Origin of the sequence: Gordoniibacillus kamchatkensis (assembly GCF_000829455.1) — a bacterium.
In the GTDB taxonomy this organism is placed as follows: domain Bacteria; phylum Bacillota; class Bacilli; order Paenibacillales; family NBRC-103111; genus Gordoniibacillus; species Gordoniibacillus kamchatkensis.
The window spans coordinates 1-57671 of the sequence record NZ_JXAK01000037.1 but is presented as its reverse complement, the minus strand read 5'-3'; the positions used below and the strand labels follow the sequence as shown (position 1 = coordinate 57671).

Sequence of the window (57671 nt, the reverse complement as noted above, 5' to 3'; positions counted from 1 at the left end):
TGCTGCAGCTGTACGGCGACGCCCGCCATCCGCTCGGGAAGCTTGCCCGAGCCTTGCCGGAGCGCTTTGAAGCACTACGTGCAGCTATGCAAGCGAGGCAAGACCGTTTGTCGCGCCGGCGCATTTTGCTTGATTTCGACGTTGCCCTGCAACAAGCCGGCCTGTTGCAACCGCTATATCGCTGGGAACAGTCGGCGCAATTCCCGCCGGAGCTGCACGATGTGGAGCTTAACGCATACGGTTGGGTCCATTATGCAAAGGTCTGGATCAAGAAGCAGCCGTAAATTTATACGAGCATCAACACGGACGCTTAAAAAAACACATTTCAGGGCCTCTATCATAAACTGCAAGCTGTGCGAGCTTATTCGTTAGCGGATCTCCGTTCCGTTAACAGCGGTATTTCCCGATATTGCCCAGAAATAGCGGAAGAGGATTCCGCTATTTGCCCGCAAATCGGCTTCGGACAGGCAATTTGCTGCTAATAACGGAACAGTGTTCCTCTAACATGCGCTATTTTCCTCGGAGTTCCAGGCTTAACGGAACAGAGTTCCGCTAAGCCTGGAACCGTGACCATTTTTGAACCGCTCGGGCAATGCACATGCCTTTAATCGTTCGTGGCGGCTGCCGTACACCATGGTTGATGACCAGCCCACTACCCCGCCGAACCGCCACCGAAGCGCCGGCTCCACCCGCCCCACCCGAACCACCACCGAAGCGCCAGCCCTACCCGCCCCACCCGAACGCCACCGAAGCCACCTCAGCCTCTGCCCGAGCCGCCGCCTGCCCCGCCCCGGTCCCCGCCTATCCCGCCGCCTGTCCCGCCGTCGCGTGGCGGCTCCCCGCTGAACAGCGTCTCGGTGAGCGCCTTCATTTTCTCCATAAACTTCCCGTAGCCGAAGCCCGTCAAGAACGCGACGCTGATTTTCGCCTCCGGCGAAGCGCCGAGCTGCAGCAGCAGGATACCGCTGTCGAACAAAATGACCGTCATGACTGCACAGCCGACGCAAAGCACAGGCCGCATCAAGTACCAATAAACGAACTGCTGCGTCAACTCGTTGTAATGCTGGTGGAAGGCGCGCAGCCCGTACAGGCTCCCGCCGATGGCCCCGGAGAAGCCGTAATAGAGGTAATCGCGGAACAGCTCCAGGTCGACGCCGAGCAGTCTGCCTTGAAAATGGCCGCTGCGAACGGCAGCGATAATCCAGAAGCTGCCGACGAACCAGAAGAGCAAATAGACGAAAATCGCCGTCCGCCACCCGTTGCCCAGTCGCTCCATACGCAAAACACCGCCTCATTAGGATGGTATCATCCTATGAGGCGGTGTCTTCTCCTATGTACAGCCGTGCAGCTTCACGCCGCACCGGTTACTGTAAATATTGCATAATGGCTTGCGAGCAGTCGAGCGGGTTGCTCTGAAAACGGTGCTGGATCGTCCGCCGCCGGCTCGCCAGCTCCGGATACCGTGTCAGCAGCGCTTCCATCCAGCGGTCGATCATGTCCAGCGACGTAATTTGCTGGCCGTAGCCATGCTCGGTGAAGTACTGGATATTTTCTTCCTCTTGCCCCGGAATCGGGTTGTAAAACAGCATCGGCAGCCCTTTGGCCATTCCTTCCGTACACGTAATGCCGCCGGGCTTCGTAATGAGCAGATCGGCTACGTCCATCAGCTTGTCGATCTCTTTCGTGAACCCGAGCACGTGCACGTTCGGATGCCGGAACGCCGGCCCTTCGAGCAGCCGTTGCCGCGCTTTTTCGTTGCTGCCGCAGCAGATGATGAGCTGGATATGCTCTCTCCAGGTGGAGAGGCGCTCGAGAACCTCGTCATTTTTCAGCAGTCCCCAGCCGCCGCCCATAATGAGCACCGTCGGCATCGCCCGCAGCCCGTACTGGGTGCGGATTTCCTCCTTGCTGTATTGGCGCAAAAAGCGGGGTGGACGGGGATGCCTGTCACCTCGATCCGTTCCTGGCTGACGCCCTTCTGCACGAGCCGCTGCTTCACTTCATGCGTCGAAACAAGGTATTTGTCCACCTGAGAATCGATCCACGTGCCGTGCGCGTCGTAGTCGGTAATGACGGTGAACAGCGGCACATGGAGGCCGGCGCGCTTCAGCCGCGACACGACCATATTGGGAAAAGGATGCGTACACACGATCAGATCCGGCCGGAATCGTTCGATAATCTGTTTCGTTTGCGAATAAAACAGCCGGTGCAATGCGAGCTGGGTGAAGCGGCTAAGCGACTTTTTACGGTACGATTTGTACAGCATGCCCCACAGTCTTGGCTGCGACGTGACGGTTTTCCGGTACGCGGTCAATATCCACGACGAAACCGTCGGATGCTGGAATGTCGCGAGCTCCATCACTCTCGTCACAATGTTCGACGAATTTTGTTTCAGCAGCACGGACAAGGCGTGCGCCGCTTGAGTATGTCCGGCACCGAAACCTTCGGACAGGAGCAAAATCCGTTTTTTGCGCAAGACCTCTCACCTTTCTCTCATCCGGGGAATCTGATACGCGAGTGTCCGACACAGCAAGCATTTCACATAATTACCAATATTGTTTCCTGTATTGCGGCAGCTTAATCAGTCGCAGCTTCGGCTTGTTTTCGTTTCGCCGCGTAGCATTTGCGGCACACCGGAATGTAGCTTTCGTTGCCGCCGATTTGAATTTGCTCGCCCTCGAAAACGGGCACTCCGTCTTTGCAGCGCATATTCATGATCGCTTTTTTGTCACAGTACCAGCATACGGTTTTGATCTCTTCTATTGTATCAGCAAGAGCCAATAAATGGTAGCTGCCCTCGAACAGCTGTCCCCGGAAGTCGGCCCGCAGCCCGTAGGCCATGACCGGAATATCGAGCATATCGACGATGTCGACGAGCTGTTTCGTTTGTTTCTCGCGCAGGAATTGGGCTTCGTCGACCAATATGGCGTTAGGCCGCTCTTCCTCGGCGATGGCGAACATGTCCGTATCGTCAGTCACGACAGCAGCTTCCCTCTTCATCCCGATGCGCGACGCCACCGTGCCGATGCCGTAACGAACGTCGACGACCGGGGTAAACAGCAGCACCTTTTTGCCCTGTTCCTCGTAATTGTGCGCGACGCGCAGAACTTCGATCGACTTTCCGCTGTTCATCGTCCCGTAGCGAAAATATAGTTTAGCCACAGCGCTCGTCCCTTCTGTCCATGAAATTAATGCCGCACGGTCGGTAGAACCATTGTTATGATAGCACGATTGGACTGTTCCCGTAACTTAAACTTTTATGAACATCCTTAACAGAAAATAAAGATTTCCCGTCCGTGCGCTCCATTTTGCAGCCACGGGCAGGAAAAAAGTGGGCGGCGGGCGAACTGTTCAAGTACAGTTGCGAAGGGAGTTGCGGAACGGACCGTTGTGCCGCTGGAGGTGGCCGCTCTGGTCGGGCTGATTGAGCGGATTTTGGCGACCGGAACGGAGCTGCGCTTTGCGCCGAGCCTGCACCCGCTGCGCAACGCGATTTTGAAGGAGAGGCCCCATTTTCGCGCGTTCGGGATTCATCGCTTCGAGTTTGCGGCTAAGGCAGAGGGAGAGGGATAGGACAACGTATGAGAGACGGCGGCCGGTTTCTGATTGGCATGTACGGCGGCTTCGACGAGAGCAAGTTCGCCCGGGACTGGCGCGGCGGCTTTTACGGGATCGAAGCTTGTCTATTTGGCAGCGAGGACGACGTCGGGCGGCTCGCGGCAGCTGCGCGCAGCGGCGGGTTCCGGATCGGCGTACATTTTCCCCTGCGCGCCGGGCGCTCCAAAGTGCGGGACGCTTTGTTTCTGGCCCGGGACGGCGCGGTGCGCGGGGAGGCTTACGCTTACATGCGGCAGGAGCTCGAAAATATAGCCTCGCTCGGCCCGGAGTACGTGCTGTTTCACTACCCAAAGCCGGTCATCATGGACGACCGCGTCGATTGGAGCCTGTGGCGGTTCGCCGATCCGAGCGAGCACGTGCCGGAAAGCGGCTATCCGCTTGAGCTTCTGCAGGAGCTCACCGAAGAGCTGTTTGCATGGCTGTCGGCGAAAGGCGAGGCGCACCGGTTTACCCCCATTTTGGAGTTTGACGCTTTAAACCGGTACGTGTACGGGCATGATTTCCTCGAGCGGCTGCTGCAAAAATATAGCCGGATCAGGCTGTGCCTTGACACCGGCCGGCTCCATTTGCAGCAATGCCTTGATCCGCATTTCGATGCCGAACGCGTGCTGGAGACGTACGGGCGCTTCGCGGACTCCGTTCATTTGTGGAACGTGCAAGTGCAGGGCGGCGAAGTGCGGATGAACCATTATCCGGCGCTGCCCAGGTTCGATCCTGCGGACGGCTGGGCGCCGGTCGAACGGTATTTGCGCATCGTCAAGGAACGAAGCCCGGGGGTGAAAATCGTATTCGAACATCGCTCGGACCTCGTAACGGACGAACAACTGGAAAGCTGCTACGCCTGGGTTCGCGAACTCATGAAATAAACGCGGCTCGGGCGGGAAGGAGATTGTCATGGAATATTATAAGGAACTAAGAAAATACGTCGGGCATAGGCCGATCATTTTGCCGGGCGCTGTCGTCATCATTGTGAATGCGGACGGCGAAGTGCTGCTGCAGGAGCGGAAAGACGGCACTTGGGGTCTGCCGGGCGGGCTGATGGATTTGGGCGAATCGTTCGAGGAGACGGCCCGCAGAGAAGTAGCGGAGGAAACCGGGCTGCGTCTGGGGGAGCTTGCGCTGGTCGATGTATTTTCCGGGTCGAAGTACTACTTGAAATTACGCAACGGGGACGAGTTGTACTCGGCAACCGCCTTATATGCAACTACGCAATATGAAGGGACTCTCAAGGCCGACGACTCGGAGTCGAACGACGTCAGGTTTTTCCCATTGGATCGGTTGCCGGAGCCGCTCGGCCGGGGCTGTAAGGAGTTTCTCGAGGCGTACCGGAAGAAAATGCCGTCAAGCCAGCTGCCGTGAATTTGGTTGCAAGAAACGGGCATACAAGCATACACATCAATTGAGGTGAGATGCGTATGTTCAATACGAATCAATGGATCGACAGTTTGAAGGTAGCCGAAGATACGAAAGTATTGCTAAAGGAATTGGTGAAAAGAAAAGACAAGAAGGAGCAGCTGAAGACGAGGCTGATCTGTTTGGGCGTGATCAATTGCTTTATTACGACGATGGTCGTTTTTTGGCTGCTGAAAATTAGCGCAATGTCGCATGCCAACATTTTCGGCGTCATGGATTACTTCGGCTCGAGCAGGGCGGCCGGGATTTTCCTCGTGCTGTCGGCGTCCTCCTTTATATATACAGGGTCTTTATCCAAGGAGTATAAAAAGAAGAAAGACAAGTACGAGAAGCTGAGAGAAGAAGTAGCGCGCAAGATCTCCGCTTCGTGGAAAATTACCGAAGACTCCAAGATGAAGGATGAAATATCGGAAGTGCTGAAGTCGCATAACGACATCAATATTCGCTTTACGGCATTATAAGTTTGGAAGCTCATGCTAATCTGCCGATGCGGGGATGAAGCCGATGAAACTGATCGGGCGGGGCAAAACCGCCGAAATATTCGAATATGGACAAGATACGATTGTTAAGCTGTATCGGGACGGGTATCCCGAGGACGCCATTCGTCATGAGCTGCGCATGAGCCAGCTCGTCTGTTCGCTCGGCATCGATACGCCGCAAGCGCATGAAATCGTAGCCATCGGCAATCGGCACGGCGTCGTCTTTCAACGCATTCATGGAGCGCCGCTGCTGAACGCCATGATACGTACGCCTTGGGCGATTCGCAAGCATGCCGGAACGCTCGCCGCATTGCATTATGACGTACATGCCCATCGAGCGGCGGGAGCATTCAGGCAGCAAAAGCAAGTGCTGGCGGACGCCATCAGGGCGGCTCAGCCGCTCACCGCTGCGGAGAAGGACGCGCTCCTTCACTATCTGCAGCAGCTTCCTGAAGGAGATGCGCTGTGCCACGGCGATTTTCACCCCGACAACGTGCTGATCGGGGAGAAGCGCTGGATCATCGACTGGATGACGGGGATGTCCGGTTCCCCTGCGGGGGATGTGGCGAGATCCGTCGTTTTGGTGCGCTTCGGGACGATGCCCTCCGGCACTCCAAAGATGGTCAGGGGCATCATCGAGCTGCTTCGCAGCCGGCTCTTAAACGGCTACATCAAGCAGTACTTGCAGCTGTCGGGAATGCGGTATGACGAAATGGAACGGTGGATCTTGCCGGTAGCCGCCGCGCGCTTGGCGGAACGGCCGGACGCCGAAGAAGAGGAGCGATTGGTCCGCGTGGTGCGGCAGCGCATGAGCGCGATTTCGTAGCGGTACCGTTAGCGGAAGTCGTATAAGACTGACTTCGCGTGCGAGGAGGAAGCGGTGAGAGCTACCGGGGAGATTTTGAAAGTGTGGCGGCTGTTTGACCATCACCCGATGGAAACGTTAACGAAAGCTTGGTGTTTCTCCTGTTCCCCCGAACCCAGGCAAAGAAGCGTTGCGCAGATGAAGGAGCACCGCCTGCAATACGGGACTTCCGGCAATTGCTTTGATTTGGCGCTGTGGCTAATTGAGGAATATAAACGCGAAGGCATAACCGCTTACGCCATAGGCCACGATCTATGCACCCCGAAAGCCCATGTCGCGGTTGTGGCGATTAACGAGCGGGGGGAGCGCTTTTTCTGCGACTTGGGCGATCAATGGATCGAACCGATATGGATCGATCCGCGCGGCGGAGCGAAGGGAGTTGACAGGCGGACAGGGGATCTAATCATGATGCATGATTCGAAACTGCGAAATGAACCCAAACAGGCGGTGAACTGTCAGATGTTGATGTTGCAGTACCGGAACACAATCCCCGCGGACTTTGCCGCGATTGCGGCTTTTCCGCAAAGCCGGGAAGAGTTCTTTTTCATGTTTCCGAAAGGCGAATATCCTCCCAGGCCGGAGCAGCTGGAAAAGGTCGCCACCGAGCGATGGTCGCCTACCGTCATCACGATCGGCGGCGAGCTGGCAGCCTACGCCAATTTCTACGATGTGCGTGCCGGGCACGACTGCTGGCTTGGCAACGTAATTGTAAATCCGAAGTTCAGAAGAAGCGGCATAGGCTCGTTTTTGCTGGAGACAATGAAGCGGAGAGCGGCAGACGAGCATAACGCCATGGAGCTGAAGCTTGTTTGCCACAATACGAACACGAGGGCTCTATTGTTTTACTACAAGCATGGTTTTAGACCGTTCGACATGAAGGTGGCGGAAGACTGCCATCATAACGCGATCGCCGGAATCCAAATGTCCCTGCCGCTGACAACCGGCAGCTAAGGAGAGGAGCCTATGATAGTTCGCGAGACGGAGCATCATTTGTAATGGTGGCGCAGCACGATCATGCTTTGCTTTCAGGGAGCCTGGCGCAACATTTGCGCCGCCATTTATTCGCCCACGACAGTTACCGGGACGACGTGGTGTTCGCCGTTTGCGAGCATGACAGAGGCTGGATTCGGATGGACGACACTCCGATCTGGAACGATCGCGCCGTCGGACCGGCGTTGTTTCCCGATTACCCGCTGCTGCCGAAGCTGATTTTATACCGGCAAGGCATTGACGAGGTGCAGCAAATGAACCGGTATGCCGCCTTGCTGTGCAGCCTGCACTATTCGTCTTTCGACATTTTTCGAACCAGCACGCAGCCGGAATGCGTGGAATTTTACCGCCATGAGCTGGCGAGACAAGCGGCCATCCGGGACGAATATCGCCATATCGACGAGGATACGGTGATGAAGCACTTGCGGCTGCTGCAGCTGTGCGACGACATGTCTCTTTATGTATGCTTTAACCGGCCCGGTGCGGCGAAAGCGGACGAATTTCCGTGGTACGTTTCCGGCTTTCCGAGATCGGAGCTTTTTAACCCGGATGAGGGGAAGCCGCTCGTAGCGCGTTGGCTGGACGAGAAGCGCATCGCGGTCGAGCCTTCGCCGTTCGAGCACGAATTTGCAGCGGCGTTAAGAGTGAAGCATGTAGCCAAAACGTTAATCCGCCAGCACGGCATCGCGGCAGCGTACAAAAATACCGAATGGACGGAGCAGGAGGTAGTATTTGCGTAGCGGCGGAACGCGATGGGGGCTTGGCCCTATATGAAGCTGGGAATGCCGACATTGATCGAATTCGGAAGTCTGGAGCAAAATGTGGGCCTATGCCGCGAGCTGGGTCTTCATTTTATAGAACTGAACATGAATCTCCCGATCTTCACCCCCGAACGCCTCGATGCAAAGCGATTGAGGGCGTGGGCGCAGGACAGCGGCATCGGGTTTACGATCCATTTGCCGGAGGAACTGGACTTGTCTTCGTTTCACCCTTCGATACGGAAGGGGCATATCGAACGCTGCAAAGAGTCGATGGCCTGGGCAGCCGCGGTGGGCGTGACTGTGCTCAATATGCACCTGAACCCGGGTATTTATTTTACTCTTCCCAAGCGCAAAGTGTGGATCAACGAGCGGTATGAATCCGAGTTTGTGAGTGCGCTCGATGAAAGTTATTCCGAACTGTATGCGCTGGCCGAGTCGCTTCAGCTGCAGCTGTGCATTGAGAATACATACAATTTTCACCTGCCGTTCGTTCGCTCTGCGCTTGAGCGGCTGCAATCGTATACGGCGTTTCGCCTGACCTGGGATGTTGGCCACGATGCCAAAGCCGGTTTTGCGGAGGAGCCGGTTCTGCTCGCTTATCGAGATCGCATTCGCCACATGCATCTGCACGACTGCAGCGCCGCGTCGGATCATCAACCGCTATATACTGGCAATGTGCCGATCGGGGACCGGCTCCGCTTGGCGCGCGACCTTGACTTAGGCGTTATTATTGAAGTGAAAACTGCCGAGGCGCTGCGGCAATCGGTGCATGCGCTGCGGGACCGCGGGGAGTGGATGGATTGCAAGAGAACGTAGCATGGCACAGACAACTCGGCGTCTACGGTATTTGCGTTAAGGATAGTAAGCTGCTGGTCATACATAAGAACGGCGGCCCCTACAACTCCCGATACGATCTGCCCGGCGGCAGCATTGAACCGAACGAGCCGCTGCCCGCTGCCCTGCATCGGGAGATTTTGGAGGAAACCGGCGTTTCCGTGCGTATTATCGGTCACATCGGGACGCGCGACTTTGTCGTACCATGGACGCGCGAGCGGTATTCCCATACACATAGCCATCATATCGCCATTTTTTACGAGGTGGAGTATATATCGGGGGACGTCCGGTTTTCGCCGAATGTGGACGACTCGAGCGGGGCCGAGTGGCTGGATGCGGACCGTTTCGCATGGGACAACTCGTCCCCCTTGGTCATGCAGGCCGTGGAATGGCTTGCGCAGCGGACGATACCGGTCGATACCCGCTATTTTACCGCATGGGAAACGAAGCTGTAACGAAAGTGACGATGTTCAAATAACTGGAAATATGATACAGTATCGGTAAAGGTAAGCCCGGACATCGTGCGCGATGATCAGGGCTTTTTATCCAACCGGAGGGGAAGGGGCCAATGACGACTATCGAGCTTCGCCGGTTGAATGCCCGGGAGGGCCAAGACATTCGGGACATGGTGCTGGAGATTGGGCCCAGGGAGAACGGCTTTGGAAACGGCTTTTACACGAGTGGCGAGGCCGAGTTTCAAGCGGCGCTTGACCGCAACCTTGCCATGTCGCAAGGCGACGATTTGGCGCCGCACCTTGTGCCGCAGACGGTCTACTGGCTGTATGTTGGCGGCCTTCCTGTCGGCTACGGAAAACTGAGACATCGGCTGAACGATAAGCTGCGGCTGGAGGGAGGCCATATCGGATACGTGATCCGCCCGACAGAGCGGCAGAAGGGCTACGGCAAACTGCTGCTGCAAGAGCTGGTGAAGGAAGCGAAGCATCTTGGGCTTTCCGACGTCCTGCTGACGTGCAACGAGGACAACACGGCGTCGCGGCGTATTATCGAGGGCTGTGGCGGGCGCCTGGAGGACGTCATGGACGGGAAATGCCGGTATTGGATACAAATATAACGGGAAGCGGCCGCCAGCGGCGGGAGAGCGGGGAGCGAAATTGATCACGGTGCAAACACAAATCGACATCGCTGCGCCGATCGAGCTTTGCTTCGACCTGGCGCGGGATATCGATATACATTCCGCGACGGTATGGAAGCACACGCGGGAGAAGGCGGTCGCCGGCGTGACGAGTGGCTTGATACTTGCAGGCGAGACCGTAACATTCGAGGCGACGCATTTTCTGGTCAGACAAAGATTGACTTCCGAGATTGTGCAGATGGAGAGACCGTATGTGTTTGTAGACCGGATGCTGCGCGGCGCATTCAAATCGATGCAGCACACCCACGAGTTCCAGGCCGTGGGCGGCGTAACGCGGATGACCGACACGCTGCAATTCGCAGCGCCGTTCGGTCTGCTCGGCTTGGCTGCCGAGCGGCTCGTTTTGGCGAAGTATATGAGACGCTTCGTTGAAGACCGCAACCGCGCGTTGAAGCGGATCGCCGAACGGGGCGGCGCCGCTCGTGAAGCCGATTTAAAACGGTAGGCGGGGAGCGGCTGCAACGCCCCATCCGGCGCATAGACGCAAAGGGGACGGCAAAACCGATAGCAATGCGACAAGCGCAAAATGCCGCCGCAAAAGCCCTGTCCAACACAAAATGACGCGAAGGAGCGTGCTTATGCAGGCAGCTATGATCTTCGTCTCCATCGCTGTGCTGAAAGCGTTGCTGCTCCTATATCATAAACGCGCATAAGATCAAATTCACGATGAAGGGGACAACAATCGCCATGTGGACGAGAGCGGAACTGAAATCGAGAGCCAAAGCGGTGCTCAAGGTATCGTACTGGAAAGCATTCCTTGCCAGCCTGGCCGTTTTGTTTGCCGGCGGGAGCGCCAAAGGAGCTCCGTTTAACTTCAATTTTCGTACGGGCGGAGGCGGCGCGCCGAGCGGCATAAGCGGCGGCGGGGGCATCGATTGGAACGGCCTGCTCCCTGTGTTCATCATCATCTTTGCGGTCATATTGGTGCTGGCGCTGTTGTTCGCGCTGGCGTTCCGCATCTTTCTCGGATTTCCGCTCGAGGTAAGCGGACGCCGCTATTTCAAGCAGGCAGCCACAGACGGAGCGGATTTGAACCATCTCGGGTACGCGTTCAACAAGACGACGTACTGGCTTGTCATCAAAGCGATGCTGCTTCGCGGCGTTTACAACTTTTTATGGTACTTGCTGCTGATTGTGCCGGGCATCGTCAAAGCTTACTCCTACAGCATGGTGCCGTACATTCTCGCCGACAATCCGCACATCGGCAAAGAGCGCGCCATCGAACTGAGCCGGCGAATGACGTTCGGACACAAATGGAATATGTTCGTGCTCGACCTGTCGTTTCTCGGCTGGTATTTGCTCGGCCTGCTGGCGTTGGGCGTGGGCGTGCTGTTCGTCCTGCCGTACGTCAACGCCACCCAGGCGGAGCTCTATCTCGTCCTTCGCCGGCAGGCGCTGGAGCAAGGCTTGTGCACGCACGAAGAGCTGCGGCTCACATAACCGTTTCAACAAGAAGAGGAGAGGCTGCCCATGACAGACAGATTGGAACGCCAGATCGGCTTCATTATCGAGCTGGACAAGCTGAAGAACATTTTGCGCAAAACGCGGGTGCTGGGGACGGACCGCTACGAAAATGACGCCGAGCACACGTGGCATCTCGCGCTCATGGCCATCGTGCTGGCGGAGCATGCCGATGCGCGTGGACTCGATCTCGGCCGCGTGCTGAAAATGCTGCTCGTCCACGACGTTGTGGAGATTGACGCCGGCGACACGTTCGCGTACGACGAGAAGGGGCACGAGGACAAGGAGGAGCGCGAGCAAAAGGCGGCGAACCGCTTGTTCGGCCTGCTCCCGGGCGACCAGAGGGACGAGCTGATGGCGCTGTGGCACGAGTTCGAGGCGCACGAAACGGCAGAGGCGAAGTTTGCGCTGGCGCTCGACCGGCTGCATCCGATGCTGCTCAATTTTCACAACAAAGGCCAGTCGTGGCGCGAGAACGGCATTACCTCCGAGCGCGTTCTTGCCCGCAACCGCGTAATCGAGGACGGCTCGCAGGCGCTCTGGGACTACGCGCAGCGCATGGTGCGCGAAGCGGTGGAACGGGGATATTTGACAAAATAAGCCAATAAATCGCAGGGCTCTATAACGAAGCTTCTATTTCTTCGGGAAACACGCCTGCCTTAAAGGAATCCTAAGCCGTTTCCTCTTGCATAAGCGGCGTCATTCGAAGGCAAGAGTAGCCTCGGTATAGTAGTTGCAGCGCAGAAACGGTTCCAGCTCTTGCGGGCATACGGGCAGGCTGAATAAAAACCCTTGCATGTCGGAGCAGCCCAGCTCATGCAGCTGCACGGTCTGGCTCTCGTTCTCGACGCCTTCGGCAATGACGTTCAAGTTCAGGCTGCGCGCCATGGCGATAATGGCTCGAATGATAGCGAGCTGGCCTGTGCGGATGAACGTTTGATCGATTTTGATCGTATGTATCGGGAATTTCTCCAAATAGCTAAGCGATGAATAGCCTGTGCCGAAATCGTCGATGGAAATGGAGATGCCGATATCGCTCATCTCTTTTAACATGCGGATCGCCTGGTTGACGTTGGTCATCGCCGTGCTTTCCGTAATTTCGATATGAAGAAAACGCGGATCGAGCCCGGTCTCGTCCAAAATTTGCCGGATCGTGTCGATCAAATGATCCTGCTCGAGCTGACGGACGGACAAATTGACGGATACGAACAGCGACGAAAACCCTTGATCTTGCCACAGCTTGTTTTGGGCGCATGCGGTGCGCAGCACCCACTCGCCGATCGGCACGATGAGCCCCGTTTGCTCGGCGACCGGAATGAACTCGAGCGGGGAAATGGAGCCGGAGCGGTGATGCCAGCGAATGAGCGCCTCGGTGCCGATCACGCTCCCCGTCGCCACGTTCACGATCGGATGGTAATGAAGCTCGAACTCTCCGTATTGCAGCGCTTTGCGCAGCCATTGCTCAAGCGATACCCGCCGCTGCAGCTTGCAGGAAATGTCGTCGCCCCACGTTTCAAACTTGTTTTTTCCGTTCTCTTTGGCGAGATACATCGCCTGATCCGCCCGGTTCAAAAGCGTCTCGCCGTCGCCGCCGTGCTCGGGATAAAAGCTGATCCCGAGGCTGGTTGTCATCGTATACTCTTGCTTATGTATGGTGAAAGGCTTCGCTATTGCCTTTATAATGGCGATGATTACTTCAGCGAGCACAAGCTCGGTGGTTTCTTCCAAAATCACGACGAACTCGTCGCCGCCTATTCGTCCGACGTGATCTTTAGCCCGGACACAGCGGCGGAGCCGTTTGGCGAACATTTGCAGCACGCGGTCTCCGAGCGCATGGTCGAGCGAATCGTTAACGAACTTGAATCCGTCGAGATCGAGATACATGACGGCAACGCGCTGCTTTTTTCGCTCCGCATGCGAGATGGCCGTGCGCAGCAAGTCCTTGATCAGCCTGCGGTTGGGGAGACCTGTGAGCGCATCGTGAAACGCGAGTCTATAGAGACGGTCCTCTGTTTTTTTTCGCTCCGTAATATCGGTGATGACTCCGTCGACGCGGACGATATCGCCAAGCGGCCCCGGCACCGGCACGGTATAATCGTCAACCCAGCGAATGGTACCGTCTCGGCGGCAAATGCGGTACTTGTACCTGATTTTTTTGCCTCGCAACAGGAGGCGTTGGCGTTTTTCCACATGCGGCCGGTCGTCCGGATGGATAACCTTCCTCCATAAATCCGGATCGCGGACAAACGCTTCTTGCGGATAGCCGTAAATGGCTTCGCAAGCAGGCGAAATTTGCGTTTCGTTCGTTTTCGCATCCCGCGACCACAAACACACTTCCAGGGACTCGAAAATGTTGGCCAGATGCGCCTGCGTCTTCAGGAGCGTCCGTTCCAACTGGTTGCGCCGGGTGATGTCCTTCGCGATGCCGATCAAACCGGCGATCCGTCCGTCGATCCTCACCGGCATGGCGGTAATGCTGAGCTCAATGCATTCCTTGGACTTGTTATAGATCGTTACTTCGCTATCCACTTTGATTCCTTCCGTAACAACCTGCCGGAAAGCGCTGTGAACATCGTATTTTTGATAAGGGGTCAGGAGATCGGGGTAGTGCATGCCAAGCAGTTCATCGTGGGCATATCCGGTAAGCTTGAGCGCTGCTTCGTTAAAACCGATGAAGCATCCTTGAATGTTGAGCACATAGCACGGGTCCGGATTATACGCAAAGAGAGATGGCAAGTAGTCGTCCAGATGTTCAATCACATTCTCACCCCTACGTTAGGCACTCATGGCGATAATTGAATAGCTTCCATAGAACAGTAGTTTTACGTCCGATGCAATCGTCGGATAGGCCGTTTTTCCCACACAACCATTTTATCGACAAAAATCGGTAAATTACAACAGACTTTTGTCACAAAATTTGTTGTTAAAACGTCAAAATTCGACAAATATCAACATTTCCCCCTTTTTCCCGACGGAGGAACATACGCATCCTCAGACTAGACGAATGTTTCGCAGTGCCGCTGCATACACATTATCGAATGCGGCGTTCACCATCGGGAAATTGGTCCAGGCTGCCGAAAAAGGCGGAGCGGAGAGTAGGCCTTGTGAGCTACAAGTTTTGCGCAGCAAGCTTCGCTTCGTTAGCATGCGGCTTTGAACTTGTGTTGCCCACATGCTTTCAAATTCGAGGGAATACGAGTGTGGGCGAGGCCGGAGACCCGCCTTCCCGTTCCGCAGCTCAGCTATACTTTCTCGAGCCAGGGCAGCCTGAAATTCTCGCGGTTCGGCGCCTTTTTTTCGTTGAAGTAAGCGTTTGCGAATGTTAAGATAATAGACAATATTATGACAATTCGTTCGTTCCATCATCGTGTATAAGTTGCGCCTAAACATTGGCTGATGCGTACGGTTAATGCGCGCGTCCCGAAGGACGGCGTAATCTGTGTGTCGTTGGTAGAGCCGTAGAAAGGTTTTGGCCTTCTCGCTCTAGGCGTAAAGCTGGAGAAGTAACGGCGAGCAAGATGCAGGACATCTCGCTCCCAGCTTAACGTCATAGTCATAGATTTTAACGCTTTAACTTAGCAATACGCTCCACGGCGACAGATTTTACAGATAAGGAGATTGTTGGCGGACATGGACATGAGGAAGAACGGCATTCCCCCGAAACAGGGTCTGTACGACCCGCAATTTGAGCACGACGCCTGCGGCATCGGCTTTGTCGCCAACATGAAAGGCGCGAAGTCGCACGACATCGTGCGCCAGGCACTGCGCGTGCTGTGCAATCTCGATCACCGCGGCGGACAGGGCAGCGAGACGAATACGGGCGACGGCGCGGGCATCCTGCTGCAAATTCCCGACGCGTTTTTCCGCGAGGCGTGCCGAGAGCAGCACATCCAGCTGCCGCCCGCCGGCGAATACGGCGTCGGCATGGTGTTCTTGCCGCAAGAGCCGCAAGCGCGCGAAGCGTGCGAGCGCATCGTCGAGCAGCACGTGACGGGGTGCGGCCAGACGCTGCTCGGCTGGCGCAAAGTGCCGACGGATAACGCGCTGCTCGGCGACGTCGCGAAGTCGGTCGAACCGTACGTCTCGCAAGTATTCATCGGCAAAAACGCTTCACTCGATCTTGGCAAGGACGAGCTGGCGTTCGAGCGCAAGCTGTACGCCATCCGCAAGCTGGCGGAGAACGAAGTGCGCAAGGCGCATCCCCAGGCGCCGTTCTACTTCTCCAGCCTATCGAGCCGCACCATCGTCTACAAAGGCATGTTGACCCCGGAACAGGTAGACGCTTACTTCCTCGAGCTGCAAAATCCGGCAGTCGCTTCCGCACTGGCACTCGTACACTCCCGCTTCTCCACGAACACGTTCCCGAGCTGGGAACGCGCGCATCCTTACCGATACCTCATTCACAACGGCGAAATTAACACGCTGCGCGGCAACGTCAACTGGATGCATGCCCGCCAGGCGTTGTGCGAATCCGAGCTGTTCGAGGATGACTTGAAAAAGCTGCTGCCGATCATCGACAGCGAAGGCTCGGACTCGCAAATGTTCGACAACTGCCTCGAGTTTCTGATGCTCTCCGGCCGCTCGCTGCCGCACGCGGCGATGATGATGATTCCGGAGCCGTGGCAAAAGCACGAAACGATGGACGATGAAAAGAAAGCGTTCTACGAGTACCACAGCTGCCTGATGGAGCCATGGGACGGCCCGGCGGCGATGGCGTTCACCGACGGCCGGACGATCGCCGCCGTGCTCGACCGCAACGGGCTGCGCCCGTCCCGCTACTACGTGACGAAGGACGATTTGATCGTCCTCGCGTCGGAAGTCGGCGTGCTCGACATTCCGCCTGAGCGCATCCTTCGCAAAGACCGGCTGCGCCCGGGGCGTATGCTCGTCGTCGACACGGAGCAAGGCCGCATCATCTCCGATGAGGAGATCAAGCGCCAAATCGCCACAGCGCACCCTTACCGCGCCTGGCTTGACGAGCACCTCGTCTCGCTTGAGGAGTTGCCGGAAGCGCCGCACGTGCCGGAGCCGGATCACGCTACAGTGCTGCAGCGGCAGCAGGCGTTCGGCTACACGTTCGAGGCGCTGCGCAAGTTTTTGGAGCCGATGGCGCGGATCGGCGTCGACCCGGTCGGCTCGATGGGCTGGGACGCTCCGCTGGCGGTTTTGTCCGACCGGCCGCAACTGCTGTACAGCTACTTCAAGCAGCTGTTTGCGCAAGTGACGAATCCGCCGATCGACGCCAACTTCGAAGAGATTATTACGGCGCAGGGGACGACGGTCGGCCCGGAGCGCAATTTGATCAAGCCGGAGTCGGAGAGCTGCCGCCATATTCGCCTGAAATCGTTCGTGCTGGACAACGACGAGCTGGCGAAGCTGCGCCATATCGAGCGCGAAGGGTTCCGCACGGCGACGCTGCCGATTTTGTTCCGCGCGGCGGACGGGGCGGCGGCACTGAGGCGGGCGCTTGACGGGCTGTTTGCCGCCGCCGACCGGGCTATTGAGGATGGGGCGACGCTGCTGCTCCTGTCCGACCGCGGCGTCGATGCGGAGTACGCGGCTATTCCCGCGCTGCTAGCCGTCTCGGGCTTGCACCACCACCTTATCCGCGCCGGCACGCGCACGAAGGTAGGGCTGCTTCTCGAGTCGGGCGAGCCGCGCGAGGTGCATCATTTTGCCTTGCTGCTCGGCTACGGGGCCAGCGCTATCAACCCGTACCTGGCGTTCGAGTCGCTGGACGATATGATCCGGCAAGGGCTGTTGACCGGCATCGATCACGAGAAAGCGTGCTACAACTATATCAAAGCGGTGACCAAGGGCGTTGTGAAGGTGCTGGCCAAAATGGGCATCTCGACGATCCAGAGCTACCGCGGAGCGCAAATTTTCGAGGCGGTCGGGCTGAATTCGGACGTGATCGACAAGTATTTTACGTGGACGGCTTCGCGGGTGGAAGGCATCGGCCTGGACGTAATCGCCGAGGAGACGCTGGCTCGCCACCGGCGCGCCTACTCCCCGCAGGCGGGACGCGATCCCGTGCTCGACGCCGGCGGCGAGCTGCAATGGCGCAGCGAGGGAGAGGAGCACCTGTACACGCCGGAGACGATTCACGCTTTGCAGTCGGCGGTGCGGACGAACAACTACAACGAATACAAACGGTTCGTAAAGCTGATCCGGCGCGAGAACGACAAGCATTTGAACCTTCGCTCGCTGCTGGCCTTCAAGGAAGGCCGGACCCCTGTACCGCTGGACGAGGTGGAACCGGTGGAAGCGATCGTAAAACGGTTCAAGACCGGCGCCATGTCGTTCGGCTCGATCTCGCAAGAGGCGCACGAAGCGCTGGCGATCGCGATGAACCGCATCGGCGGCAAAAGCAACACCGGCGAAGGCGGAGAGCATCCGAACCGGTTCGTGCCGGACGCGAACGGCGATTTGCGCCGCAGCGCGATCAAGCAAGTGGCGTCGGGGCGGTTCGGCGTCACGTCGAACTATCTCGTCAACGCCGACGAGATTCAGATCAAGATGGCGCAGGGCGCCAAGCCGGGTGAAGGCGGGCAACTGCCGGGGCCGAAGGTGTACCCGTGGGTCGCCGAAGTACGCGGCGTGACGCCGGGCGTAGGGCTCATTTCGCCGCCGCCGCACCACGACATTTATTCGATTGAAGATTTGGCCGAACTGATTCACGATTTGAAAAACGCCAATCCGCGGGCGCGGATCAGCGTCAAGCTGGTCAGCGAAGTCGGCGTCGGCACGATCGCCGCCGGCGTCGCCAAAGGCAAAGCGACGTCGTCCTGATCAGCGGCTACGAGGGCGGCACGGGCGCCTCGCCGCAGACGAGCATCCGCCACGCCGGCTTGCCGTGGGAGCTCGGGCTGGCCGAGACGCATCAGACGCTCGTGCTCAACAATTTGCGCTCGCGGATCGCCGTCGAAACGGACGGCAAGCTGATGACCGGCCGCGATGTGGCGATCGCCGCCATGCTCGGCGCGGAGGAGTTCGGCTTCGCGACGACGCCGCTCATTGCGCTCGGCTGCGTCATGATGCGCGTCTGCCATCTCGACACGTGCCCGGTCGGCGTCGCCACGCAAAATCCGGAGCTGCGCGCCAAATTCACCGGAGATCCGCAGCACGTTGTCCATTTTATGCGGTTCGTCGCCCAGGACTTGCGCGAGCTGATGGCCGAGCTCGGCTTCCGCAAGGTCGAGGAGATGATCGGGCGCACCGATGTGCTCGAGCCGAAACAGGCGATCGCGCATTGGAAGGCGCGCGGCATCGACTTGTCGCCGCTGCTGCACCGCCCGGACGTTACGGACGACGTGGGCCGCTTCTGTCAAATCGTGCAAGATCACCGGCTCGACCGTTCGCTCGACGTGAAGGAGCTGCTGGCGATTGCCGAGCCGGCGCTGGAGCGCGGCGAGCATGTGCACGCCATTTTGCCGATCCGCAACGTGAACCGCGTCGCCGGCACCATTTTGGGCAGCGAGGTGACGCGCCGGTACGGGGCGGAGGGGCTGCCGCACGACACGATCCGGATTCATTTTAACGGCTCGGCCGGGCAGAGCTTCGGCGCGTTCGTGCCGAAAGGGATAACGCTGTCGCTGGAAGGGGACGCCAACGACTACTTCGGTAAAGGATTGTCCGGCGGCAAGCTGGTGGTGTTCCCGCCGGTCCAAGCGACGTTCGTGCCGGAGGATAACATCATTATCGGCAACGTCGCCTTTTACGGGGCTACGGACGGCGAGGCGTACGTTCGCGGCGTGGCCGGCGAGCGGTTTTGCGTCCGCAACTCCGGCGTGCGGGCGGTCGTCGAAGGAGTCGGCGATCACGGCTGCGAGTATATGACCGGCGGACGCGTCGTCGTGCTCGGCCGGACCGGACGCAACTTCGCGGCCGGCATGTCGGGCGGCATCGCCTACGTGCTTGACGAGGACGGTTCCTTCCCGGCTCGCGTCAACCGCGAGATGGTGCTGCTCGAACAGCTGGAGGAAGCGTACGAGATGAACGAGCTGAAGACGATGATCCAGCATCACGCGACGTATACGGACAGCGAAGTGGCGCACCGGGTGCTGGGGCACTGGGACGAATACGTATGGAAATTCGTCAAAGTCATTCCGAAGGATTACAAGCGGATGTTCGAAGCGATCGAGCGGGCCAAACGCTCCGGCCTCGGCCAGCAGCAAGCGTTCATGGTCGCCTTCGAGGAAAATATGCGCGACGTCGCGCGCGTCGGCGGCAACTGACGAACGGAGGAGGCACGAAGCGAAGATGGGAAAACCGACCGGCTTTATGGAATATGAACGCGAGCTTGCGCAAGAAGCGGCCCCGCTCATGCGCGTGAACCATTGGAACGAATTCACCCAGCCGCTTCCCGAGGGAAAATTGCGCGAGCAGGGCGCGCGCTGCATGGACTGCGGCATCCCGTTTTGCCATACGGGCAAGCTGATCAGCGGCATGGCGGCCGGCTGTCCGATTCATAACCTGATTCCCGAGTGGAACGATCTCGTGTACCGCGGTCAATGGCGCGAGGCGCTCGACCGGCTGCATAAGACGAACAATTTTCCCGAGTTTACGGGGCGCGTCTGCCCGGCTCCTTGCGAAGGCTCTTGTACAGTCGGGCTGAACGGCTCCCCCGTAACGATCAAAAGCATCGAGAAGGCCATCATCGACCGCGGCTTTGCCGAAGGCTGGGTGAAGCCCGAGCCGCCGGCGGTGCGCACCGGCAAGAAGGTGGCCGTCATCGGCTCCGGCCCGTCCGGGCTCGCCTGCGCGGCGCAGCTCAACAAGGCGGGGCACACCGTCACGGTGTACGAGCGCGCGGACCGCGTCGGCGGGTTGCTCATGTACGGCATTCCGAATATGAAGCTCGACAAGAAGTATGTACAACGGAGGGTCGATCTATTGGCTGCCGAAGGTGTCACGTTCGTGACGGGACGGAGATCGGCAAACACATTCCGGCGCAGCAGCTGCTTGAGCAATTCGACGCCATCGTCCTGTGCGGCGGCGCGACGAAGGGCCGCGATCTGCCGATCGAAGGGCGCGAGCTGAAGGGCATCCATTTGGCGATGGAATTTCTGAAGGCGAATACGAAGAGCTTGCTCGATTCGGGACACGAAGACGGGGCGTTCATCAGCGCGGAAGGCAAAGACGTTATCGTCATCGGCGGCGGCGACACCGGCACCGACTGCGTCGGCACTTCCTTGCGGCATAAGGCGAAGTCGGTGACGCAGTTCGAGATTATGGCGAAGCCGCCGCTCGCGCGCCAACCGAACAATCCATGGCCGGAATGGCCGCGCGTGTACAAGATGGACTACGGCCAGGAAGAAGCCGCTGCGCTGCAAGGCGAAGATCCGCGCGAGTATCTCATTTCGACGAAAAAATTCGTCGGCGACGAGAACGGGCACGTGATGGAGCTGCACACGGTGAAGATCGAGTGGAAGCAGGGCGACAGCGGCCGCTTCGTGCCGGTCGAGGTGCCGGGCAGCGAGAAAATATACCCGGCGCAGCTCGTGCTGCTGGCGATGGGCTTCATGGGGCCGGAGCCAACGGTGCTGGAGCAGCTCGGCGTCGAGCGCGACGAGCGGTCGAACGCCAAGGCGGAGTACGGCAAGTTCGCGACGAACGTGCCGGGCGTCTTTTCCGCCGGCGATATGCGGCGCGGTCAGAGCCTTGTCGTATGGGCGATCAATGAGGGCCGCGAGGCGGCGCGCGAAGTCGACCGGTTCCTGATGGGCTCGACCAATTTGCCGTAACGGAGGGACTGCCTCTGCGCCACAAAACGTTGGCGCTCGACACGGTTGTCGAAGCGCCAACGTTTTTATTCGTTTCCATTTGCTGGCGAATCCGATACAATGAAAATACTATCCTAGCTGCGAGGTACGGAGTATGGATTGGAATCTGGAGCTGTCCGAAGAAGAAATGAAAGCGCTGCTCGCACCGTCGCAGAACGAGCCTGACGCCGGCGGCTCCGGTATGCCGGCGGAGCTGCCGGGACTGGCGCAGCCGTTCGCGTTGCAGCAAGAAGCCGAACTGCTGCAAGCTATGGCAAACGTTGTGAAGACGTTGACCGTCCGCGTCGCTTCCCTCGAAGGCGAGGTCGGGCGTTTGCGCGCCGAGCTCGCTGTTGCTTGCGGAAACGAGCTGCCTGCAGCCGAGAGGAGGATTGTCGTCGAAGACGCCCGGTTGCCTGAGCTGCCCGCGGAGCGGGAGGTGTCGGCCGCAGCCGATCCGCAGCTGGGCCGTAGAGGCGTTGCGGCTGGATTAGCCGCAGCGCCAAGAGGTGTTGGCGATTTGGCTGGTGCGGAGACGGCAGGGGCGGAAACGGGGGTGCCGGCGGGGGCAGCAACGGTGCAGTCGGTCGGTGCGGAAGCGGCAGCGTCGTGAGGGTATGGCGACGGTGTTGCCGGTAGGTGTGGCAACGGGAGTGCCTGTGGGGGCAGCAACGGTGCAGCCCGCCGACGCGAAAGCGGCAGCGTCGGCAAATGCGCAAGCTGTATCGGCAACCGGCGCTACGGCTCTTATCCCCCGCTCAGCCCGGCACCGGAAACCGGAAAAGAAGGGGTTGTTCGCGAAGCTTTTTCATCCATGACAACGGGGCGGTGCCGACATGAAATACGAATGGCTGAAGCTTGCCCAGGAGCTGCAGGCGATCGCGCAGACCGGGCTGACTTACTCCAAAGACGTGTACGATCGGGAACGGTTTGAACAGATTCGCGAGATCAGCGTGCGCATTATGTCCGATTTTACCGGTACGGACATGGCGGTCGTACGCGAGCTGTTCGCACATGAGACAGGTTATGCGACGCCGAAGGTGGACGTTCGCGCTGTCGTGTTTCAGGGCGGGCGCCTCCTCATGGTGCGCGAGAAGATGGACGGCGCTTGGTCGCTCCCAGGCGGATGGGCCGACATCGGCTGCACGCCGAGCGAGGTGGCGGTGAAAGAAACGCGTGAGGAAGCGGGATTCGAGGTGCGCCCGGTGCGTCTCTTGGCCGTACTGGACAAGAAGCGCCATCCTCATTCGCCGTCTCCCTCCTACATTTACAAAATATTTATCCAGTGCGAGATTGTTGGCGGTGCGGCGACGGCTGGCTTGGAAACAAGCGACGTGCGCTTCTTCGCGGACAATGAGCTGCCGAAGCTCTCCGTCGATCGCAATACGGAGTCCCAAATTCGCCTCATGTTCGAGTACGGACGTGATCCGGACAAGCCGGCAATATGTGACTGATACAACGAAAGCGGCCGTCTCGCAGCAGGACGGTCGCTTTTGCTTGATGAACGGCATGCGCCGCTACGGGCGAATACGGCCGGGGTGCACATGCGTTGCCAGGATGAGGAAGGGGACGAGAACATTCGAGGGCTGCACGCGCCATTCGCTTGGCCTTTGTAGAGCCTTAGTAGAGCTTCAGTAGAGCTTCACTAGAGCTTCACTAGAGCTTCAGTAGAGCTTCAGTAGAGCTTCAGTAGAGCTTCAGTAGAGCTTCAGTAGAGCTTCTCTAAGTAGAGCCTTAGTAGAGCCACAGTAGGAGCTCAGTAGAAGTTCAGTAGAAGTTCAGTAGAAGTTGAGTAGAAGTTCAGTAGAAGTTCAGTAGAAGTTGAGTAGAAGTTGAGTAGAAGTTCAGTAGAAGTTCAGTAGAAGTTCAGTAGAAGCTTGGTAGAAAACTCAGTAGAAGCTCAGTAGAAACTCAGTAGAAGCTCAGTAGAAGCTCAGTAGCACCACAGTAGCACCACAGTAGCACCACAGTAGAAGCTCAGTATAGTAGAACCACATTGGAGGCTGAGTAGAGTTTGGTAGAACCTCAGACCGACCCCTGTACGCCCCCAAGTAGAAAGGGTTGCGGAATAACGGAACGGTGTTCCGTTATTCCGCTATTTCCCGGAAATTTCCCAGTAATAGCGGAACTACGGTACCTTATTCGAGTGAAACTGGTGCTAGAATGGTGTTCTGCGAACACCGAGCGGGTAAATAGCGGAACGGCGTTCCGCTAACGGGTGAAGAATAGCCCCCGAACCCGCAAATAACGGAACGACGTTCCGTTAACGAAAGAAGAAGCCCCCGAATCGGCACATAGCGGAACGCCGTTCCGCTAACGAAGGAAGAAAGCCCGCCGATCAGCGCATAACAGAAAAGCGCTTTGCTGATACATATCAAAGGTACAGCGGCGTTCTGGCAGCTGCACATATTTCCGCCTCAGCCCCGCGCCATCCTAACACCGCTCACAGCCGCATCCACACGTCGCTCCGACCTCGCGCTACCGTCTTACCGCATTTATTCCTCCTGCGTCTTGCGGGATGCCTGGATATGCTCGTGGACGCCCATTTTCGAATAAGAGCCCTAATTGTCGCAAAAGCGCATAACGGAACGGCGGCGTTCTGGCAGCTGCACGCATTTCCCGCCCCAGACCCGCCTCAGCCCCGCGCCATCCTAATACCGCTCACCGCCGCATCCACACGTCGATCCGACCTCAGGTCGCCGTCCTACAGCATCCACACCTCGTTCCGACCTCGCGCCGCCGTCCTACAGCATCCCTTCCTCCTGCGCTTTGCGGGTTGCCTGGATACGGTCGCGGACGTCCATTTTCGAATAAATGTTGGAAATGTAGTTTTTGACCGTACCTTCGGACAAAAATAGCTTCTCCGCGATTTCCTTGTTGTTGAGCCCTTGCGCGATACAGGTCAGCACTTGCATTTCGCGCTCGCTGAGGCCGTAAGCGTCGTGCCGGACGGGGTCGGCCGTCTCGGTGCCGCCGCTTCCGCTGCCTCCGCCATTTCCGGATCGGGCCTGATCGACGAGCAGCTTGGCAATATCTTGCGGGATGAGCGTGCCGCCGCGATGCACCCACTTGATGCCCGCGATCAAATCTTTCGGATGGATCGCTTTCAGCAAATACCCTTCCGCCCCTGCGCCGAGCGCCTCCACGACATAGCCGACTTCCTGGAACGTCGTCAAAATAATGACGCGGATGTGCGGCCACTCGGTCTTGATCCGTTTCGTTGCCTCCACGCCGTCCATGACAGGCATATGAATGTCCATCAGTACGACGTTGGGTTGCTTTTCCCGGCATAGATCAACGGCGGCTTTTCCGTTCTCGGCCAGCGCAGTCACTTCGATGTCCGGATCCATGTCGAGCACGATGTGCAGACTCTCGCGGATGAGATCCTGATCATCCACAAGCATAAGCTTAATGTCCTTCATACCGCCCCTCCTTCTTCATACCACCATCATCTCCACCGGCAAGTAAAAGTTGCAACGCCTCTACGCGCACATCGCGCAGCGGAAAACGGCCCCGCCGCAAAGGACGACCCCGGCCGTTCCTCTCATTGGTACTCGCTGCCGCTTCCGCCGCCCGTTTCGGAGACACTCGGCAATGCTGCCGTTTCGCCTGCCGCCGAAGCGACGGCGACCGGTATGCGGCATACTACAATCGTGCCGCGGCCCGGCTCCGAGCTGACGAACAGCTGGCCGTGCAGCGCCTGCAGCCGCTCCTTCATCGCCGTCAGCCCGAAGCCGGTCTCCAGCTTGTCTGCGCCAATGCCGTCGTCCTCGACGCGGAGCTCGACGAAGTTCGGCTCGAACGACAGCGTTACGTTCACGACGGACGCTTCTCCGTGCCGCTTCGCATTCGTGAGCGACTCCTGGAGGCAGCGCAGCAGTGTCCACCGCATTTGCTGCGGCATCTCGTATTCGGCGCCGAACGGTTCGACCCGAATGGTCGTGCCGGTCTGCACGGCAAATTCGCCCGCTAATCGCATCATTTGCTCGGACAGAAGGCCGTCGTCGTCTTGCGGCGCCATCTGGTGAATCGAGCGGCGCACTTCTTCAAGACCGTTGCGGGTTATCGTCCGCAGCTTCTCAAGCTGCTGCTTCGCCTTTTCCGGTGACGCATCGATGAGATACGAGACCGCATCCATGCCCATGATCACCGAAGTAAACGTATGCCCGACCGTATCGTGCAGCTCCCGCGCCACACGGTTGCGCTCGGCGTGCAGCGTCAGCTCCTCGATGCGGCTGGCGTACTGCTCGAGCGCTTTATTTTGCTGGCGGATGAGGGTGTATTGCCGCTGGTTTTCTTCCAGCAGCCGCCCCGTCTTTTCTTGGGTCCGGTGCAGCCGCCCGAGCGCGAAGCCGATGCCGTAGCCCATCAGATAGCTTAAAAAATCTTCGGTAGCGTATAACACGTTCGCATGGACGTGGAAGACGAAATAATTCGCTGCCGGGAAGCCGAACACGAATACCGGCAATGTCCACCACATCGTCCGCCGGTGAGCGAGAAATCCGACAAGCATGAGCGGCGCGAACAAGATGCTCGTTGCTTTGCCGGAGCTAGCGCTGATCATGAGCTGCAGCGAACCGAGCGTCAGCAGGATGACGACGGGCAGCCACAACATGTTGACATAACCGGGCCGCCAAAACCCGACCGCGGCAACAGTGCCGACAAGCATAAGCGCAATCCCCGCCCACACCGGCAACGTGCCGAAAACCGACGGGTCCAGCAAAGCGTAAATGACGCCGATCAGAAACCATGCCGTCTGCACGGACAGCAGCATCCAGTCGACCCAATGCCAATTGCGCCGTTCGATCATGTCCAGTGCCCCTCTTTGGTTCAAAAATGAGACGTATCCCGTCTCCGCAGGTTGCTGCTCCTATTGTAACCGAATCGATTCGCACCGCCTAGTGAAAACGGTCATACGCCGCATATGACTGGCGCATGACCGGTTGCCCCGACACGTGTCCTTCGTTCGGCAAGCTTATGACGGCAACGTGACCCCGCTCACTGGTTTCATACTATGAAATTAGGATAAGATGAGAGCATGAACAAGTTTGCAAGAGACAAGGAGAGAGTCGAAGTGAACAACGAACCGGTCGTGCAGCTGCGCGGCGTGACGAAACGCATCGGCTTCAAAACGATCATCGACCGCATCTCGTTCGATGTCCCGAGAGGCGAAGTGTTCGGCCTCCTCGGCCCGAACGGCGCTGGCAAAACGACGACAATCCGGATGATGGTAGGCCTTATGTCGATAACCGAAGGGGAAATTATCATCGAAGGCCGCTCGATCCGCACTCACTTCGAGCAGGCGATCAGGCGCGTCGGGGCGATTGTCGAGAACCCGGAAATGTACAAATTTTTGAGCGGCTACCGCAACCTCGTGCATTTTGCCCGGATGACGCCCGGCGTATCCGAAGCCCGCATCCGCGAGGTGATTTCCCTCGTCGGGCTGGAAAACCGTATCGACGAGAAGGTGCGGACGTACTCGCTCGGCATGCGCCAGCGGCTCGGCGTGGCGCAAGCGCTGCTACACAAGCCGTCCTTGCTCATCCTCGACGAGCCGACGAACGGCCTTGACCCGGCCGGCATCCGCGAGCTGCGCGACCATTTGCGGCGGCTTGCGCGGGAGGAAGGCATCTCGGTCATCGTCTCCAGCCACTTGCTTTCGGAAATGGAGCTGATGTGCGACCGCATTGCCGTCATGCAGACCGGAAAGCTCATCGACGTGCGCCATATCGGCGAATTCGTGAAGGAAGAAGGGGCGGCAAAAGTTTTGTTCGAGATCGAGCCCGGCCAGCTGGCAGAAGCGGAGCGGACGATACGGGCCGCTGCGATCGAGGCGCAGGCTTCGCCCGACCCGTCGGTCTCCGGCGGCTTGCTCGTAACGGTGGAGCGGGAGCGGATCGCCGACGTGAATGCCGCGCTCGTGAGCGCCGGCATCCGCGTTTCGGGCATCCGGCCTGTCACCAAATCGCTCGAGGACAAGTTTCTGGAAATAACGGGGAGGGATTCGATTGCTTAATCTCGTCCGCAACGAAAATATGAAAATTTACTGCCGGATCCGGACATGGGTGCTCGTAGCCATGCTGATCCTGTTCTGTTTCCTCGTTTCGTTCATTTCGCGCTACGATAAGATGTCCTCCGGCAACCCGCACCGCGAGTGGCGGCCGGAGTTGCAGCAGCAGGCGCAGTCGCTGCAGCAGCAGCTTTCCGGCGACGAGAAGCTGCCGGCGCCGATCCACAAGCAGCTGCAGGAAAGGTTGGCGATCACGAAGTATCAGCTCGAGCACGATATTCCGCCGACCGAAGCCACGATGTGGGGCGGTGTGCAGCGCGTATCGGCGCTCGTCATGATGGTCACGCTGTTCACCGTCATCGCCGCAGCCGATGTCGTCGCTGCCGAATTTACATGGGGGACGATCAAGCTGCTGCTCATTCGGCCGGCGACGCGGGCCAAAATTTTGCTCTCGAAGTATATCTCCACCATGCTGTTCGCCCTGTTTCTGCTGGTCGTGCTTTTCGCCTCGTCCGTACTGATTAACGGCGTGATCTACAGCTTTAGCGGCTGGTCGGCGCCGAGTCTGACGACGGATGCCGGCGGCGCGGTGAAGGAAGGGGTTCTCGTTTTCAATGTGCTGGCCGCCTACGGCTTGAAGGTAGTCGAGCTTATCATGGTTGTCACGCTGGCCTTCATGATCTCGTCCGTGTTCCGCAGCTCCGTGCTGGCGGTAGGCCTCAGCCTGTTCCTGATGCTGCTTAGTCAGCCGATTACGATGCTGCTAATAAGCTTGAATCCGGACGTCGGCAAATACTTCCTGTTTGCCAATACGGATTTGACCCCGTACCTGGCCGGCCGTCCGCTTGCCGAAGGAATGACGCTCGGCTTCTCGATTACCGTGCTGGCGGTATACTTTATCATTTTCAATGCGCTGTCCTGGCTCGTCTTCACCCGCCGCGACGTGGCCGCATAAGCAAAACGAGAAGGACCGCCGATATGGCCGGTCCTTCTCGTTTGTGCTGTCGAACGGTTTCGTACCGATTGCTCGAGAGTTTGGCGTCGTGATTTAATTCCTTTTATGGTAATTTATTGGTAAGGGGGGATTCCGGTGTTAAGAAGGATCGATGAACTTCCTACGGATAAAACAATTGCAGGGGTACACAGCGTGCCTCTACTAGATGACGGTTCGATTGTCATGGTATGGGATAGGAATGAGCAGGTTTTAACTACGGTTGGCGGACGAATCGAAGCTGGCGAACATATTGACCAAGCTTTAAATCGGGAAGCGGTTGAAGAAGCCGGAATCCTATTAAAGCCAGAGAGAATCCCGTTTGCATGTTGGTATTGGACAGAAACAGATACATATACTGTATTCGTGCTTGCAAGGGTAGATAGCTTTGTGCCAATACCGGAAGGCTTTGAAACAACTGGCAGAGTCGTTATGAACTTTGAAACGGCATTGCAAATGGTCAATAAAATTGAGGGGCGGGCGGAACGCACGCAAATATTAAGCTATGCGCGAGAACTGGCATCGGAGTTGCTTAGTCGCTGAATCCTCCTGAACTCCTTATTGCAAGTATTCGCTGTGAAGAAAAATCATAAGAAAGGTGATGCGTATGACCGGACAAAATGCTGTGAACATGGAAACGCTTTGGACTATTAGGACGGAGCAATTCAAGGAAAGAAGTTTTATTGGTTTGCAGAATCCATTACCTCAATCTTATGAAGATGAACAGCGGCTTTTTGCAACACTTGCAGCCAGAAGAAACGAAATAATGGGACAAACCTTAGATGGCAATACCTATATGGTGATTCACGATAATGGATCAAAAATGACAGTAGGATTGATGGTAACGCAGCTCGGAGAAATTCCTGACGGGATGGTTTCTTTAAATCTTCCTGACGAAGAGTATGTGGTTTTCAGATTCGAAGAGAAACACATTTGTTCCTTTTGGCAGTTTTTTTGCGACCGGGAAAATCAGAAGAAATACGAGCTGGATGTAGTGAAAGCCAGATTTGAAACATTCAATGATTCGTTGCAACCAAATGGTATAACGGAGATTTATTTTCCAAAAGCAAGTCATGCTTATGTGAAGGCATAAAAGAAGAAGCCGGTACGCCAGCTTCTTCTTTCGCCCGAATCATTTTACTCCACGTCCACATGCCAAGCTGCTTCCACACGATCCTTTCGCCTACGCGCAGAACAAGGCTCAGGTCGTGGGCGCCGGGAGCGAGGGGCCTGGAAGCGTTCAGCCGGTACAACTGGGTGACTGTATCGTCCGTAACCGGTTTGCCGGCAGGGAAAATTTCGATCGAAGAGGCATGGCCGTTGCCGCCGAGGTCGTTATTTTCTTCAATAGTCAGCCGCGGTTGCAGCGCATCCTTCAAGTTTTTCTGTTTCCATGAAACCTGACTGTCGTAAAGAAAGGCATGAAGCTGAGCTGAACCTCCGGTTATTTTGGCGGGCAACTTCCCGAGTTCGACCGTATAGCTTCCTTCGTAAAGGGCATGCCCCGACCAAGGGATCGGAGACAGGCCGAATAACTGCCTGACGTCAGGCTGCCTCAAATACCACTCGCCTTCTTGCTGCGCCGGCGCGCTGCCGAGAGCTACCGTCTTCTCCAAAACATCTTTCCAGTAAATTTCGGCGCTCGATTTCCCGTTATGCAACACAAAGGAATAATCCCCCCTGCCGTAACGGACGGCGCTCCGCTCGTTATCCGCACTGGTCTCTTTGTATCCCAACTTCTCGGCAACGGCCTTTAGGTTCAAGACGTCAACGCCTTCCTTAGCATAGCCTGTGCGAATATCTTGATCCAGCGTTAAAATGCCCCGGCTATCGGCCTGGATCGCAAGCTGCTGCGGATACTGGGCTTGGATTTGCAGTTCGGTGCCTGCATCAAGATCCAAGAGGCGGTCTTGGTCCCATATATGGAACGGAATCCAGCCTTTATGTCCTTCTGCGGTTACAGCCAGCCATATAGTGCCGTCCGGCAATGTCCATACGGCGTTTACGTCCGCTTCCTGATTGCGGAGCAATAAAGCCGATGAAGTATAAGGTACACCCGGATAGCGCATCAGCATGCGGTCGCCGTGAATCGATATGTTCCAGTGGACTTTTACCGCATCCGCGGGCTCTCCGTAAAGCAGATTGATCCATCCCGTTCCTTTCGATGTTTTCACATGGTACCAGCTGCTAAAATGCCAAATCTCGTAAGGGCCTCTTCCGTACCATAACGGCTGGGTAATTTTCTCAAAAACGGCAACCTTCTCGCCGGAAATTACGGCCAGCTCTTTGTTTGCCGGCTCGCTAAATAAAGGAATTTCGGCGGCGACATCGAGCGTCTCGTCCGCAGGCGCGATGGCCACGCCGTTTTGCCATGTCCAAAGGGGGCCTTGCTCCGTCTCCACCAAAAAGTAACGGTCATAGATGGTAGTATATTGTTTAATGACGCGGGTCTCGCCCGGAGTTGCGTAGTCGGGCTTAGCGCGTTCCGGATGGACAGCTGCCTCGAGCTCCTTGTTTCCCGACAATCCGTTGTAGTAAACCGTTTTGTTTACGGCTTGAATCGTTCCGATCTGATTGACCGGGATATGCGCCCACAAATCTCCCATCCAAGACGTGCGAATCTGAATCCACGCTTTGCTGGACGGATCGTTCGTATAGAACCACTGCTTCTCTGCGCCTGCGACCTCAACTTCTTGCGGGGCAAGAGTCGCTACCGGACCGCCCCGCTCGCTCTTTTTGCCGTAAAGCGGCGTATCCGCCAGCAGCACGATGCGTTCGGGCGGGGCTATGTCGATTTCCCACGGCTTCGGGCGAATCCAGCGGGGACCGAACATCGTTTCGATTTTCCAGTTTGCGGCTCCGATGGACCAAGCGCCATAGGTCTCGATGACTTTGACGGTTTGCGGGGCAAACCAGCCTTCAGGCTCGTCGTCGGGAGTATCTTGGGCAGGATAGTATGCCGTATCCGACAGAAGCTCTATAGTGCCGGGAATGCGCAAACCATCGGGGGAGTACGGACCCTGTGCCATGAAATCGGCCGAAGTACCGGCAGGTTTGCCTAGCAGACCAGCCATGGTCAGCGCTATTAATGCCGCCATCCAGATTGCTCGCAATTTCATCCTCCAACCACTTCCCATCGCAATATGTGGTAAATATTTCAAATGTTAGACGTAAGGAGCTGTCAAAAGTTTCACTTTACGAAGCCCTGTTTTGAAGTTCGGTCCAAAACGGACCGGGCGAATTTACATTCAGTTTAATTTGGCGATGTAAATTCATGGCAGGAAACCGTATGAAAGAGAGACGGAAATGGAGAGGAGCTGTCGTCATGGCATATGAATCGATTCCGGTGCTGATCGTGGGGGGAGGGCTTGTGGGGCTATCCGCCGCTTTATTTCTGGGCAAGCACGAAATCCCATACGTGCTGGCAGAGCGGCGCGGCGGAACGTCCATTCATCCGGGAGCCCGCGGGTTTAACGTGCGAACGATGGAGCTGTTCCGGGAGCTCGGTCTCGAAGAGGCGATTCGGGAAGCCGGCGCGGCTTTAACCGATAGCACGGATATTTACACGGCCGAGACGCTTTCCGTTGCCGATTTGGACTTGGCGGCAAACCATGTGCCGGAAGGAGCGCGTCTAATGACGGGTCATTTCGCCAAGCTTGCGGACGTAAGCCCGACGAGCGGAAACCTCTGTACGCAAGATGCGGTTGAGCCCATTTTGCTTGAGGCGGCCCGCCGGCAAGGGGGAGATTTGCGCTTCCATACGGAGCTGAAATTTTTCGTGCAGGACGATTCGGGCGTAACGGCCATCCTGGAAAATCGCGCGACCGGAGAGCAGCAAACGATTCGGGCCGAGTACATGATTGCCGCCGACGGGGCAAAAAGCCAGATTCGCCGGGCCCTCGGCATTCCGATGACAGGCCGCGGTTCGCGCGGGCACTACATCCATATTTATTTTCAGGCGGATCTCAGCGAAATTGTGCGGGGCAAGGAGTTCAGCATTTGCAACATTACGCATCCTGAAGCGCGCGGGATGCTCGTCGCCGTCAATAACAGCGACCGGTGGTGTTTTCGCGTGTCCTGCGATCCGGCCGCCGGGCAAACGCCTGAGGACTACCCGCCGGAGCGCTGCCGGGTGCTTGTGGCCAAAGCACTCGGAATTCCCGGTCTGGATATCCGGATTTTGAGCGTGCTGCCTTGGGAAGTTGCGGAATGGGTAGCGGAGCGGTTTCGGGACGGGCGAATTTTCGTCGCCGGCGATGCGGCGCATGTGATGCCGCTCTCGGGCGGCTTTGGAGCGAATACGGGCGTCCAGGACGTTCACAATTTAGCCTGGAAGCTGGCGGCGGTGCTGGATGGCCCGGCAGGCTCTGCGCTTTTGGACACGTATCAAGAAGAGCGGCATCCGGTAGCCGAATATACGGTGAAGCAAGCGGGTCTTATCGCGGATACGGGGATGCTATCAAGCGGAGCCGAGACGCCGGCGGGCCATCTTGTTGCAACGCTCGGCTATCGCTATGCTTCCAAGGCGGTTATCGAACAGGACAACGGACGCGTAACACCGGACGGAGAACTGGCGCTCGACGGGCGGCCGGGCACGCGCGCTCCGCATGCGTGGGTGGAAGTTTACCGCGAAAGGCGCTCGACGCTCGATTTGTTCGGAAGGAACTTCGTGCTGCTTGCCGGGCCGGAGGGCGTGGCATGGGACGGCGCTGCGGAATGCGCCTCCGAGCGGCTGGGAATCGTCATCAACGTATATTTGGTCGGGCCGGACCACGATCTCGTCGATCGGGACGACCGGTGTCTGGACGCTTACCGGCTAACGTCGGACGGCGCCGTACTGGTGCGGCCGGACGGCTTCGTCGCTTGGCGGGCGGAGCGGTACAGCCGGGACGCGGAGCGGAATCTGGCCTCGGCGCTGGAGCAAATTCTGTGCTGTACGGCAGCGGTGCAACGATAGAAAAACCGGCACTCAACCCGTTGAAAGGTTGAGTGCCGGTTCTTTTTCCAAGAGCGGTTTCGCGGACCTTTTATTCCACGTTGCCGTAGAACCAGGCTTCGCCGCTCGTCATAATCCGGTCGTGAACCGCTTGCATATCGTCTTCGGACCACACCGACGTAGACGGGTTCTGACGCACTAACGATACCGTCAAGTTGGAGAAGTCTCCGGTTGCAGCCGAGCCGGCACTGGACAATTCGGACAGGGGAATCACCATCTCGATGTTGCCCGTATTCGGGTCCCACTGCGGAGCAATAACGCCGGTGATAAAATGGTCGAACGTCCAGGCGCCGCCCGACACTTTAAAGACGGCATAGTTATTGCTGTCGCTCCAACGGCCGATCATATACTGCGCCGCATGGTCCAGAGCGCCGCCGTACATGGCCGTCGGCAAAGACGCTGCGGTGCCGTGCTTGTAATCCTCCGCATACACATTCACTCCGAATTTGGGGGCCGTATTGTACGCGGACAGGTGGCCGCTCATATTTTTAATGCGGATATACAGATTGCTGGCATCGTTGCTGATGTATACGCGCTGAATGTCCGTATCGCCGGAACCGGAAACGCTCCCGTTGTTGTCCAAATAGTAAGGAACGTTGCTGTACTGCGGCAAATCGTTCGCGACGGTCGACGTTACGTTGATCGTCTTAAACGCTCCCACGTTATACTGCGGAGGCGTGATGCGGATGTCCGCCTTGCCTTCGTACGCCAGGGCGGTCAGCACGAACCAGGCCGCGGTCACCGGCTCGATCATCGTGCTCGGCAGCGGCTTGAGCGTGATGCGCGACACCGCTTCGCCGGGCGCCATGTAGCCGACGCCTGAACGCGATACCATCCATTGCAAATAGCTTAGCGCCGTCGTCAGATCGCCTTTGTAAATATTGTAGAGAGCGACGTAAGCGCTCATTTGCGGCCAGGATGGCTCGTCGCTTTGCGCTTCGTTGCCGGCGGGGCTGTACGGCGACGTATAGTAGAATGTGTCTCCGTCGTACCGGGCTACGCCGTAGCCGTCGTGTTGGAGATGCGACAAAATCGTGCTGATATGGCTGCTGGCGCGCGAAGACAGGGCGTCGATCATGCCGTATACGATAGCGGCGTCGGACGAGGAGTCGACCAAGGTGTTCGTACCGCCGCCCGTCGTGACGGCCCGGTTGAAATAACCGTTCGCGGAATTCCACATGCCGGGCGGGCTCCACGTATCGTTTTTGTTGATGTTGGTCCGAATTTTGCCGGACACGCCGTTGTAATTGTCCGCAAGAGACGGCTGTCCGGCGCGCGGGACATGTACTGAGCGGCGTCGAGCCCGGCCGCGTACAGCGACTGGGTGAACGTGTTGTACTCCGTCTGTTCCTCCCAGATGCTGGCGTCCGGCTGGCCGAAGCCATAAGGGTCGGAGCCGATGTAGTTGTATACGAAGTCGGCGGACTTTTTGTAATAAGGCCAAATCGTATTGAGGAACGTCGAGCTCCCGGTCAGCTTGTAATGCAAGTACGCGCCGATCAGGAAAATGCCGACGGAGTCGTTCTCCGGCTCGACGAAAGATACATAGGAGCTATCCCACAGGTTGAACGTCGTTTTGAAGCTGCCGTCGGCCGATTGCCGGTCTTTCAGCCAGTACCAATATTTCTCCGCGTCGGCATGAAAGCCTGCCTGATCGAGGATCATTGCGGTGACGGCGCTGTCGCGGATCCATACTTTGTAGCCGTAAGCGATCGGGTTCGTAGCGGCCGGCATCGCTCCGGTTACGGGGTTGATCGAATTTTTAATCGCGATCAGTGCCCGTTTGTACGTTTCGTTGATGCCGCCGTCGGCGAAATTGACGGTTTGCCCGCCGCCAAGCCAGTTGGCGTAGGCATTCTGGGTTTGCGTGAACCAGTACGAGGCCGTCTGCGCGCGGGCGGTGTCGATGGCGCTTTGCGCATTGGCCAGCGTATCCCGCACAGTGGCGACGAAGGACAAGCTGATAGAGCTGTTCGCCGGAATCGTAAACCGCTTCTGGAACGCTACGCTGATGTCGGCTGCCGTGACGCTGGCGTTGTTTTTGACGGTGCCGTTGCTATCGAACGTGTACCAGGCCGCGACGTCGTTTCGCGCCGTATCCGATACCGTATCGTTGGCGACTTGATAGCCGTCCATCGGCTGCAGCGCGGTTAAAGCGACATAATATTGTCCCGAGCCGGACATGTTGACGATAAGCAAATTTCTGGCGCTGTCGTAGGAGCCGGTATTCGTATTGTTCGTACCGCCGAGGGTTTTGTTGTTGACATGGATTTGCTCCAGCAGGTTGTAGTCGACGGCGCTCGCGCTGCTGTTCGTGAACGTATAGGTCGCTACCGTAAAATTTTGATTCGGCACCATCGCGAAATCTTTGGTCACGGTAACCGGCATATTGGAGCCGCTGTAGTCGAGATACTGCGTCCGCAAAATGCCCCCGTCGTCGTAATACGCCTGGGCATTGAAGTTATGAATTTGATCGTACTTGACCGAATGCGTTTCGTCGCGGAAAAATCCCGAGTAATCTTTGATCTGGTTCGTATTGAAGTCATTGCTGATTCGCATTTCGCCGATGCGCGGGCCGTACGTGCCGGTATCGTTCTGCGACAGCTTGCTTGCCATCCAAATATTCATGGAATCCGTCCAGTTGGACATGTACAGGCTTGTCGCCGATTGCGTCGTTGGCTGCGTTGGCGTCGCAGCGGAGATCGGATCCGCGGGCCAAGCGAGCAGAGCGGAGCACAGTGCCAGAGCGGTCGCCGCCGCAAACAGCGCGCGTTTTCCTGGGTTTGCCAAACGTGATTTCATCGCAAACGTTCACCGCCTTCATCGAATGGTTAATTGATGGCGATCGAGAAATTCGTGCCTTCCCAGCGATCCGTGCTCGTCTCCATGATGCCGTTGTTGTTGTCGTCCCACAGGAACGTAAAATTGACCGTCGTTCCGGCTGCGAACGGACCGATCGAATTTTCGTAGTTGTGATTCGCGTCGCTGGAGCCGTTGTTCAGAAGCATCGTGTCGGTCACATTTTGCCAATTATTGACCCCCCAATGGGCCCAACCCTGCTCGCCGGCGCGGAACGTGATCCGGTATCCGGCCGGAGCCGAGGCGATTTTGCGGTCGAATTGCCAAATGAACGTCTTGTCGACGCTCAGGCTGTCCAGATTGATAGCGCCGGTATTCGTACTGTTGTCCCAAATGACCACGGAATGGTAACCCGGCTTCATGTGCGCCGTCAGCTCGCCGTAGCCCCACGTATCCCAGCTGCCTGTGCTCGGGAACTGCACCGTGCCTGCGTAGGCGCCGTCCACGTAGACGTCGCGGGTGGCGTTCGAGCCGCCGTTGCCGTAGCGGAAGCGGAGCGAATAATCGTCGTTCGTCGTCGCATTGACGATAAACGAAACGCCTTTATTCGAGCTGGCGAATCCGTCCACGAATCCGGTGCCGGTATAGCCGGTATGGTTCGTGTTCGTCGTTACACCGGACTTGATCGCGGTTTCCGCTTCGTACACGTTGCCCGCAGGCGTAGCGAACGACCGCTTCAGGTACACCATATCCCAGTACTGCAGCGAGGGAAGCGTGAACGACACGTATTTGCCGACGCTGTCGGTGCCGGTCGTAAAGCTCAGGCTTTGCGTCTTGCCGCTATTGATATCGGGCGATGCCAGGTAGACGCCGGAAATGGACTCCTCGTTGCCCACATACACTTTCGTCGCGAGGTTGGATAGTGTAGACGGGGTGTTCGCGGAGTTTCTCCAGTTCGTATCGTTGCCGAGCAAATTGATAAGATGGACGATATCGTAGCTGCCATTACGCTTGATTTGCTGCCAGATCGTATTCGCCGCTCCGTTGCCGCTGAGCGTCTGGCCGGCGATGGATACGAACTGCGTGCCGGCGTCGTTGTCGACGACGTCGGGATCGTACAGCAGATTTTCGTAGGCGGTAATAAAGTTGTAGTAATCCTTCATCCCTTCGCGCAAGCTCGAACGCATCTGCTTGCTCTCGTTGGGGAAGTACGGATGGCCGAGCATCTGGTCGCCTTCGCCCATCTCGATGTGGAAAGCTCCGCTTGCCGCAATCGCCGCGTCGGCAAGCCGGACGGACGGCTCGTTGAAGGTGCCGAGAGTCAGGCTGTCCAAGTTGATGAAGCCTGAGTCCGAACTGCCTACCGCGATTTTGATGTGATGCGTGCCTGCCGTAAGCTGTACAGTGTCGTAAGAATCGAACGCCCAAGTATCCCAATTCGCCTGGCTCAAAAATTCGATTTGCTTGTCGAACGTGCCGTCGACATAAATGCTGCGCGTAGCCGTCGATCCTGTAGCGTTGCCATACTGGAACACCAGCGCATATTTGCCCGTCTCCGGAACGGTGATGGCAAAGTCGACGTAATCGCCCTGATCCCCGAATCCGTCGACGAAGCCCGTTCCGGTATAGCCCGGATGATTCGTGTTGGTCGTAACGCCGGACAGCGTGGCGGATTCTGCCTCGTAGCGGGTGCCCAGGTTTTCCTGGTAATTCATATAGGCAGCGAGCACCATCGCCTTGCCGCCGTCATTGCTGCGCGCTTTTTGGATGAAGTTTTTCAAATCCATGTAGTTCGGGGAGTTTTCCCAAATTTCGCTGTAATCGAACGTCGTTTGAGCGTTTGTGGTCACATCGTTCGCCGCCCAACCGTTCACGCCGCCGTTGACGACGTTGAAGGTGACGGCTTTGCCGGGCAATCCGTTGCTATTCAAGTTGCTGCGCAAATTGTTGATGAAGCCCGAGAAGCTGTGCTCCAGATCGACGTTGCCGCCGTTATAATCGTGCATATTGTCGCGCTCGCCCATCTGGTCGAGGTGAATGCCGTCGAAGCCGGCGGTATTGATGATATCGCGGTATTGGCCGTAGATGTAGTTTTGCCAGTTCGGATCGGCGGGGCTAAAGAGCCACAGGTTTGTGTTCGGATTGTTGTCGACGAAGTCGAACACAGCCTGGCTCTGGTGGTTCGTATCGTAGTACATGCCCCACTGCGGGCTTACGCCCGAGATCGTCTGATAATCCTGCAGCGCCGCATAAGTCATCGTGTAAGGCATAGCCGCTGCATTGTAGTTGTGAACGGAGGAGATCAGATTTTGAATGGTCGGCCAGGAAATCGTGATTTTGCCGCTCCAGTCGGTCCAAGTGCTGTCGATCGTTCCGCCGGTGCGCTTGATCATGTTTTCGTGCCGCCACATCCAGTCATACAGCTGAAAAGCGTTCGTATGGTAATCCTGCACCGTCTGTTTGACGCGGGCGTCGGTGGCGCTTGCCGGCTCGCCCGGCGTATATTGCGTCAAAAATCCGTAGCGCGGATACTTCGTCCATGTGCTCGATACGTCGATGGCCGTCGCTCCGGTCGAAGACCCGGCCGTCACGCTGACGAAATAGCCTTGAAAATCTTGCGCCGGCGTCGTCCATGGGAACGACACGACCGTCGAGCTTCCCGCCGCAAGCGATACGTTCTGCGAAGTTTGATAGGCGGTCGAATCGAGGTGCGTTATGGTCATATTGACGCTGCCGTTAAAAGCGCTTCCCGAATCGTTCGTCATTTCCACGGAAATCGTGGCCGTCGCCCCGGGGTTGTACCTGGCCATGTCCGTGTAAACCCGTTTGATGATACCGCTTGCGGCAGCTTTGGCCGGGACGGGCAGGGCGGGGCAGACGAGCAGCAAAAGGGCGAGTGCGAGCAGTCCCGATCGCATGAGCCTTTTGTCCATCATTTCTTCCTCCTCTTCAACGATTTCATGCTCCGACCGTTGCTAGATGGCCCGGGTAGAGAAGACGCATCACCTCCTTTCGGCGCTCGCAGGTTCAAGCTTCCATTTCCACGACGAGCAGCTCCCATACATATACAGGCGGAAGCTCGACCGTCAGCGTCTTGCCTTTCGGACCGGCGGCGATCCGGTACGGCACTGCTCTGGGGCGCCCCATCTCCTTGTCGGGGGAGGCGGCGAACACCGAGCGCACCGTACCGTCCAGCGTGATGACCGCCTGGATGCCCTGCTGCGGGTGCGGCGTCCGCTTTCCCTCGTTCCAGAAGTCGTCGTTGTTCGATAGATTGATGAAAGAAATCGTCTTGTAGCGCCGGCTTTCCCTGATCACCGTCCACATTTTCCCCGCTTCGCCGTATGAGCTGCAGGGAAAGCCTTCGAACGTGTATTCTACATTGTCCCAGCCGGTGTGCGTCATCGAGACGTCCTCCAGCGCCGCATCGTACAGCACGTTCGCGTACCTGACGAGGAAATCGTAATAATTTCTTATCGTACGCACGAACTCCGCATCGTCTAGCCGCGAATAGTCGACGTAATAGCCCTGCGTCAATATGCCCTGAAACTCGCCGTGCAGCAGATGATAAGCTCCGTTCGCGGCAATGGCGGCCGTCAGCAGCAGCGCCGCAGCGTTCGCCCTCGCCCATTCGTCTTTCGGCAAGTCCCGGTACGACTTCAAATACGCCGCCAGAATGACCGGCTTGCCGTTCCCAAGCAGCTTGGCCCGCGCGATGATATCCCGCAGGTGATGATAGCGCTCGTAGGGAGGCCACACCTCGATATACATCGCGTCCTGCTTGGCATCGCCTACCGTGCCCACAGGCCAATTGCCGACGTTGTTGAAAATGAGCCCGACATCGCCGCTAACGCGCTCCAGCCGCTCCCGCGCATGGTCGATGAGGACGGGGAACTGCTCCTTCAGCACCTCCAGCCGTTCGTCCCCGTGCAGCCGGGAAAACGCCGTCTTCGGCGCCCCGTACGTATCCATATGAATGCCGTCAAAGCCGACGAGCGTCAGCGCCCTTTCGTACTGCTGCAAAATATGATCGTGCCACGGCGAATCCGGTGCGATATTCATGATGAAGAACAAATCGATCAGATGGTGAACATTGCCATCGCTGTCGTAAAGCGCCCAATCCGGATGCTGCTCGTAAAAATCCCGGCTTGCCCCGTACACGGCGCCGTAGGCGATCGATTTCATGCCGAAGCGGCGGCACAGCGCGATTTTCTCCTTCACGACGTCCAGGCTCAGCTCCCGGCCCATCAAATCGCGAAATTCGCTTTGCGGCGGCACCAAATCGTCGTGGCGGTACATCCAGTCGTAAAACTGGACGAGGTTGATGTGCAGCTTGCGCAAATAGTCGACGTCCGCGGCGACCCCCGACTCGTCCGTATCGAAATCGCTCAAAAAACCGTACCGGGTCGCTTTGCGCCAGTCAGACACGACGTCGAAGGCGGTCGAATACGTCTCGAGCGCCTCCTCGCCGTCATAAAGCGTCACATCCACCCCATATCCGTCGCAATCGGCCTCTATGGCCGCAAACTCCCACTCCACAACCGCCGTTCCTTCGGCTGGCAGCTCCACTTCGCGAAACAAGGTTCCCACATGCCGGTCCAGCAGCATGACGCGCGCCTCCATTCGCAGCTTGCGCGCCCCGGTCCCCACATGGCGCAGTTCCGCGCACAGGCCGATCCGCTCGCCGCTGGCAAACTGCGCCTTGGCCGGATACAGATCGGCAAACCATTCTTGAGCCATGCTCGTCACCCCTTCACCGCTCCGGCCGTTATGCCTTTAATGAAATATTGCTGAAACGCAAGAAACGCCAGCACCGCCGGCGCCAGCCCGATAGCGGCTGCGGCCGCCATCAAGTTCCATTGTGCGCCGTATTTTTGAAAAAACATCGCCACCGCAAGCGGAAACGTGTGCATTTCGCTTTTTTGCAAAAAGAAAACCGCCTGCGCGTAGTTGTTCCAGATCGATAGCCCCGACAAAATGACTACAGCCGCCGTCACCGGCCGCAAAAAGTGAAACGTGACGCGCCAAAAGGCGGAAAAGTACGTACATCCGTCCATGACGGCGGATTCCTCGACTTCCCGCGGCAGCAATTTGATAAAGCTCGTGTATAGGAACACCGAGAGCGGCATCGCGTTAGCCGCCATCAGCAAGATCATCGCCCAATGCGTGTTGATGCCGTGGATCGATTTCATCAGGCTGTACAATGGGACCGTAATGATAATCGCCGGAATCATCATGGACACGAGCAGCGTGTTCAACACGGCGGCGTTGAACTTGCCGGCGAAGCGGGCAATCGAGTATCCCGCCGAGGAGGCCAAAGCCACGATCAGCAGCAAGGAACAGCCGGTAATGATCGCGGAATTGGCCATCGCCATGCCGATATGCGATACGTTCCACGCGTCCGCAAAATTGCGGAATCGAAAATCGGGCAGCCATGCGATGCCGTTCGCGATCGCCCGGGAAGGCGAGCTTAAAGCCAAATATAGCAATACGTAAAACGGAAACACCGAGATCAGGGAGATCAGCGCCGCCACCGCGTATTTCAACCATGCTGCAAGCCGAGCCATCGCGCCGCTCCTCCTTACATCTCAAATTCCCGGGTTTTCATAAACCGCAAATAAACGGCGACCGGAATGATGATGATGACAAACAGAATGACCGCAACCGCCGTCGAATAGCCCGTCTGGCTGCCGTACAACTGCCTCATGATGTACAGGCTCAGCGACTCCGTGCTGTAGCCGGGGCCTCCGTCCGTCAATGCGACGATGATGTCGAAGACGGACAAGGAGCCGATGATGTTCGTGACGACATTGATTTTGACGGACGGATACAGCATCGGAATCGTCACGTAGCGCAGCGTCTTCATGTAGCCCGCGCCGTCGATCCTGCTCGCTTCGTACAGTTCAGACGGGATCGACTGGAGACCCGCCAAATATACGATCATCGTCATGCCGACATACTGCCATACGTTCACGGCAATGAGCACGATCAGCGCGGAATTGCTGCCGCCGAGCCAATCCATATCCCCGAGCCCGCCGTGCAGCGGCTTCAGCATGCGAAACAGGAAGCCGCGCTCGGGCTGCAAAATAAAGTACCAAATGTACCCCATAATCAAAGGGCTGATGACCGCCGGCATGTATACAAGCGTGCGCACAGCCGCTTTTCCTCTGAACGGCCGGTCCATCAACAGCGCGTACAAGAAACCGAACAGATTGAGCAAAGGCGCGCTGCCGAGAGCGAACAGCACCGTATTGCGCACGTCTTGCTTGGCCCGGTCGTCCTGGAAAAAATCGAAAAAATTTTGCAGCCCGACAAAATGCGGCGCCGTCATCCCGTTGGAATCGGTCAGGCTGACCCCGATCCCGCGGGCGAGCGGATACAGGAAAAATACCGCAAACAGTACGATCGCCGGCACCGCCATATAGTTGTGCAAACGATTGTTGATCGATCTTAGAAGCGTCATAACATTCCCCTCTAGTCATGCATCGCGATTACTTCTTGTTGGTTGCGCTCCACGCTTTATCCCAGGCCGTCTTGTACGCCTTGGCGAAATCGAGGCTCGTTTTGTACTTGCCGGCAAGCAAATCCTGCACCATTCTGCCGGCATCGTCGCCGGAGAAGCCGGCCGGCGTGTCGGTAAACGGTATGTTCGCGGCGGTGTTCAGCGCGTTCGCGGCTCCGTCCTTAATCGGGCCCCAGTCCGCGCTCACGTCCTTGAACGCCGACGGCGATTTCAAAAATTCGCTGTACGCTTTCAAGTTTTCAGGCTTGAACAAGTAGTCGAGAAACTTTTTCGCTTCGGCCTGATGCTTCGACTCGGACGTAATCGCGTATACGGAGTCTTCCGCCGACAGCACAACCGGCTTCGTGCCGTCCATAATGGCCGGATACGGGCTGAATCCGATGTCGTCCTTCAGGCTCGGGTTCAGCTTGAGCAAATCGCCCAGCACCCACATGCCTTGGCTGATAACGGCGGCTTTGCCTGCCGCGAAGTCCTGCTTCTGATTGTCGTAGGTTGCCGTGAGCGCATCTTTATTGATCAGGCCGTCTTTTTTCAGCTGCAGCATTCTGGACGCGAACGTATCGATGCTCCCGCCGGGCGCGTCGAAAGCGAGCTTGTCGGCATCGTTATTGATGAAGGCGAGGCGGGACGGATTCACTCCCAGCTTCTGCTTGATGACGCCATGCGCCCAAAATTCGATCAGATGGCCGAGCGTCCACGATTCTTTGCCGGCGATGAACATCGGCGTGACGTCCGGCTTCTTCTCCTTGATCGTCTGCAAATTGGCGGTAAAGTCGCTCCATGTCGACGCTTCTTTCAGCCCCAGCTCGTTAAACATTTTCTTGTTGTAGAAAATGCCGGCCATCGTCACGTTCGTCGCCACTTTATATTGCTTGCCGCTTTTGACGTCGGTGCACAGGTCTTTAATGGAGGGCAGGATGCGCGACCAGAACGGTTCGTTCGACAAATCGGCATATTTGCCCTGGTCGATATAATCTTGCGAGACGACGGTCGTAATGTCCGGCACGTCGCCCGAGGCGAACTTGACCTTCATCACGTTGCTGGCGTCTTTTTGATATTCCTGCTCGACTTCGATGTTCGGATTTTCCGCATTGAACTTTTTGATCAAATCGTTCATAAAGTCGACGGTTTCCACTTTGCCCGTAAAAAACTTGATATGCACCTTGTCCCCGGATGCCGCGGGCTTGCCGTCGTCCTTTTGCGCCGGAGCCGGAGCTGCTTGTCCGCTCGCTTGTCCGTTTGCCGGGCCGTCCTGCTTCGCGCAGCCCGCGAGTGCGGCCGACGTAAGCGCAAGGGAGCACAATGCGACTGATACCAATTTTTTGACCATCCGTATATCCCCTTTTCGTGAAGTGGTTGGGTTTCCATCTTTATCTTAAGGGGAGGCCGCCGCTTTACGAAACACCGCATTTTTTATGTCGGGGTTCGATTTTTTAGAACGTATTTTCAGTGCCCGGTTTCCGATATACACTGGAATGGGAGGGGGGACAGCCGGATATGCACCGAAAATACTTGCGCTGGAACATGAAGGCGAAGCTGCTTGTCCTGTCCGCCTTGTTTACCGTTTCCTCCGTCGTGCTTGTATCGCTGCTTTCCTATATGAGATATACGCAGGATTTCGAGCGGCAATCGGCGGAGAAAGTTCAGCAGATCATCGAGCAGGCCAGCTTGAACATCGATACGTATTTGCAGGATTTGTTCCGCCTGTCGCTCGCGCCGTACCGGAACAATTCCTTGATGCAGGCGCTGGAGGACGGCGAGACCGGTTCGGAGATCGATCAGCTCGACAAGAGGCGGCTGGTCGAAGGCTTCCTGGACGAAATGATGATTTATCCGCGGCAGGACATTATTCAAGTGTTCATCTTGACCGACGAAATTTACACGAGCGGCCGCAACCCGCGCAGCGTCGATCCGAAGGCGGATTTTCGCAGCCTCGATTGGTACCGGAAGGCGCTGCAGTCGCAAGATCCGTTCTTCGTTCCGACCCACCGGCAGGACCTCGTCGCCAGAAGCGACGTGCCGCAAGTGTTTTCCATCGTCCGGCAGCTGCGGAGCACGAGAAATACGGAGAAGGTGCTCGGCGTCATCAAGGTCGATGCCAACTATAAAGGGGTCGAAGCCATTTGCGCCAAAGTGAATATGGGCAAAGACGGCGGCCTGTTCATTATCGACAAAAACAAAAACCTGATCTATTCCAGCGTTGCCGCCTTGCGCCCGGCGGACATTTTCGAGCAAATCGCCAGGCAGCCTTCTCCCGGCGCGCCGTTCTGCATGGAGGGCGGCAATTATTTGATCAACTCGGTGTATTTGCCTGCGGCCGACTGGACGATCGTCGCCGTCAATTCCGTGAAGGAGCTCAATCGCAGCGCCGCCCAGACGAGAAACTTCGCGCTGTATTCGGCCATCGTCTGCTCGCTCGTCGCCATCGGCATGCTTTCCTTGCTTACCGGGACGTTTCTGAGGCCTCTGCTGAACATTGTCAAGCTGATGCACAAGGTGGAGAAAGGCCACCTGGACGTCCGCTTCGACGAGCGCCGCAAAGACGAAATCGGCTATCTCGGCACGTCCTTCAACGCTCTGGTGTCCCAAATCAGCGACATGCTGGAGGAGAACACCCAGCTGGTCAAAGAGGTGTACGAGACGAAGCTGCTGCAGAAGGAAGCGCAAATCAACGCGCTGCATAACCAGATCCGGCCGCATTTCATTTTTAACACGCTCAATATGATTTCTCTCCTTATGCAGACGGGCGATCAGCACAAGGCGGTCGATCACATCAACAAGCTCAGCTCTCTCTTGCGGAACATGTTTTCCTGGGACAAGAGCATTCCGCTGCAGCGCGAAGCGGAGCTGCTCGACGCTTATTTGAGCATCCAGAGCTCGCGCTTTCAAGGCAGGCTGGCCTATGCGATCGACATTCCCGCCCATCTGAACGCAGCGATGATTCCGGCGCTGCTGATACAGCCCGTCGTCGAAAATGCGGTCATTCACGGCTGCGAGAACAAACGGGAGAAGACGGATATCCGCATCACTTGCGGCACTTCGGAGGAGCGCCTGACCATCGTGGTCGAAGACAGCGGGAAGGGGATGGACGAGGAGACGCTGTCCAGGCTGCGGCAGAAGCTGTCGGAGCCGGGGGCGCAGCAGGGGCGGCAGAGCCCCGGAGGCGGGGCCGGGATCGGACTGGTCAACGTCAATCAGCGCATCAAGTGGAATTACGGCCCCGAATATGGGCTTGAGGTCGACAGCTCTCCCGATACCGGAACGAGAGTCGCCATTCACTTGCCTGCCAGCATCGTATAGCGGACCGTTAAACGGAATTAAGGGGATAATGGGCATGTACCGGTTAATGATCGTGGATGACGAACCGCTTACGCGGGAATACCTCAAGCGCTATTTTCAGTCGTGCGGCGGGGATTGGGAGGTCGCAGCGGAAGCGATGGACGGCAGCGAAGCGTGGGAGCTTCTGCAGAGCCGCCCGGTCGATGTGGTCATTACGGACATCAAGATGCCGGTAATGAACGGCCTCGACCTGTGCAAGCTCGTATCGGAGCGGTATCCGCACATGAAGCTCGTGATTTTGTCCGGCTACGACGAATTTTCGTTTGCCCGGGAAGCGATCCAGTACGGGGTGCACGACTATTTGCTCAAGCCAATCGTCAAGGAGAATCTGGACGAGACGGTGCGGCGGATCGCCGCGGATCTGGACAAAGCCCGCCACGAAGATTTGGCTTTGCGGACGCTGCGCAGCCTTTCCAACGATACGACGTCGCAGGTGATCAAACATTTCCTGAAAGCGGCCGTTGCCGAGAACGAATTGGAAATCAAGACGCTATACCCGCTCATGTACCGTCTGAACCTTTCCCTCATTGAAGCCGAAGGCGCTGTGATGATGCTCGATCTGGATATGCACCATTTGTTGCACAGCTCGGTTCCCGTAAGCGATGTGGCGCTGTTCCGGTTCATTCTGCATCAAGTGGCAGGCGAAATCGTGCAGCAGGAAGGGCTGGGTACCGCATTTCTGGATGAGCATCAGCAGGTATGCTGTCTGATCGCCGGAGACAACGAGGAAGAGATCAGGCAGAGGAGCTCGGTGCTGCACGAGAAAACGGGAAATTTTATGCGGCAAAACACGAACTGGACCGTGACGAGCGCGCTCGGTTCCGCCGAAGACGACGTCCTGAAAATGCACCAGTCTTACTATCAAGCGCGGCGCGCGATGTACTGCCGTCTGCTGGCCGGGGGCGACCGTCTCTACGTGTACGCCGAGCAGCAGCCGCTGCTAAGGCGCGTCGGCGAGCTGGAGCAGAGCGTCGCTTCGATTCAATCCGTACTGCTCGACGGGACCGAGCTAGCGCCCTCTTTGACTGTCGGCGGGCTCGTTGATCTGATGGAGAAACGCGACGGCGAAAGCATATTCCGGTACGGCGTGCTCGTCATTCAACACTTGGCCGAAATCAGACAGCTGCAGCTGCGCGATTCCCAGCAAGGAGAAGCGGCGCAGCTTGCTTTGGCAAAACTCAAGAACGCCGTATTGTCGCATCCGGAAGATTTTTCCAAAGAGAAGGCAGTTTCTTTGCTGGTGGAGATCGTGAACCTGTTCCGCGCCGCCAATCGGGTGCCGGACGACGAAGTCCGCAACGAAAAAAGCATCGTCGAACAGGCGAAGGACTATATATGCTCGCATTACTCGGAGCCGCTGAGCCTTGCTCACATCGCCGAGAAAGTAGGCGTATCGACGGCTTATTTGAGCAATTTGTTCCATAAGCAAATGAACGAATCTTACATCAAGTTTTTGACCCGCGTGCGCATGGAGCAAGCCGCCAGGCTGCTCAAGCTGAATCCGCCGGAGAAGGTGTACGATGTCGCGAGGAAGGTCGGCTACATTAGCGTCAAGCATTTTTCGCACGTGTTCAAGCAGTACTACGGCACGCCTCCGGGCGAGTATGCCAACCCGAAATCATGAGTGCGCCCGGGCGTGCTCGCGGATGGCGGGCGGTACTTCGCGCAGCGAGCCGAGCGTGAGAAACGCGCCCTGCGGCCGCACGTTCACTTCGCCGACGTTGAAATGCCAGTCGTTGTGCGCCGGTATGTGGATGCAGTTCAGCCCGGCTGCGAGCGCCGGGACGACGTCGGTAGTGACGGAGTTGCCGATCATCCACGTGCTGGACGTGTCGAAGCCGTGCCTCTCCACGAGCGAGCGCATGAAATCGGCGTTTTTGTGATGCGTAATGAAGATGCGGTCGTCAAAATAACGCTGCAGCCCCGTTTCCCGCACCTTTTTGCGTTGAATCGCCTCGTCCCCGCCGGTGTACAGGAACAGCCGGTGGCCGGCGCCTTGCAGCGTGCGCAGCGTATCGTCCATATCGGGGAACGGTTCGGCCCGGAACTCGTAAGCCGAATTGCCGAGCTTGTACAGGAACTGTTCCTCCTCCCGGCTGGCCGGACGCCCGAACTGCCCGGTGAAAAAGCGGTACGTCTCGATGAAAGACTGCGGGAACCGCTCCGGAACGAAGCCGTGCACATGGACGCCCGCCAGGTCCAGCTCAAGCTGCTTCTCCTTGATCGCTTTGTCCGTCAAGCCGCGCCCGGCGAACCAGGTCAGCATCACGTCGGCAAACTGATCGATGACCAGATTGAAATATTTATTGCAATGGACCAGCGTATCGTCCAGATCGAACAGTATCGTTTGCGGAATCATTACTCGTCTCTCCCGTTTGTGTCAAATGTCTGTATATACGACAGTATAACAAAGAAAGCCTCGGCGCCCAACCCGCGCCGAGGCTTCATTGCGTCGCGATCCGCTACAGCGCCGCCGACTTCCCGCCGCCGATGCGGTCGGACGGAGGCGGGGTGAAGTTTTTCGCTGCGCCGCTTGCCGCGTGCTCGTGCTCTTGCGTGTGGCTGACGGCGCTTGCCGGTCCGCCTTTGTCCATTTTGCTGGAGCCTTGGAACACGCCGCCCTCCTCAATGACGAACGAAGCCGAATTCGTGTTGCCGTGCAAATGGCCGGTCGATAGAATGGTCAGCTTCCCCTTGGTCGTCACATTGCCCGTCACATGGCCAGCAATGACGACGTCGCGCGCCGCAATGTTGGAACGCACTTCGCCCTTCTCGCCGATAATGACGTCGCCGGTGCATTCGATGTCCCCGGTCAGGTGCCCTTCAATGCGGATGCTGGCTTCGGACTTGATGCGGCCTTCGAACACGGAGCCTTCGCCAATGAGCGTGTCGGTCGTACTCGGGTTGATTTCGTGCTTTTTGGCTTTGAACATGCTGTTGATCGTCCCTTCTCATCGTTTGTTAGAATAGCTTTTATTTGTAGCGGTCTTCACGACGAATGACCTATGTAAAAGGAAGCTTTTCATGCCGAATTCGGATTAAAACCCGAGAAGCTTATTCTTTCATACTCTGTAAATACGGCTTCGGATCGATGCTTTTCCCGTTTTGGATAAGTTCGTAATGCAAGTGGGCGCCGGTGCTGCGCCCGGTGTTGCCGACGAGGCCGATTCTTTGCCCCTTCGTTACGTTGTCGCCTTCGGAGACGAGGCTTTTGCTAAGGTGCATGTACCACGTTTTCAGCCCTTGCCCGTGGCTAATGACGATATTGTTGCCGTGGCTGGCGTCCTTGCCGACGGAGACAACGGTGCCGTCTGCCGTCGCGAACACGTCGTCGCCTGCTGCGGCGCCGAAGTCGATGCCGGAGTGGAAGCTCGGCATGCCATTGATCGGATCGATGCGATAGCCGAACGGAGAAGTGACCGTTCTTGTCATAGTCGGATACAGCGTCGGCGTAATGCGGAGCAGATGCTGCTGTTCGAGCACCTTCTGCTTCGTCTCGCTCATGCTCGACTGCAGCTCCGTCAGCTGCTGGCTGAGCTGGGCAAGCGTGTCCGAGGTGGAGGCCGACAGCTCGTCGATCTGGCTGTTCGAGACAGGGACGAAAGCACCGCCCTGACTGCCTTCGCCGCTTGCCGCCGCTTGGCCGGAACCGGAGCCTGAAGCGGAGGCGGCTCCCCCTTTGCCGCTGATCGACTTGAGGTCGTTCTCCAGCTTCGTCATCTCGTCAACGCGCGTTTTCATATCTTTCGTCTGCTGCGACAGCTTAATGATTTCGTTCTGCAGCTGATTGATCGTCTGCTCCTTGTCCGACAGCGTCATGGCATAATGCTGCGAACTGCCGGTGAGTTCGGTACGGAGCTGCTGGGTAATGACGATAGAGCGCAGATGCAGCGCATAAACGGCTAAAGAAGCGATGACAAAAATCGCCAATGCGGCCAAAGCGCCAAATACCACAATATTCGACAGTCGAACCCTGGCGACCGACTGGGCCGCGTCCGGGACGATGAGCAGGGTGTACGTTCTTCTTTTCCATTTGAACTTCATGCGGACGGAGAACCCTTTCTTCGTATAGTCTTGATGGCGGAGGAAATGGAAACCGTTGCCTGAGTACATTCGCCATCCAGCCGCAAAAACCTCCCTTTTACATGCAAATTTTAGAAAAATCGCTGCGGCGCAGCAGGAATTTGTTGAATAAAATCGAAGAATATGCAGTAGCAACGGCTTAGTAGGAGGGATATATGATAAAGCTGGCAGGAATAGATATCGGCAACGACAGCATCAAGCTCGTTATGGACGGCTCGGCGGAGCCGCTCATTGTGCCTAACGTCGTGGCGCCGGGCTACGATCGACATATTTTACAGGAAGAGGATTCTCCGGTGAAAGCGCTCGACGTCATGGTCAGCAGCCCTTCGCTCGCGCAGCGCAACCAGCGCTATTTCGTAGGACTGATGGCCGTCGAGCACGAGGATAACATGGAGCTGGAGGAGACGGACAACAAGGCGCTGTCCGACCAGTCGCTCATCGTGGCGCTGACGGCGCTCGCTTATGCCTGCGTGACGAGCTCGTCATATACGCAGTCCGGCTTCGGCGGCGCAGACGAAGTGGAATATGTGATCGGAACGGGCTTGCCGGTGCGGCTATACGCCAAATTCCACGAAGCGTTCGAGCAGCGGCTTGTCGGCGAGCACGAGGTGACGTTCCTGTCGACGCCGCAGCTGCAGGGCCGCCGGGTCAAGGTGGCGATCCGCCGCGCGGTCGTCTCGATCGAAGGGGCGGCGGCGCTGTACAATTTGGCGACGCTCGACAGCTTGCAGGTGCGTGACGAAGAGCTGTACTACGGCTGCATCGGCGTATGCGAGATCGGCGCTTTGACGACGGATTTTCCGGTGGTCAAGCGGATGAACATCGACAACCATTTCAGCTACGGCGAACAATTCGGGCTGTCGAATTACCTCGATCTGATCATACGCGACGTCGAAGACGCCTACGGCTACCGGTTCCCGAGCCGGGCGAAGCTCGTACAGCGCGTCAAGGAGCGCAACTTCGTGATCCAGATGCTGGGCGAAGGGCAGGTCGACATTCGCAGCGTCGTCGAGCCTTATTTTCAGCGGGCGGCAACGCGCGTTGCCGAGCTCATCCGCAAGCGCTGGCGCAAGTACCCCGACATTCAATGCTTTTACGTGCTCGGCGGCGGCGCGGCGGCGCTCAAGCCGTATTTGCAGGAGGCGGCAGGGTCGATGCGCCTGCGTTTTGTGAATGACAGCGAGCTGCAAAACATGTACGGTTACTTGAAAGTGGCGCGCAGCAGAACGAGCCAGCCGGCCCTCGGCTGAAACCGGAACAGTGCCATGCGAAAATGGCGCATTCCCCGAAATTGGGGAATGCGCCATTATTTTTTGGGGGACCAATGCGGAGCGAAGGGGGGGAAATGAACCGGGGAGGCCCAGGGTCCCATGTTGCCTTAGTACATCAGTCTTCCGCCGTCTTCATTTCGGCGAAGGTGGTGAACACAAACAGCAGCATGAGGACCGCGAATAAGATGGCGCAAGTTACGCTGCCCCAATACAAGCGGGGGCGAAGCAAGAAACCCGCCGTGACGACGAGGAACAACACGGCAAGCAGCGCGTTGCTCGCTTTGAACCAGGTCGGGTACGGATATTTGACGCTCAGCCGCTTCCAGGCCGATCCGCTGCCCTTGCTTGCCGAGGATTCGCCGTTTGCTGCCGGTGCGGTCTGCGCCGCGGGAAGCAAACGGCGTTTGCGGTACACCCTGGTGCCGGCCGCAAGCAGGATGAGGAAGAGGGGCTGATACACCAGTATGATGGGCAGCGACGAGTAGTTGCCAAAGCTGAACACCTCTGTCGTCGACCGGAACGAAACTATCGAGCTGATGATCAGAAACATCGCCACCGGCTTGTTCAAAATCGCATGATCCGGCTGTTTCATAAAGGCAGCGAGCCCCGTGAGCATGGCGATGTAAATCGTGACGATTTTGAACGTCGAGATCGGAAACCAGACCATGAGCATGATCAGGTCGACGCGGTCCAGGAAGTCGGTGATATGGATTTGCTGAACGAGGCTATAGCTGGGATAAATAAAATTTCCCGGCAAAGAAGGGCCGAACACGGCCGCTTCGGTCAGCAGCACGGAGCTAAGGAAAAAGGCGGCCAAGGCGGCGCCGCGCCTCAGTCCGGCCGTCAGCTGCCTGGAGCTGTGCAGCATGTGCAAAAACGCGCCCATCACGAACAAGTCGGCGTACCAGCCGCAGGCGGCCAGACTGCTGGCCAGAAAGCTCCAGTACGGAGCCGTCATGATCGGGCGCAGCGTTTCGCTGTTGAATTCGTTCGTGAGCGCCAGCGGAAGCGCAATATTGAAGAGGACAAACAGCGGAAACGTGACGTCGTTCGCTCTGGCCGTCACCTCGAAGCTGGTCCGCCCGAAATAGACGATCGTGAACATCAGCAGCACCGCCATAATTTCGAGCGGGGTGCGGGGCAGCAAAATCGTCTGGAAAAAACGGTTGAACAGCGCGATGTCGCGAATGAGAATGAGCCACAGGTGAAACAGAATGATGGCGTTGCATACGCCGCCTCCCATTTCCCGTACAGCTCGAACAAAATATCGAACATGTTTTTGCCCGGAAACGTCTTCATCAGATAGCCGAACACCGCGATAATGACGAACACGTACAGCGTCGGCAGCACGTACGAAAACCAGGCGTCCACCTTGGCGATCCGCACGAGCACGTTCTGGACCGAGACGAGGCCGCCCCCCGTGAGCAACGCTCCGGTCAGCCAGCCGATTTGTCGCTCGTTAATGACTTGCACATTGCGCAAGAGGATCACCTCCTTCGTCGTCCGTTATTGCAGGCCCAGCATCGATTCGATGGCCGGCGAGACGTAGGTGTAGAACAAATAAGGGGGGGTAAGCGGTTCTATCCCCAGCGTTCTGGTCGCAAACAAGCAGCATGAAAGGGCGAAAAAGACAGCGTAGGCCAGCTTGATGCCGCGGGACATCTGTTTCAGGCGCGGCCAATCCGTCGCCAAAAAGAGAAAGGCGACTATCGGGAAAACGACCGTAAATATCGGATCCATCGTTTACTCGCTCCTTCGGATAACGTTTTGATTCACCAGCCCGACGTCCGCAATGTTCGTTCGAACCTGGATCGTGAATTTCGCTTTGGCGAATTGCTCGCTCCAATTGGCGGAAAGCCCGTTTTGCCACCGTAAAGGGTAGCGGCCCCAGATCAAATTCCCCAGATGGGCGGAGTCGGTCCGATACTTCTGCATCACCCTTATCGTGTTCGTTACAGTTTGCTTGATGCTGTCGGAAACCGCCTGCTGCAGAGCGCGCAGATCTTCCGTCTGGTTCATGTCGAGCTCGGACAAGTTTTCCTTCACGCTTGCTCGGGCTTCCAGGTCAACGAGAAACGCCGGGGTATCATCTTCGAACCGGGGGCTTATGCGAGATATGCCTTTGGTAATATCGAGTGTGATCGGCTTCCCGTCTTTTGGCCCAAGCACGGTAACCGAGTGCAGCTTGACATTGCGCCGCAGCCACTGCAAGCCCTGCGTCTGCTCCTCGTCGTAAACGCCGACCATCTTATCTTTCTTAAACTGGGCGTAGCCGAGCACCGCCACTTCGCGCGACGCTTCGTCGCTTTCTCCGCCTGCTTCTCGCCCATATACAGGATGATCGGATCGTTGCCGAGACTAAGCGATACGGCGACCCCCTTGGCGTTGATCGCCATGCGGCCTTGCGCCTTGGCCAGCTCGCGGATCGCTTCGGCGGGGAATCGCTCGAATTTCGGATTCGTATTGAGCAATTTCCAGGCGGGGCCTTTCGTTATGACGATAAACGTGCTGAGCCGGGTTTCCGGCAGCCGAGGTATCGTATCGAGCAAATCGCCGATGCCTTCCCGGGCCACATCTTCGCTGACGAGGATCGTGCGCCGATGGGCCAGGAACAGCCTGCGCGACATGCGCCGCTGCAGCTTGGAAGCGGCGTCGCGAATCGTCTGGCCTTTGTCGGAATCGGTATAATAGCTTTCTTTGCCGCCTGTGCCGCCGCCGCCGCCGCTGGCGCCCCCCATCTGTCCGGGCAGCGGAAACAAATACGTGATCCGGTACGTGCCGTCAGGCTCCCTATCGATTGCCGAAGACATGGCAAACGCCAGATCGTTGAGTTCCGTACGGTCCCAGCAACCGGACACCAGCGGCGTCACGACGAGCCACAGTGCGGCAAGCGCCGTCATCCTGACGGATAAGGCAGCTGTGCGCATCGGGTCACCTCTCCTCGTCGTTTCCTTCGTAATGCCGAATGTCTTTGCCCTTTTGCCCGCCTTGTGCGGCAATTTCCTTCGGCAGCTCCTCATCCAGGCGGACGGGGTCCTTCACCGGCATGTAGCCGGGCCTTCTGTCCATCGTCCACCACGGCTGGCGAGCGAGCGTATCGCCCAAGTCTCTAGCGGTGAGCGGCCCGAACGGCGACAAGTAGGGAACGCCGAGCGAACGCAGATTGGCCAAATGCCCGAGAATAAACACAGCGCTGAGCAAAATGCCGTAAATGCCGAACAGAGCGGCTGCGAACAAAATCGGAAAGCGCAGCATCCGCACGGCGATGGCGCCGTTGAATTTCGGAATCGTAAACGAAGCGATCCCCGTAATCGAGACGACGATCACCATCGGCGCGGACACGACACCGGCTTGAACGGCGGACTGCCCGATGACGAGGGCGCCGAGAATGGAGACCGCGGAGCCGATCGCTTTCGGCAGCCGGATGCCTGCTTCGCGCAGCGCCTCGAACGTCACTTCCATAATGAGCGCCTCGACGACGGCCGGGAACGGAATGTTTTCGCGCGAGGCGGCTACCGTCAGCAGCAGCGTCGTCGGCAGCAAATCCTGGTGGTAGGTCAAAATCGCGACGTAGAACGCCGGCGTCGTCAGCGACAGGACGAGAAACAAGTAGCGCAGCCAGCGGATGAGCGTGGCGATTTGAAACCGTTCGTAATAATCTTCGCTCGCTTGCATAATTTCGGCGAATACGAACGGAACGAGCAGAACGAACGGCGTCCCGTCGACGATGATGGCGATCCTGCCTTGGAGCAGCGCCGCAGCCGCAACCTCGGGCCGCTCCGTGTATTGCACTTGCGGAAACGGCGAGTAGGCGTTGTCTTGAATAAACTCTTCGATCGAACCGGAGTCCAGGACGGCGTCGATTTTGATTTTTTCCAGACGCTTGATTACTTCCTCGACGCTGGACGGCATGGCGATATCTTCCAAATAGCTGACGACGATGCCGGTGTTCGACTCCGCGCCGAGCGTCATCGATTTCATTTTCAGGCGCGGCGTCCGGAGTCTGCGGCGAAGGAGCGAGGTGTTCGTGCGCAAATTTTCGACGAACGCTTCCTTCGGCCCGCGCACGACCGATTCCGTTGACGGTTCGTCGACGGACCTTTTCTCCGGGCCGCGGATGCCGAGCAATATCGCTTGTGGAAAACTGCCTAAGAATAACGCCGTATCGCCGCCGAACACGCCGAGCAGCAAATCGCCGAAGTTGTCGGCAGGCTTCGCTTGCGATACGGGCAGCCTCATTTTCAGCAAATGTTCGGGAGTTTCGATCCCCCCTTCAAATACGAGCAGCGCCTTCAGTGCATCATTGAGCGAGTCGCTGCTGACCAGACCGTCAATGAAGACGATGAAAGCGGGGATGCCTTGCTCGATGGCCAAGTCGCGAACGATCACATCCGAGCATTCCTCGAACATCGTTTGCAGCGCCAGCTTGTTGTCCTCGAGGGAGGCATAAAGCGGCACTTTCTTCATTTCGTCAAGGAAGCGGATGTCGGTTACCTGCTTGTCGCCGCCGCCGGAGACGGAACCGTTCTTGCGGTCAAGAAGCATGCGGGTCAGCAAACCGGCTGTTCGGCTCGTTTGTTGCATGCGGGGCAAGCCTCCGTTCTGCTACAATAGGTCTTGCATAGATTTTCCGCGTTCCGCGCGATTTATTCCAGCGTTTCCTGCCTTTGCGCCTGCGCTCAAATTTTGCATAAATCCGATAGCCGGCTGTCTACACTAGACTGGAGGTGATGCCGGTGCTGTGGCTGACGATCGTCCTTATATTGTTCATTTTCCAAGTAGCCACCATTTTATTGATCGAATTCCGCTACCCCGAGAAAACCGTCGCCTGGCTGCTCATTTTATTCATTTTGCCGATTATCGGCTTCGTCATGTACTACTTCGTCGCCAAAGAGTACCGCCAGCGCAAAATCGTCAGGCGCAAAGGCTTCCGCATCCTCGATGAAATGCAGCGGGCGATCGCCCGCAACCAAGACAAACTCGATACGCTGTCCGAAGCGGCCGGGTACGAAATTTTGCAGCAGCCGCGTCTGCTCGGGCTGCTGTTCAACATGCCGGGCGCGCCGATCACGAAGCACAACGAGATCGAGGTGCTGTCGAACGTGGAGGCAGCGTACGCGGAGATGTTGGAAGCTATTGCGCGTGCGAAGCATCACGTGCATTTCGAATTTTATACGATCCGCGACGACGCCGTCGGCCGGCAGTTTCGCGACGCTCTCGTCCGCAAAGCCGGCGAAGGGGTGCGGGTGCGCATCATTTATGACGGTATCGGCAGCTATAAACTGACCGCGGGCTACGTGGAGAGCTTGAAACAGGCAGGCGCGGAAGTGCATTGCTTCCTGCCGCCGCTGTTCGCCTTTTTCGACAAGCGGCTGAATTACCGCAACCACCGCAAAATCGTCGTCGTCGACGGCAAAGTCGGCTTTCTCGGCGGCATCAATATCGGCGACGAATACTTGGGCCGGGATCCTCATCTCGGCTATTGGCGCGATACGCATCTGCGGCTCGAAGGCGACTCCGTCTACTATTTGCAGCAAACGTTTCTGAACGATTGGGAATTCGTCAGCCGCCAGAAGCTGTCCGATCCGCTGCTGTTTCCCGAGCACGACTGCCCGGAAGGCAAGCCGGTGCAAATTTTGCCGAGCGGGCCCGACGTGCAGTTCGACGCCATTTTTGAAATGTCGTTCGGCGCCATCGCCGCGGCCCGCCGCCGCATCTGGATTACGACGCCGTACTTCATTCCCGACCGCAGCATTATGATCGGACTGAAGACGGCGGCGGTGAGCGGGGTGGACGTGCGCATCCTGCTGCCGGGCGTGCCGGATTCGCGCATCGTCTACTACGCGACGCTTTCTTACATCAAGGAGCTGATGCAGGCAGGCGTCAAATTTTACATGTACCGCAAAGGCTTCATCCATTCCAAAACGTTCCTTGTCGACGGGCTGCTGGCCTCGGCCGGAACGGCGAACATGGACATGCGCAGCTTCTTCGACAACTTCGAAATCAACGCCGTGTTTTTCGACAAGAAGACGATAGACCGGCTGGAGCGGGACTTTCAGCAGGATATGAAGGATAGCGACGAGATCGTGATGGCGCAGTTCGAGAAGCGCTCCCGCTGGCAGCGCGGCAAAGAGGTGCTGGCGCGGCTGCTGTCGCCGCTGTTTTGATGCGGCCGTGGGGATGCGTTGCTGCTGCAAGTGCTGTTGGGGCAACAGCATGTTGGCGATCGTGGGAAATTGGGGCTGTAGTTGCTTGTAGCGCACTTAGAGAGGCGGTTTTGTTGGGTGCTGGCTTCTATCGCTGCTGCAAGTGCAGTTGGGT

At 57.4% G+C, this 57671-nt stretch carries 44 protein-coding genes and 5 pseudogenes (1 of these 49 running past the window's edge); 27 read left to right on the top strand and 22 right to left on the bottom strand.

What is annotated here, in order from left to right; genetic code table 11:
* On the top strand, positions 1-284 hold the final stretch of the coding sequence (locus tag SD70_RS20050; RefSeq protein WP_041049282.1) for an ABC transporter substrate-binding protein. The gene continues 1531 nt to the left of window position 1, outside the view; only the last 284 of its 1815 coding nucleotides appear in the window; its start codon lies beyond the left edge, outside the window; it ends in the stop codon at positions 282-284.
* Between the two features lie 473 nt (positions 285-757).
* Here SD70_RS20050 and SD70_RS20045 read toward each other — a convergent pair whose 3' ends face one another.
* The 3 genes and pseudogenes from SD70_RS20045 to SD70_RS20035 all read right to left on the bottom strand — a co-directional run bounded on the left by SD70_RS20045 (position 758) and on the right by SD70_RS20035 (position 3162).
* Complete coding sequence (locus SD70_RS20045; protein ID WP_052487679.1) at positions 758-1276, bottom strand: hypothetical protein; 519 nt, start codon at positions 1274-1276, stop codon at positions 758-760.
* An 88-nt stretch (positions 1277-1364) separates the two neighbouring features.
* A pseudogene (locus SD70_RS20040) lies at positions 1365-2476 on the bottom strand (MGDG synthase family glycosyltransferase).
* Between the two features lie 101 nt (positions 2477-2577).
* Positions 2578-3162 (bottom strand): thymidine kinase, encoded by a 585-nt coding sequence (locus SD70_RS20035; RefSeq protein ID WP_041049281.1) that lies wholly within the window; start codon positions 3160-3162, stop codon positions 2578-2580.
* A gap of 117 nt (positions 3163-3279) precedes the next feature.
* Between SD70_RS20035 and SD70_RS39880 the strand changes: the two genes are divergently transcribed.
* From SD70_RS39880 to SD70_RS19965, 13 genes are all read left to right on the top strand, one after another.
* A complete protein-coding gene (locus SD70_RS39880; RefSeq protein ID WP_331436823.1) occupies positions 3280-3573 on the top strand; it encodes a DUF6886 family protein in 294 nt (97 codons plus the stop codon).
* A gap of 8 nt (positions 3574-3581) precedes the next feature.
* A complete protein-coding gene (locus SD70_RS20025; protein WP_041049279.1) occupies positions 3582-4484 on the top strand; it encodes a TIM barrel protein in 903 nt (300 codons plus the stop codon).
* 28 nt (positions 4485-4512) lie between these two features.
* Positions 4513-4977, top strand: coding sequence for an NUDIX hydrolase (locus tag SD70_RS20020; RefSeq protein WP_041049278.1), 465 nt, complete (start codon positions 4513-4515; stop codon positions 4975-4977).
* Between the two features lie 56 nt (positions 4978-5033).
* Positions 5034-5492, top strand: a complete 459-nt coding sequence (locus SD70_RS20015) for a DUF2663 family protein (protein ID WP_041049277.1) — start codon at positions 5034-5036, stop codon at positions 5490-5492.
* Between the two features lie 43 nt (positions 5493-5535).
* The gene (locus SD70_RS20010; protein ID WP_041049302.1) at positions 5536-6336 is read left to right on the top strand and encodes an aminoglycoside phosphotransferase family protein; all 801 of its coding nucleotides are present in this window, start codon (positions 5536-5538) and stop codon (positions 6334-6336) included.
* Positions 6337-6390: 54 nt separating this feature from the next.
* Positions 6391-7326 carry a GNAT family N-acetyltransferase gene (locus SD70_RS33700; RefSeq protein ID WP_052487678.1) on the top strand — a complete coding sequence of 312 codons (936 nt, stop codon included), beginning with the start codon at positions 6391-6393 and terminating at the stop codon, positions 7324-7326.
* A gap of 44 nt (positions 7327-7370) precedes the next feature.
* Positions 7371-8105 carry a DUF3891 family protein gene (locus SD70_RS19995; protein WP_041049276.1) on the top strand — a complete coding sequence of 245 codons (735 nt, stop codon included), beginning with the start codon at positions 7371-7373 and terminating at the stop codon, positions 8103-8105.
* 30 nt (positions 8106-8135) lie between these two features.
* Positions 8136-8942: a sugar phosphate isomerase/epimerase family protein gene (locus tag SD70_RS19990; RefSeq protein WP_197081092.1), complete on the top strand. Its 807-nt coding sequence runs from the start codon at positions 8136-8138 to the stop codon at positions 8940-8942.
* Complete coding sequence (locus SD70_RS19985; protein ID WP_041049275.1) at positions 8927-9415, top strand: NUDIX hydrolase; 489 nt, start codon at positions 8927-8929, stop codon at positions 9413-9415. Before SD70_RS19990 ends, SD70_RS19985 begins: the two co-directional genes overlap by 16 nt.
* A gap of 113 nt (positions 9416-9528) precedes the next feature.
* Positions 9529-10032, top strand: a complete 504-nt coding sequence (locus SD70_RS19980) for a GNAT family N-acetyltransferase (protein WP_041049274.1) — start codon at positions 9529-9531, stop codon at positions 10030-10032.
* Positions 10033-10081: 49 nt separating this feature from the next.
* A complete protein-coding gene (locus SD70_RS19975) occupies positions 10082-10558 on the top strand; it encodes an SRPBCC family protein (protein WP_331436822.1) in 477 nt (158 codons plus the stop codon).
* 221 nt (positions 10559-10779) lie between these two features.
* The gene (locus SD70_RS19970; protein WP_197081091.1) at positions 10780-11553 is read left to right on the top strand and encodes a DUF975 family protein; all 774 of its coding nucleotides are present in this window, start codon (positions 10780-10782) and stop codon (positions 11551-11553) included.
* 30 nt (positions 11554-11583) lie between these two features.
* Entirely contained in the window at positions 11584-12174 is a 591-nt protein-coding gene (locus tag SD70_RS19965) for an HD domain-containing protein (RefSeq protein WP_041049271.1), read from the top strand.
* Between the two features lie 99 nt (positions 12175-12273).
* Here SD70_RS19965 and SD70_RS19960 read toward each other — a convergent pair whose 3' ends face one another.
* Positions 12274-14334, bottom strand: a complete 2061-nt coding sequence (locus tag SD70_RS19960) for a bifunctional diguanylate cyclase/phosphodiesterase (protein WP_052487676.1) — start codon at positions 14332-14334, stop codon at positions 12274-12276.
* 876 nt (positions 14335-15210) lie between these two features.
* On the opposite strand from SD70_RS19960, the pseudogene gltB reads away from it, so the two are divergent.
* From gltB to SD70_RS19940, 4 genes and pseudogenes are all read left to right on the top strand, one after another.
* Positions 15211-19811 (top strand): annotated as a pseudogene (gene gltB, locus SD70_RS19955) (glutamate synthase large subunit).
* Between the two features lie 25 nt (positions 19812-19836).
* Positions 19837-21320 (top strand): annotated as a pseudogene (locus tag SD70_RS19950) (glutamate synthase subunit beta).
* A gap of 133 nt (positions 21321-21453) precedes the next feature.
* Positions 21454-21951, top strand: coding sequence for a hypothetical protein (locus tag SD70_RS19945; protein WP_041049270.1), 498 nt, complete (start codon positions 21454-21456; stop codon positions 21949-21951).
* A gap of 223 nt (positions 21952-22174) precedes the next feature.
* Positions 22175-22792 carry an NUDIX hydrolase gene (locus SD70_RS19940; protein ID WP_041049269.1) on the top strand — a complete coding sequence of 206 codons (618 nt, stop codon included), beginning with the start codon at positions 22175-22177 and terminating at the stop codon, positions 22790-22792.
* Between the two features lie 1290 nt (positions 22793-24082).
* Here the strand turns inward: SD70_RS19940 and SD70_RS19935 are convergent.
* Both SD70_RS19935 and SD70_RS33695 read right to left on the bottom strand, forming a co-directional pair.
* Positions 24083-24760: a response regulator transcription factor gene (locus tag SD70_RS19935; RefSeq protein WP_041049268.1), complete on the bottom strand. Its 678-nt coding sequence runs from the start codon at positions 24758-24760 to the stop codon at positions 24083-24085.
* Positions 24761-24882: 122 nt separating this feature from the next.
* Entirely contained in the window at positions 24883-26172 is a 1290-nt protein-coding gene (locus SD70_RS33695; RefSeq protein WP_197081090.1) for a sensor histidine kinase, read from the bottom strand.
* A gap of 204 nt (positions 26173-26376) precedes the next feature.
* Between SD70_RS33695 and SD70_RS19925 the strand changes: the two genes are divergently transcribed.
* From SD70_RS19925 to SD70_RS35075, 4 genes are all read left to right on the top strand, one after another.
* Complete coding sequence (locus tag SD70_RS19925; RefSeq protein ID WP_197081089.1) at positions 26377-27354, top strand: ABC transporter ATP-binding protein; 978 nt, start codon at positions 26377-26379, stop codon at positions 27352-27354.
* Complete coding sequence (locus SD70_RS19920; RefSeq protein ID WP_041049266.1) at positions 27347-28303, top strand: ABC transporter permease; 957 nt, start codon at positions 27347-27349, stop codon at positions 28301-28303. Before SD70_RS19925 ends, SD70_RS19920 begins: the two co-directional genes overlap by 8 nt.
* Positions 28304-28438: 135 nt before the next feature.
* Positions 28439-28882 (top strand): NUDIX domain-containing protein, encoded by a 444-nt coding sequence (locus SD70_RS19915; RefSeq protein ID WP_041049265.1) that lies wholly within the window; start codon positions 28439-28441, stop codon positions 28880-28882.
* Between the two features lie 64 nt (positions 28883-28946).
* Positions 28947-29432, top strand: a complete 486-nt coding sequence (locus SD70_RS35075; RefSeq protein ID WP_082053511.1) for a GyrI-like domain-containing protein — start codon at positions 28947-28949, stop codon at positions 29430-29432.
* Here the strand turns inward: SD70_RS35075 and SD70_RS19910 are convergent.
* On the bottom strand, positions 29356-31458 hold the full coding sequence (locus SD70_RS19910; protein ID WP_041049264.1) for a hypothetical protein: 2103 nt from the start codon (positions 31456-31458) through the stop codon (positions 29356-29358). The two genes, SD70_RS35075 and SD70_RS19910, sit on opposite strands and share 77 nt — an antisense overlap.
* 206 nt (positions 31459-31664) lie before the next feature.
* On the opposite strand from SD70_RS19910, the gene SD70_RS19905 reads away from it, so the two are divergent.
* Positions 31665-33296 (top strand): FAD-dependent oxidoreductase, encoded by a 1632-nt coding sequence (locus SD70_RS19905; RefSeq protein WP_052487674.1) that lies wholly within the window; start codon positions 31665-31667, stop codon positions 33294-33296.
* Positions 33297-33366: 70 nt separating this feature from the next.
* Here the strand turns inward: SD70_RS19905 and SD70_RS33690 are convergent, their stop codons facing one another.
* From SD70_RS33690 to SD70_RS19875, 7 genes are all read right to left on the bottom strand, one after another.
* Positions 33367-34515, bottom strand: coding sequence for a hypothetical protein (locus tag SD70_RS33690; protein WP_052487673.1), 1149 nt, complete (start codon positions 34513-34515; stop codon positions 33367-33369).
* Positions 34410-36137 (bottom strand): glycoside hydrolase family 15 protein, encoded by a 1728-nt coding sequence (locus SD70_RS19900; RefSeq protein ID WP_052487672.1) that lies wholly within the window; start codon positions 36135-36137, stop codon positions 34410-34412. The genes SD70_RS33690 and SD70_RS19900 overlap by 106 nt, the downstream gene beginning before the upstream one ends.
* Positions 36138-36166: 29 nt before the next feature.
* Positions 36167-39070, bottom strand: a complete 2904-nt coding sequence (locus tag SD70_RS19895) for a glycoside hydrolase family 66 protein (RefSeq protein WP_082053509.1) — start codon at positions 39068-39070, stop codon at positions 36167-36169.
* A gap of 91 nt (positions 39071-39161) precedes the next feature.
* Positions 39162-40874 carry a glycoside hydrolase family 66 protein gene (locus SD70_RS19890; RefSeq protein ID WP_156158107.1) on the bottom strand — a complete coding sequence of 571 codons (1713 nt, stop codon included), beginning with the start codon at positions 40872-40874 and terminating at the stop codon, positions 39162-39164.
* A gap of 5 nt (positions 40875-40879) precedes the next feature.
* A complete protein-coding gene (locus SD70_RS19885; RefSeq protein WP_041049263.1) occupies positions 40880-41701 on the bottom strand; it encodes a carbohydrate ABC transporter permease in 822 nt (273 codons plus the stop codon).
* Between the two features lie 14 nt (positions 41702-41715).
* Positions 41716-42597: a carbohydrate ABC transporter permease gene (locus tag SD70_RS19880; RefSeq protein WP_041049262.1), complete on the bottom strand. Its 882-nt coding sequence runs from the start codon at positions 42595-42597 to the stop codon at positions 41716-41718.
* Positions 42598-42625: 28 nt separating this feature from the next.
* Positions 42626-43987 (bottom strand): ABC transporter substrate-binding protein, encoded by a 1362-nt coding sequence (locus SD70_RS19875; RefSeq protein WP_041049261.1) that lies wholly within the window; start codon positions 43985-43987, stop codon positions 42626-42628.
* A gap of 167 nt (positions 43988-44154) precedes the next feature.
* On the opposite strand from SD70_RS19875, the gene SD70_RS19870 reads away from it, so the two are divergent.
* Positions 44155-45957 carry a cache domain-containing sensor histidine kinase gene (locus tag SD70_RS19870; protein ID WP_041049260.1) on the top strand — a complete coding sequence of 601 codons (1803 nt, stop codon included), beginning with the start codon at positions 44155-44157 and terminating at the stop codon, positions 45955-45957.
* Positions 45958-45991: 34 nt separating this feature from the next.
* Entirely contained in the window at positions 45992-47620 is a 1629-nt protein-coding gene (locus tag SD70_RS19865; RefSeq protein WP_041049259.1) for a response regulator transcription factor, read from the top strand.
* Here the strand turns inward: SD70_RS19865 and SD70_RS19860 are convergent.
* The 3 genes from SD70_RS19860 to SD70_RS19850 all read right to left on the bottom strand — a co-directional run bounded on the left by SD70_RS19860 (position 47615) and on the right by SD70_RS19850 (position 50109).
* On the bottom strand, positions 47615-48355 hold the full coding sequence (locus SD70_RS19860; protein ID WP_041049258.1) for an HAD family hydrolase: 741 nt from the start codon (positions 48353-48355) through the stop codon (positions 47615-47617). The genes SD70_RS19865 and SD70_RS19860 overlap by 6 nt on opposite strands.
* 103 nt (positions 48356-48458) lie before the next feature.
* Positions 48459-48929, bottom strand: coding sequence for a bactofilin family protein (locus SD70_RS19855; protein ID WP_052487669.1), 471 nt, complete (start codon positions 48927-48929; stop codon positions 48459-48461).
* A 121-nt stretch (positions 48930-49050) separates the two neighbouring features.
* On the bottom strand, positions 49051-50109 hold the full coding sequence (locus tag SD70_RS19850) for a M23 family metallopeptidase (RefSeq protein ID WP_052487668.1): 1059 nt from the start codon (positions 50107-50109) through the stop codon (positions 49051-49053).
* Positions 50110-50234: 125 nt separating this feature from the next.
* Between SD70_RS19850 and SD70_RS19845 the strand changes: the two genes are divergently transcribed.
* Positions 50235-51329 (top strand): ParM/StbA family protein, encoded by a 1095-nt coding sequence (locus tag SD70_RS19845; RefSeq protein ID WP_041049257.1) that lies wholly within the window; start codon positions 50235-50237, stop codon positions 51327-51329.
* A gap of 136 nt (positions 51330-51465) precedes the next feature.
* On the opposite strand, the pseudogene SD70_RS19840 reads toward SD70_RS19845, so the two are convergent.
* From SD70_RS19840 to SD70_RS19825, 5 genes and pseudogenes are all read right to left on the bottom strand, one after another.
* A pseudogene (locus tag SD70_RS19840) lies at positions 51466-52823 on the bottom strand (GerAB/ArcD/ProY family transporter).
* A 33-nt stretch (positions 52824-52856) separates the two neighbouring features.
* Positions 52857-53090 carry a hypothetical protein gene (locus SD70_RS19835; RefSeq protein ID WP_041049256.1) on the bottom strand — a complete coding sequence of 78 codons (234 nt, stop codon included), beginning with the start codon at positions 53088-53090 and terminating at the stop codon, positions 52857-52859.
* Positions 53091-53093: 3 nt separating this feature from the next.
* A complete protein-coding gene (locus SD70_RS35070) occupies positions 53094-53597 on the bottom strand; it encodes a Ger(x)C family spore germination C-terminal domain-containing protein (RefSeq protein ID WP_082053506.1) in 504 nt (167 codons plus the stop codon).
* Positions 53598-53764: 167 nt separating this feature from the next.
* A pseudogene (locus SD70_RS40670) lies at positions 53765-54250 on the bottom strand (Ger(x)C family spore germination protein); the annotation flags it as partial.
* A gap of 31 nt (positions 54251-54281) precedes the next feature.
* Positions 54282-55895, bottom strand: coding sequence for a spore germination protein (locus tag SD70_RS19825; protein WP_041049291.1), 1614 nt, complete (start codon positions 55893-55895; stop codon positions 54282-54284).
* Between the two features lie 191 nt (positions 55896-56086).
* Between SD70_RS19825 and cls the strand changes: the two genes are divergently transcribed.
* Entirely contained in the window at positions 56087-57517 is a 1431-nt protein-coding gene (cls, locus tag SD70_RS19820; RefSeq protein ID WP_041049290.1) for a cardiolipin synthase, read from the top strand.
* The last annotated feature ends 154 nt before the right edge of the window (positions 57518-57671 follow it).

Excerpts from the sequence above, each read along its gene's own strand:
- SD70_RS19865 (WP_041049259.1), top strand. The coding sequence starts at position 45,992 with ATGTACCGGTTAATGATCGTGGATGACGAACCGCTTACGCGGGAATAC.
- SD70_RS20010 (WP_041049302.1), top strand. The coding sequence starts at position 5,536 with ATGAAACTGATCGGGCGGGGCAAAACCGCCGAAATATTCGAATATGGA.
- SD70_RS19855 (WP_052487669.1), bottom strand. The coding sequence starts at position 48,929 with ATGTTCAAAGCCAAAAAGCACGAAATCAACCCGAGTACGACCGACACG.
- SD70_RS19880 (WP_041049262.1), bottom strand. The coding sequence starts at position 42,597 with ATGACGCTTCTAAGATCGATCAACAATCGTTTGCACAACTATATGGCG.
- SD70_RS19995 (WP_041049276.1), top strand. The coding sequence starts at position 7,371 with ATGGTGGCGCAGCACGATCATGCTTTGCTTTCAGGGAGCCTGGCGCAA.
- SD70_RS19835 (WP_041049256.1), bottom strand. The coding sequence starts at position 53,090 with ATGGATCCGATATTTACGGTCGTTTTCCCGATAGTCGCCTTTCTCTTT.
- SD70_RS19860 (WP_041049258.1), bottom strand. The coding sequence starts at position 48,355 with ATGATTCCGCAAACGATACTGTTCGATCTGGACGATACGCTGGTCCAT.
- SD70_RS19885 (WP_041049263.1), bottom strand. The coding sequence starts at position 41,701 with ATGGCTCGGCTTGCAGCATGGTTGAAATACGCGGTGGCGGCGCTGATC.
- SD70_RS20025 (WP_041049279.1), top strand. The coding sequence starts at position 3,582 with ATGAGAGACGGCGGCCGGTTTCTGATTGGCATGTACGGCGGCTTCGAC.
- SD70_RS19875 (WP_041049261.1), bottom strand. The coding sequence starts at position 43,987 with ATGGTCAAAAAATTGGTATCAGTCGCATTGTGCTCCCTTGCGCTTACG.
- SD70_RS19990 (WP_197081092.1), top strand. The coding sequence starts at position 8,136 with ATGAAGCTGGGAATGCCGACATTGATCGAATTCGGAAGTCTGGAGCAA.
- SD70_RS19980 (WP_041049274.1), top strand. The coding sequence starts at position 9,529 with ATGACGACTATCGAGCTTCGCCGGTTGAATGCCCGGGAGGGCCAAGAC.
- SD70_RS19850 (WP_052487668.1), bottom strand. The coding sequence starts at position 50,109 with ATGTACTCAGGCAACGGTTTCCATTTCCTCCGCCATCAAGACTATACG.
- SD70_RS19910 (WP_041049264.1), bottom strand. The coding sequence starts at position 31,458 with ATGAAATTGCGAGCAATCTGGATGGCGGCATTAATAGCGCTGACCATG.
- SD70_RS19895 (WP_082053509.1), bottom strand. The coding sequence starts at position 39,070 with ATGATGGACAAAAGGCTCATGCGATCGGGACTGCTCGCACTCGCCCTT.
- SD70_RS19970 (WP_197081091.1), top strand. The coding sequence starts at position 10,780 with ATGAAGGGGACAACAATCGCCATGTGGACGAGAGCGGAACTGAAATCG.
- SD70_RS35075 (WP_082053511.1), top strand. The coding sequence starts at position 28,947 with ATGACCGGACAAAATGCTGTGAACATGGAAACGCTTTGGACTATTAGG.
- SD70_RS19890 (WP_156158107.1), bottom strand. The coding sequence starts at position 40,874 with ATGGCTCAAGAATGGTTTGCCGATCTGTATCCGGCCAAGGCGCAGTTT.
- SD70_RS19925 (WP_197081089.1), top strand. The coding sequence starts at position 26,377 with ATGAACAAGTTTGCAAGAGACAAGGAGAGAGTCGAAGTGAACAACGAA.
- SD70_RS33690 (WP_052487673.1), bottom strand. The coding sequence starts at position 34,515 with ATGTGGAATTCCGCGAACGGTTATTTCAACCGGGCCGTCACGACGGGC.
- SD70_RS19825 (WP_041049291.1), bottom strand. The coding sequence starts at position 55,895 with ATGCTTCTTGACCGCAAGAACGGTTCCGTCTCCGGCGGCGGCGACAAG.
- SD70_RS35070 (WP_082053506.1), bottom strand. The coding sequence starts at position 53,597 with ATGGTCGGCGTTTACGACGAGGAGCAGACGCAGGGCTTGCAGTGGCTG.
- SD70_RS19945 (WP_041049270.1), top strand. The coding sequence starts at position 21,454 with ATGGATTGGAATCTGGAGCTGTCCGAAGAAGAAATGAAAGCGCTGCTC.
- SD70_RS19935 (WP_041049268.1), bottom strand. The coding sequence starts at position 24,760 with ATGAAGGACATTAAGCTTATGCTTGTGGATGATCAGGATCTCATCCGC.
- SD70_RS19905 (WP_052487674.1), top strand. The coding sequence starts at position 31,665 with ATGGCATATGAATCGATTCCGGTGCTGATCGTGGGGGGAGGGCTTGTG.
- SD70_RS19900 (WP_052487672.1), bottom strand. The coding sequence starts at position 36,137 with ATGAAATCACGTTTGGCAAACCCAGGAAAACGCGCGCTGTTTGCGGCG.
- SD70_RS19845 (WP_041049257.1), top strand. The coding sequence starts at position 50,235 with ATGATAAAGCTGGCAGGAATAGATATCGGCAACGACAGCATCAAGCTC.
- SD70_RS19965 (WP_041049271.1), top strand. The coding sequence starts at position 11,584 with ATGACAGACAGATTGGAACGCCAGATCGGCTTCATTATCGAGCTGGAC.
- SD70_RS19870 (WP_041049260.1), top strand. The coding sequence starts at position 44,155 with ATGCACCGAAAATACTTGCGCTGGAACATGAAGGCGAAGCTGCTTGTC.
- SD70_RS20015 (WP_041049277.1), top strand. The coding sequence starts at position 5,034 with ATGTTCAATACGAATCAATGGATCGACAGTTTGAAGGTAGCCGAAGAT.
- SD70_RS20020 (WP_041049278.1), top strand. The coding sequence starts at position 4,513 with ATGGAATATTATAAGGAACTAAGAAAATACGTCGGGCATAGGCCGATC.
- SD70_RS19940 (WP_041049269.1), top strand. The coding sequence starts at position 22,175 with ATGAAATACGAATGGCTGAAGCTTGCCCAGGAGCTGCAGGCGATCGCG.
- SD70_RS20045 (WP_052487679.1), bottom strand. The coding sequence starts at position 1,276 with ATGGAGCGACTGGGCAACGGGTGGCGGACGGCGATTTTCGTCTATTTG.